General features: G+C 42.7%; 42 protein-coding genes and 1 pseudogene (1 of these 43 only partly in view). 23 read left to right on the forward strand and 20 right to left on the reverse strand.

The window, feature by feature from the left end:
* The first annotated feature begins 67 nt into the window (after positions 1 to 67).
* Positions 68 to 793: a hypothetical protein gene (locus OLM34_RS01110; RefSeq protein WP_264404628.1), complete on the forward strand. Its 726-nt coding sequence runs from the start codon at positions 68 to 70 to the stop codon at positions 791 to 793.
* Between the two features lie 56 nt (positions 794 to 849).
* On the opposite strand, the gene OLM34_RS01115 is transcribed toward OLM34_RS01110, so the two are convergent.
* On the reverse strand, positions 850 to 1,101 hold the full coding sequence (locus OLM34_RS01115; protein WP_264404629.1) for a hypothetical protein: 252 nt from the start codon (positions 1,099 to 1,101) through the stop codon (positions 850 to 852).
* A 357-nt stretch (positions 1,102 to 1,458) separates the two neighbouring features.
* Here OLM34_RS01115 and OLM34_RS01120 point away from each other — a divergent pair, with 357 nt between their 5' ends.
* The 3 genes and pseudogenes from OLM34_RS01120 (at position 1,459) to OLM34_RS01135 (ending at position 7,186) form a co-directional block, all read left to right on the forward strand.
* Positions 1,459 to 2,544, forward strand: coding sequence for a hypothetical protein (locus OLM34_RS01120; RefSeq protein WP_264404631.1), 1,086 nt, complete (start codon positions 1,459 to 1,461; stop codon positions 2,542 to 2,544).
* A 155-nt stretch (positions 2,545 to 2,699) separates the two neighbouring features.
* Positions 2,700 to 3,905 (forward strand): annotated as a pseudogene (locus OLM34_RS11450) (metallophosphoesterase family protein); the annotation flags it as partial.
* Positions 3,905 to 7,186 (forward strand): SbcC/MukB-like Walker B domain-containing protein, encoded by a 3,282-nt coding sequence (locus tag OLM34_RS01135; protein ID WP_264404633.1) that lies wholly within the window; start codon positions 3,905 to 3,907, stop codon positions 7,184 to 7,186. The pseudogene OLM34_RS11450 and the gene OLM34_RS01135, both read left to right, overlap by 1 nt.
* An 88-nt stretch (positions 7,187 to 7,274) precedes the next feature.
* Here OLM34_RS01135 and OLM34_RS01140 read toward each other — a convergent pair whose 3' ends face one another.
* Together OLM34_RS01140 and OLM34_RS01145 are read right to left on the reverse strand one after the other, a co-directional pair.
* Positions 7,275 to 7,670 carry a lipocalin-like domain-containing protein gene (locus OLM34_RS01140; protein WP_264404634.1) on the reverse strand — a complete coding sequence of 132 codons (396 nt, stop codon included), beginning with the start codon at positions 7,668 to 7,670 and terminating at the stop codon, positions 7,275 to 7,277.
* Between the two features lie 307 nt (positions 7,671 to 7,977).
* Positions 7,978 to 9,768: a SulP family inorganic anion transporter gene (locus OLM34_RS01145; RefSeq protein ID WP_264404636.1), complete on the reverse strand. Its 1,791-nt coding sequence runs from the start codon at positions 9,766 to 9,768 to the stop codon at positions 7,978 to 7,980.
* A gap of 549 nt (positions 9,769 to 10,317) precedes the next feature.
* On the opposite strand from OLM34_RS01145, the gene OLM34_RS01150 reads away from it, so the two are divergent.
* The 7 genes from OLM34_RS01150 to asnB all read left to right on the forward strand — a co-directional run bounded on the left by OLM34_RS01150 (position 10,318) and on the right by asnB (position 22,954).
* Complete coding sequence (locus OLM34_RS01150) at positions 10,318 to 10,986, forward strand: TorF family putative porin (protein WP_264404638.1); 669 nt, start codon at positions 10,318 to 10,320, stop codon at positions 10,984 to 10,986.
* A gap of 32 nt (positions 10,987 to 11,018) precedes the next feature.
* Positions 11,019 to 11,366, forward strand: coding sequence for a P-II family nitrogen regulator (locus OLM34_RS01155; RefSeq protein WP_264404640.1), 348 nt, complete (start codon positions 11,019 to 11,021; stop codon positions 11,364 to 11,366).
* Positions 11,367 to 11,502: 136 nt separating this feature from the next.
* A complete protein-coding gene (locus OLM34_RS01160; RefSeq protein ID WP_264404642.1) occupies positions 11,503 to 12,729 on the forward strand; it encodes an ammonium transporter in 1,227 nt (408 codons plus the stop codon).
* 243 nt (positions 12,730 to 12,972) lie between these two features.
* Entirely contained in the window at positions 12,973 to 15,168 is a 2,196-nt protein-coding gene (locus tag OLM34_RS01165; RefSeq protein ID WP_264404644.1) for a glutamine synthetase III family protein, read from the forward strand.
* 108 nt (positions 15,169 to 15,276) lie between these two features.
* Positions 15,277 to 19,809: a glutamate synthase large subunit gene (gene gltB / locus OLM34_RS01170; RefSeq protein ID WP_264404646.1), complete on the forward strand. Its 4,533-nt coding sequence runs from the start codon at positions 15,277 to 15,279 to the stop codon at positions 19,807 to 19,809.
* A gap of 1 nt (position 19,810) precedes the next feature.
* On the forward strand, positions 19,811 to 21,241 hold the full coding sequence (locus OLM34_RS01175; RefSeq protein ID WP_264404648.1) for a glutamate synthase subunit beta: 1,431 nt from the start codon (positions 19,811 to 19,813) through the stop codon (positions 21,239 to 21,241).
* Between the two features lie 12 nt (positions 21,242 to 21,253).
* The gene (gene asnB / locus OLM34_RS01180; protein ID WP_264404650.1) at positions 21,254 to 22,954 is read left to right on the forward strand and encodes an asparagine synthase B; all 1,701 of its coding nucleotides are present in this window, start codon (positions 21,254 to 21,256) and stop codon (positions 22,952 to 22,954) included.
* Between the two features lie 817 nt (positions 22,955 to 23,771).
* Here asnB and OLM34_RS01185 read toward each other — a convergent pair.
* On the reverse strand, positions 23,772 to 24,653 hold the full coding sequence (locus OLM34_RS01185) for an alpha/beta hydrolase (protein WP_264404652.1): 882 nt from the start codon (positions 24,651 to 24,653) through the stop codon (positions 23,772 to 23,774).
* Between the two features lie 245 nt (positions 24,654 to 24,898).
* Between OLM34_RS01185 and OLM34_RS01190 the strand changes: the two genes are divergently transcribed.
* From OLM34_RS01190 to typA, 3 genes are all read left to right on the forward strand, one after another.
* Positions 24,899 to 25,237 (forward strand): hypothetical protein, encoded by a 339-nt coding sequence (locus OLM34_RS01190; protein ID WP_264404653.1) that lies wholly within the window; start codon positions 24,899 to 24,901, stop codon positions 25,235 to 25,237.
* 162 nt (positions 25,238 to 25,399) lie between these two features.
* Entirely contained in the window at positions 25,400 to 25,891 is a 492-nt protein-coding gene (locus OLM34_RS01195; protein WP_264404654.1) for a BON domain-containing protein, read from the forward strand.
* A 126-nt stretch (positions 25,892 to 26,017) separates the two neighbouring features.
* Entirely contained in the window at positions 26,018 to 27,820 is a 1,803-nt protein-coding gene (typA, locus tag OLM34_RS01200) for a translational GTPase TypA (protein WP_264404656.1), read from the forward strand.
* A 60-nt stretch (positions 27,821 to 27,880) separates the two neighbouring features.
* Here the strand turns inward: typA and folE are convergent, their stop codons facing one another.
* From folE to OLM34_RS01225, 5 genes are all read right to left on the reverse strand, one after another.
* Entirely contained in the window at positions 27,881 to 28,477 is a 597-nt protein-coding gene (gene folE, locus OLM34_RS01205) for a GTP cyclohydrolase I FolE (protein WP_264404658.1), read from the reverse strand.
* Positions 28,478 to 28,504: 27 nt separating this feature from the next.
* On the reverse strand, positions 28,505 to 28,954 hold the full coding sequence (locus OLM34_RS01210) for an SPOR domain-containing protein (protein WP_264404659.1): 450 nt from the start codon (positions 28,952 to 28,954) through the stop codon (positions 28,505 to 28,507).
* A 139-nt stretch (positions 28,955 to 29,093) separates the two neighbouring features.
* Positions 29,094 to 29,849, reverse strand: coding sequence for a triose-phosphate isomerase (tpiA, locus tag OLM34_RS01215; protein ID WP_264404660.1), 756 nt, complete (start codon positions 29,847 to 29,849; stop codon positions 29,094 to 29,096).
* Positions 29,850 to 29,879: 30 nt separating this feature from the next.
* Positions 29,880 to 31,178, reverse strand: coding sequence for a BT_3928 family protein (locus OLM34_RS01220; protein WP_264404662.1), 1,299 nt, complete (start codon positions 31,176 to 31,178; stop codon positions 29,880 to 29,882).
* Complete coding sequence (locus tag OLM34_RS01225) at positions 31,141 to 31,725, reverse strand: DUF1599 domain-containing protein (RefSeq protein WP_264404663.1); 585 nt, start codon at positions 31,723 to 31,725, stop codon at positions 31,141 to 31,143. The genes OLM34_RS01220 and OLM34_RS01225 overlap by 38 nt, the downstream gene beginning before the upstream one ends.
* Positions 31,726 to 32,039: 314 nt before the next feature.
* Here OLM34_RS01225 and OLM34_RS01230 point away from each other — a divergent pair, with 314 nt between their 5' ends.
* From OLM34_RS01230 to OLM34_RS01250, 5 genes are all read left to right on the forward strand, one after another.
* A complete protein-coding gene (locus OLM34_RS01230) occupies positions 32,040 to 34,109 on the forward strand; it encodes a dipeptidyl peptidase 3 (RefSeq protein WP_264404665.1) in 2,070 nt (689 codons plus the stop codon).
* Positions 34,110 to 34,113: 4 nt separating this feature from the next.
* A complete protein-coding gene (locus OLM34_RS01235; protein ID WP_264404667.1) occupies positions 34,114 to 35,409 on the forward strand; it encodes a bifunctional folylpolyglutamate synthase/dihydrofolate synthase in 1,296 nt (431 codons plus the stop codon).
* A gap of 196 nt (positions 35,410 to 35,605) precedes the next feature.
* Complete coding sequence (locus OLM34_RS01240; RefSeq protein WP_264404669.1) at positions 35,606 to 36,400, forward strand: thymidylate synthase; 795 nt, start codon at positions 35,606 to 35,608, stop codon at positions 36,398 to 36,400.
* Positions 36,401 to 36,546: 146 nt separating this feature from the next.
* Entirely contained in the window at positions 36,547 to 37,083 is a 537-nt protein-coding gene (locus tag OLM34_RS01245; RefSeq protein WP_264404670.1) for a dihydrofolate reductase, read from the forward strand.
* Positions 37,084 to 37,095: 12 nt separating this feature from the next.
* A complete protein-coding gene (locus OLM34_RS01250; protein ID WP_264404672.1) occupies positions 37,096 to 40,137 on the forward strand; it encodes a golvesin C-terminal-like domain-containing protein in 3,042 nt (1,013 codons plus the stop codon).
* Between the two features lie 18 nt (positions 40,138 to 40,155).
* Here OLM34_RS01250 and OLM34_RS01255 read toward each other — a convergent pair whose 3' ends face one another.
* A complete protein-coding gene (locus OLM34_RS01255) occupies positions 40,156 to 40,788 on the reverse strand; it encodes a cytidylate kinase-like family protein (protein WP_264404674.1) in 633 nt (210 codons plus the stop codon).
* 178 nt (positions 40,789 to 40,966) lie between these two features.
* On the opposite strand from OLM34_RS01255, the gene OLM34_RS01260 reads away from it, so the two are divergent.
* The gene (locus OLM34_RS01260) at positions 40,967 to 42,178 is read left to right on the forward strand and encodes a transposase (protein ID WP_264404675.1); all 1,212 of its coding nucleotides are present in this window, start codon (positions 40,967 to 40,969) and stop codon (positions 42,176 to 42,178) included.
* 16 nt (positions 42,179 to 42,194) lie between these two features.
* Here the strand turns inward: OLM34_RS01260 and OLM34_RS01265 are convergent, their stop codons facing one another.
* From OLM34_RS01265 to OLM34_RS01275, 3 genes are all read right to left on the reverse strand, one after another.
* On the reverse strand, positions 42,195 to 43,550 hold the full coding sequence (locus tag OLM34_RS01265; protein ID WP_264404677.1) for an MATE family efflux transporter: 1,356 nt from the start codon (positions 43,548 to 43,550) through the stop codon (positions 42,195 to 42,197).
* 218 nt (positions 43,551 to 43,768) lie between these two features.
* Positions 43,769 to 44,386: a polysaccharide deacetylase family protein gene (locus tag OLM34_RS01270; protein WP_264404678.1), complete on the reverse strand. Its 618-nt coding sequence runs from the start codon at positions 44,384 to 44,386 to the stop codon at positions 43,769 to 43,771.
* Between the two features lie 62 nt (positions 44,387 to 44,448).
* Entirely contained in the window at positions 44,449 to 47,916 is a 3,468-nt protein-coding gene (locus tag OLM34_RS01275) for a glycosyltransferase family 117 protein (protein ID WP_264404679.1), read from the reverse strand.
* A gap of 558 nt (positions 47,917 to 48,474) precedes the next feature.
* Between OLM34_RS01275 and ndk the strand changes: the two genes are divergently transcribed.
* Complete coding sequence (gene ndk / locus OLM34_RS01280) at positions 48,475 to 48,936, forward strand: nucleoside-diphosphate kinase (protein ID WP_264404680.1); 462 nt, start codon at positions 48,475 to 48,477, stop codon at positions 48,934 to 48,936.
* 54 nt (positions 48,937 to 48,990) lie between these two features.
* Positions 48,991 to 50,004, forward strand: coding sequence for a peptidoglycan DD-metalloendopeptidase family protein (locus OLM34_RS11420; RefSeq protein ID WP_320051497.1), 1,014 nt, complete (start codon positions 48,991 to 48,993; stop codon positions 50,002 to 50,004).
* A gap of 40 nt (positions 50,005 to 50,044) precedes the next feature.
* Here the strand turns inward: OLM34_RS11420 and OLM34_RS01290 are convergent, their stop codons facing one another.
* Positions 50,045 to 51,175 (reverse strand): lipid II:glycine glycyltransferase FemX, encoded by a 1,131-nt coding sequence (locus OLM34_RS01290; RefSeq protein WP_264404682.1) that lies wholly within the window; start codon positions 51,173 to 51,175, stop codon positions 50,045 to 50,047.
* A 402-nt stretch (positions 51,176 to 51,577) separates the two neighbouring features.
* On the opposite strand from OLM34_RS01290, the gene OLM34_RS01295 reads away from it, so the two are divergent.
* Entirely contained in the window at positions 51,578 to 52,090 is a 513-nt protein-coding gene (locus OLM34_RS01295; protein ID WP_264404684.1) for a ferritin-like domain-containing protein, read from the forward strand.
* 349 nt (positions 52,091 to 52,439) lie between these two features.
* Here the strand turns inward: OLM34_RS01295 and cobO are convergent, their stop codons facing one another.
* The 6 genes from cobO to murQ all read right to left on the reverse strand — a co-directional run.
* On the reverse strand, positions 52,440 to 52,955 hold the full coding sequence (gene cobO, locus OLM34_RS01300) for a cob(I)yrinic acid a,c-diamide adenosyltransferase (RefSeq protein WP_264404686.1): 516 nt from the start codon (positions 52,953 to 52,955) through the stop codon (positions 52,440 to 52,442).
* Positions 52,956 to 53,216 carry a hypothetical protein gene (locus OLM34_RS01305; RefSeq protein ID WP_264404688.1) on the reverse strand — a complete coding sequence of 87 codons (261 nt, stop codon included), beginning with the start codon at positions 53,214 to 53,216 and terminating at the stop codon, positions 52,956 to 52,958. It abuts the gene before it with no gap.
* Positions 53,213 to 53,866 carry a class I SAM-dependent methyltransferase gene (locus OLM34_RS01310; protein ID WP_264404690.1) on the reverse strand — a complete coding sequence of 218 codons (654 nt, stop codon included), beginning with the start codon at positions 53,864 to 53,866 and terminating at the stop codon, positions 53,213 to 53,215. The genes OLM34_RS01305 and OLM34_RS01310 overlap by 4 nt, the downstream gene beginning before the upstream one ends.
* Before the next feature lie 340 nt (positions 53,867 to 54,206).
* Positions 54,207 to 56,495 (reverse strand): TonB-dependent receptor, encoded by a 2,289-nt coding sequence (locus OLM34_RS01315; protein WP_413777174.1) that lies wholly within the window; start codon positions 56,493 to 56,495, stop codon positions 54,207 to 54,209.
* A gap of 88 nt (positions 56,496 to 56,583) precedes the next feature.
* A complete protein-coding gene (locus OLM34_RS01320; protein WP_264404691.1) occupies positions 56,584 to 56,961 on the reverse strand; it encodes a hypothetical protein in 378 nt (125 codons plus the stop codon).
* A gap of 232 nt (positions 56,962 to 57,193) precedes the next feature.
* On the reverse strand, positions 57,194 to 57,671 hold the 3' portion of the coding sequence (gene murQ / locus OLM34_RS01325; RefSeq protein ID WP_264404692.1) for an N-acetylmuramic acid 6-phosphate etherase. Its footprint extends 344 nt past the window's final position; the window shows 478 of its 822 coding nt (coding positions 345-822); its start codon lies off the right edge, out of view; it ends in the stop codon at positions 57,194 to 57,196.

Genomic DNA, 57,671 nt, shown 5'->3' on the forward strand with positions numbered 1-57,671 from the left:
CTATAGAGTAGCGTGTATAAAAAAGTTAGCGGTAAATTTGAGCACTCTCATAAGATAATTTTAAAAAATGAATAAAATTCCAATAATAAGAAAAGGTAGTTATAAAGATTATTTGAATAATAGTATAGGCGGTGGATTTATACTGGGATTATTGTTTTTTTTGATTTCATTGCCGACTAATTCAGTAATTAATTCCATGTGGATAGGATTGTCGCTTTGGGTTGGTGTGATTATTCTTTTTATTGGGGTAGGATTTACAAGTGAAGAGTATTTTAAGAGGAAACAAAAGATAAAAAAATTGTATTCCGATAAGTATGCTTTTCTTGATAAAAATGCTTTTATATTGCATCAAGATTTATATTTCGAGGGTATTTATAAGGATTATCATTTTCGTGTTTTACCAATGACCGAACGGCAAGAGCGCAAAAAGGATATTGAATATGTCATCATCGAAGCGTTTTATACATTTGATAATGGACAAATTGATAGTGAAAAAGAAAAGAATTTAAGCGGCGATTATTTTCTTGGACAATTACATTTTGCAAATCATTGTGTTGGATTTGTTCCAAAGGATTGGGAATTGCCGAACTTTAAGGAAAACTTTGATGGATTAATTGGTATTTTAAAGCGAGAGAAATTAATGCCTTTTTCCAAATTAGAATGGGAGGAAATATTTGGGAAAAAACTTAAAGAAGAAGAAATTAAAGAAGAAAAATCAAGGACTAAACAGATTTTAAAGATTGGGAAACTCGATTTAAAATATGTAAAACCAAAAAATAAAGTCAGCCGCTAACACAGTGTCTTACGCCATAAAGAGAGCTACATGTAGACAAAGCGCATCTCTCGCTATCAAGTTTTTTGACGTTGATAAAAAAGTTCCCGCAAATCCCCCCACGTCACATACACCCTCCTGTTGTCCGTCAGTGTAAAAGACAGCCGAACCATAAAACAGCACATTTGCCAGTGTATGCTGCCCATTCGCGGATGATAGGCTCTTGTCCCTCCTCCCTTACAGGTTTCATTGATTTGGGCAATATCCAAATTATCGCCTATTGGATTGACCAGGCGGGCAGGAGAATCTTGCGGTATCTTTTCATCCAAATATTTTCCTCATATTTTTATTGCACTATCCAATAAAAAAAGAGGCTGTCCTTACTTTTGAGACAGCCCCTTGTTCAAGTATCAAAAATAAAAATATAGCTATGAGTCCACTCCGAAAAGTCCCTGCATTTTTCTTATAGCTATTCGAGACGAAAGGAATGGATAAATAGGGATAAATATCAAAAATAACGTAATCACATTAAAGAACAAATTTTGAATCTTCTCCCAACCGAATTATCTCAATTTTTCGCACTTTTGAAAAATAGTTTTTTGATGGGGACTCATTATTGAAATTTTTATATAAGTTTGCAGAAAATAAAAATCGCCATTTGACGATATGTAAAAAAATATGTAATTTTGAAGGCCAATCACTGCGCTCTTGTTCCCGAATTCACTGCACTTTTATTTCCTGTTTACAGTACCGTAAAACGAGTTGGTATTCATTGTGAAAATAAGTACAAAAGGAGTAAGATTGCAATAAATTTAAATATACAAAAAATGAAATACCTAAATATTTTCCTGACAATTTTGATTTCTTTCTATTTATATTCTTGTGACGACCATGACAATGAATTTAACCTTATTGACCCTTCGACATCGCTGATTGAAATGGAGGGAGAAGGTGGAGAGATAGAAATCTCATTTACCTATCCAGACTGGAAAATTGCCAGAATAATCAATCAAAGTGGCAATGTGAATATCTCGGGCAACAGCTATTCGTTAGATGGCTCCCCGATTCGGGAAAATTACACTCTGAAATTAGACAGTTTGGGGAGAATGGATGCGATATGGACAGATAAGGGATTCAGTATCATTCGTAATTCATATACATCACTTAAAATCATTGTCAAGGAAAACAGTACTGGCGAAGATTTCAACTTCATCATTATACTTGAATCAGAAAATGAGTCAAAAGAAATTCAAGTAAATCAAAAAAAATCACATGGTTATACTTTTAAGAAAATTGAATATAAAATAGATGAAAGTGATGGTGACTCAATCTTTATAAAGCAAGGAACCTCCTTTTCATTTAATGTTCCGTCATCACAGGAATTTTCATTTGCCCCTATCAAAGGGATTGATATTGTTAAAACCTCATATTTCGAAAGTGCGGAAAAAGATGCATTTGCTTGGACAGAATCGGATTCCGTTTTGGTTGAAATTCCATCTGGCATTTGGAATGGCGAATTATACTTTAATGGAGAGAAGACCCTCTACACGAATGCTTCAATAAAAAGTGAAAGCGAGTACAGCAAACAAATAGAAACAGTAACAATCCCCCCGGGTAAATCAAGATTCTCGGTCGAAATTCAATATAGAAAACGGAGAGTTTCGTATTCTTTATATTTAGAAAATAATAGAACTAAACAAGAAAAAGTAATAAACGGAAAGTGGGTTGAATTCGCTCCGACAGGAAATTATACAATCCGATGGGAAAATTGAGCCTTCGTTCTCACATCAAAGTACGTTGTATCTTGATAGGGGTAGCACCGAGCTCCCCAACGTTTCATACCTCCAACCGTTTATCACCACCCGCCAACAAACCCCACCTAACAAAAGAATTCAACTCACTCAACCAAAAATAAAACGATGAAAATATTACATACTTCTGACTGGCATTTGGGACGGACGCTTTATTCCAAAAAAGAACGGCAGGAAGAGCATACGGCATTTTTAGCATGGTTGCTCGATACGATTAAGGAAAATGCGATCGACCTGCTACTTATTGCAGGCGATGTGTTCGACACGGCATCGCCGAGCAGTACGGCTCAAAAATGTATTACGACTTTCTGATCAACGTGCGGAAAGCGGGTTGCGAAAATGTGATTGTGGTCGGTGGCAATCACGATTCGCCAAGTTTCCTGAATGCTCCCAAAGACATTTTGGCCGCACTGAACGTTTCTGTCATTGGCCATGCGACTGAAAATCCCGAAGATGAAATGATTGTCGTTAAAGACAAGTTGGGCAATCCTCTTACCATTGTTTGTGCAGTCCCTTTCCTGCGGGAACGGGATATCAGCCGTTTTACGGAAGGGGAGAATTATTCCGATCGTTCGAAACGAATCAACGAAAACATAAAAAAGCACTATGAAGCAATTGCTCGACTTGCCGAAAACAAACGGGAAGAATTAGGCACCGCCGTTCCGATTATAGCAACGGGACATTTGCCCGTCGCAGGAGGAAAAAGAAACGACGACGGCGTGCGCGAAACCTACATCGGAAATATCGAAGCGGTTGGCAACGACATTTTTCCCGATGCGTTCGATTACGTTGCACTTGGGCATTATCACATTCCATTTGACATCAAAGGCCACATTCGCTTTTGCGGTTCGCCGATTCCTATGGGATTTGGCGAAGCAGGACAAAAAAAGCAGGTAAACCTCATTGAATTCAATGAAGGGAGAAACATTGAAACCATTGAAATTCCCGTTTTTCAGCAATTGGAATCCATCGTAGGCGACAAAAAATTTATCGCTCAACGTTTGTCGGAATTGAAAAAAAACGGTGTCTCCGTCTGGGTGGAAGTGATTTACACCGGGAATGAAATCTTTCCCGATTTGTCTTCGTGGGTGAACGAACAAATCGCTAATTCCAACATTGAAGTGCTAAAACTTCAAAACCGCCAATACTTGAACGAAGTTTTGACACAAGTCGATACCGCCGATTCGCTGGACGAACTCAACGAAATGGAAGTTTTCGACAAGCTGTTGGGAAAAAATAATATTCCTGACGAGCAAAAAGCAGAACTGAAAGCATTGTACAAAGAGATTATTGATGGTTTGCATATACAAGACATGCCCTTATGAAGATTTTGAAACTCAAATTCAGGAATATCAATTCGCTGGCTGGCGAAAATGAAATTGATTTTACACAACCCGTTTTTACAAACGAAAGACTTTTTGCCATTACCGGAAAGACAGGTGCAGGAAAGAGTTCCATTTTGGATGCCATTTCGTTGGCTTTGTACGGCAAAACGCCGCGTGTGGAAATTTCGGGCAACGAAAATGCCGTGATGACAAGAGGCGAGAAAGATTGCCGTTCGGAAATTACCTTTGAAGTGGCAGGTAAAATATGGAAATCATCGTGGAAACAGGAGCGCACCAAAACAGGGAATCTAAAGCCGGTGGTTCGTCAGATTGTGGATTCAAACAATAAAATCATAGCCGATCAATTGCGTGCTTGCGATACAAAAATCGTAGAAATCTTGGGGTTGACCTTCGATCAGTTTACCAAAGTGATATTGCTTGCACAAGGAAGTTTCGCAGCTTTTTTGGAAGCGAATAAAAATGACAAGGGCGAACTTTTGGAACAAATAACAGGAACGGAAATCTATGGAGAGATTTCAAGAAAGGTTTTTGAACGAAACAAAGCGGAAAAAGAAAAATTAGATAAGGTTTTGTTTGAACTCGAAGCCATCAAAATTCTTTCGGAAGAAGAAATTAAAAACCTGAATGATGAAATCGCTGCTTTCGAAGCAGAAAAAACACAATTGGACAAGGGGTTGCAAAAAATAGAAACCGCGAAGAAATGGCTTTCGGATTTGTACAGTTTGCAAAAGCAAATCGAAGAAGCAAAGTTAAAGTTACCCGAATTGGAAGCGAAAACCATAACGACCAAAGAAGCGTTTGATGCTTCGGAAAGGGCTTTAAAGGCTATAAAAGAGAAGCAAAAAGAATTGGAGCCGTTATTTAGAAAGGTCAGAGAGCTCGATACCAAAATTTCAGAAAAAGAAAAATTGTTGCGCCCCATTTTGACGACAACTTCAGATTTAGACAAAAACATAAAAGAATTATCGCAAACACTCGAGGCACAACATACGAATTTGGAAAAGGCGAAAAAAATGCTGGAAGAAAAACAAAATTGGGCAAGTGAAAACAAGAAATACGAAGAATTGGTTTCCAACTATGCTGCAATTGAAAGTGAAAATCATCAATTAGTCTCTTCCTTCAACGAAATCGAAAACCTGAACGCTGAAATAACCAATTTGCAGAAAGATATGCGGTCGAAAGAAGCTGCACTTCAACAGGCAACAAAAGTTTTCACAGAAAAGGAAAAGGATTTGGCAGAAAAAACCATTGAGCTTGAAACTAAAAAGAAGGAATATGCAGCAATATTGGACGGGAAGGAGCTATCCTTGCTTCAATCAGAAAAAGAAAACATTTCCGGTCTGTACAATCAAATCAAAAATCTGATTCAGGTTGAACAGGTAATTGCTGACAATCAAAAAGAAATAAATGATTTTACCGATAAAATAAGACAACTCGAATCAACTATTCAAGAACTTTCAGAAAAAATTGAAGCGGACAAAACGGCCATCGACAATCTGGATCGCCAAATCAATTTGCTGGACGAAAATATCAAACTGACAAAAACCATTCAACGTCTGGATGAACTCCGACATACGCTGAAAGACAGAGAGGAATGTCCACTCTGTGGGGCATTGGAACACCCTTTTGCTCGTGGAAATGTTCCACAAATGGGAGAAAAGGAAATTGAATTGGCAAACTTAAAAAAACAATGGCAAGAGATCACGAAAACGTTTCAACAGAACGAAAAAAAACTTGCGACATACAAGTCTGATATAGACAACGCTTTAAAAAACAAAGCAAAAGAGGAAAAATATCTATCGGGCAATTTAGAAAAACAGAAGGAAATACTCGCCGAAATAAAAAGCATACAGGCTGATTTTACGATTCCTGACGGAGAAAATAAAATGGAGAAACTGAAGGAAATGCTGGCACAGAAACAAACTCAACTTAAAGGAGTTACAATCTTAATTGAACGGGCTGTAAATTGCGAAAGACAACTGGTAAACCTTCGAGACAAAGAAATTCCCGCTTTGCAAAGAGAAAAAGAGGTAGCTGAAAAATTAAAAAATGAAGCCAAAACCGCTCAAAAGTTAGCTGAACAACAATTGAACGACAAACACGAATTAGCAGCCACTGCAAAGGATAAATACGAAAAGGAAAGAGCTTCTTTGCTGGTCAAACTCCAAGACTATGGCGTTGAGAACATGGAGGGACTGAAAAGATGCCTCGATGCCTGGAACGAGAATAAAAAACAAACCGAAGAATTAACGAACCGAATTACCACGCTAAAAAGCGACATTGCTCTAAATAAAAAAGAATTAGAAAATTTGAGGAAATTGCTTGCCGATAAGCAAAACGAAAAGCAGCAGATTGATTCAGAAAAGAAAGCACTTTCTGATCAACGGCAAGAAATCTTTGGCGATAAATTGGTGGAGAAAGAAGAAAATCTGCTGAAAAGAAGGCTTGAAGTCGCTGAAGCAGCAAGAGTAAATGCCGAAAGAGAAAAGAATGACGCAAATACAGAACTCGAAAAAAACAGGGCTATTGTGTCTGAAAAAGAAAACGAGTGGACAGAAAAACAAGCATTGAAAATTACGGTAAAATCGTACGAAGAACTTCAAGCAGAAGGAGAAGAAGGGAAAATGAAGGCGGACGAGTTATCGCAAAGAATTGGAGCAAATAAGCAAACTTTACTGTCCAATGCCGAAAATTTAAAGATCAGTGGTAATAAACTCAAAGAAAAGGAAAAGCAACAGGCAATTTCCAACAGATGGGCGAAACTGAATGAGCTGATTGGTTCCGGTGACGGGAAAAAATACCGCAATTTTGCCCAAGCATTGACTTTTGAACATTTGATAAGTTTGTCGAACAGACAGTTGCAAAAAATGTCCGACCGCTATCTGCTGAAACGTTCCGGTGACAATTCCAACCCCTTTGAGCTGTCGGTCATCGACAAATTCCAAAACAGCGAAGAACGAACGGCGCAAAACCTTTCCGGGGGAGAAAAATTTATCGTCTCTCTTTCGCTTGCACTTGGTTTGGCCAATATGGCCGGTAAAAATATGAGCATCGACACCATGTTTATCGATGAAGGCTTTGGCACACTCGATTCCGATTACCTTGACGTTGCGCTCAATGCTTTATCGAATTTGCAAAGCGAAGGAAAAATAATTGGTGTTATTTCGCACTTGACAGAGCTAAAAGAACGAATTTCAACCCACATTGAGGTGCTCCCGATGGGTAACGGGCGCTCCAAAATTCAAATAACAAATTGACCTCCCATGCTAAAGATGAAATCGAAAAGCATAAATGCAATACCTGAACTATGCTCAGATATTGCATTTAATAAAAAGATAATTCACATTAATCGAACGTCCATACGGTTAATCCTACTCCTGCTACCTCCATCTTTATTACCAATTTTGAAAGTGAGATTTCAACAACTTCAAAAACCCCAACACCATTGAGCGTAAGCGAACTACCATCGGCCGATAACGACCATGTACCCGTTTTCATTGTTTCATCTCCACATTTTTCATTCGGATCAATGGTATATGACCCATCCGATTTAAAATTCCATACATCATCCAGCTCACACGGTTCATTGAGTGTTTCAACTCCCAGTACTTTTTTGGAAATCAAGTTCCACGGCCTAATAATCATTTTTGTTTCGTTGACTTCTTCATCCGTGCAAGACGTCCATCCCATGGTCAGCATTGCAGCAAAGACCATCATCATTACATAACTGATTCTTTTCATAGTGCATTGTGTTTGTTTAATGAAAAATTGATGTTATGTTAGATATAAATCTAACAATTTTATAACGATCGAAACGACCAAAAAGTTTTCAATTTAAAAGAGCAACATTCACGATAGGTTTTGTGCAGGTTTTTTTAAGCAAAAACAATGAAAAACGTTTTTGTTTTGAATAAAGGTATCGTGTGGTTGATGTCGCCATAGGTGTTGGCTGCCCGACGGGGGAAGTCGGACTAAAATTACTCGCGTAATCGTTTGAATGATCCAACTCAATAATGATGAACTCTAAGCCTTGGTGTGAGGATGAGCATTAATTTTTTTCGTTTAATTCGTGTTCTTCGTTGCGACGGGATTTTTTCTCTTTCGTTGGATCTTTCTTTGCATCTTTCCTCAAATCTTTCTTCCCTTTCATTTCGGTCAGCACTTTTGCCCGTTCAACTGCCAAATGAATATTGGAACAAATATTTTCTTCTCCGATGAGTTGGGGAATAGCCGATTTTTTGAGGCTTTCGTGCACATTTTCTTTTACGCCGGAAAGAATAACCGCTATTTTCTCTTTGCGGGAGTTTCGACACAAGGTTTCCAGGTTGTTTAATCCGGTAGCATCGATAAACGGAACTTTCCGCATTCGTATGATTCTCACAGCCGGGCGATCGCCGATGGTACGCATTTTTTCATCGAACTTATTGGCGATACCGAAGAAAAACGGTCCGACGATTTCGTACACCTCAACCCCTTTGGGCAAGTAGAGCACCTCGTCATTTGAATTATCCGCGTGCGACTCGATTTCTTTCGACATGTCGATTTTATCGGTAATAAGCGAAATCTCGGTACTTTCTGTGACGCGTTTGATGAAAGCAAAAACGGCCAACAACAACCCTACCTCGATGGCAATGGTCAAATCGAAAATCACGGTAAGCAGAAACGTAGTCAGCAAAACAGCCAGTGTCGATTTCGATTGTTTTGTCAACGACAAAAACGTACGCCATTCGCTCATATTGTATGCAACCACAACCAATACACCGGCAAGACAAGCCATAGGAATGTAGCCTGTCAAATCGCCAAGGAACAACAAAATAAACAATAAAACCACCGCATGTACCACCCCCGCAACAGGAGTCCGACCACCGTTATTGATATTCGTCATGGTACGTGCAATGGCTCCTGTAGCCGGTATTCCGCCGAAAAACGGGGTAACAATGTTTGCCACTCCCTGCGCCACGAGTTCCATGTTGGAGTTGTGCCTGTGCCCGGTTACCCCATCGGCCACCGTTGCCGAGAGCAACGACTCGATGGCTCCCAACATAGCAATGGTAAAAGCCGAAGGGAAAAGCAGGCGGACACTCTCGAGATTAAAGGCAATATGTTTTGCCTCAGGCAAATCGGCATTGATGGCAAACCGATCGCCGATAGTTTCAATGCTGTGGATACCGCCATATGTTTTCATCAAATACACCACAACGGTCATCAAGACAATGGCCACCAGCGCTCCGGGTATTTTTTGGGAGATTTTCGGCGTCACAAAAATAATCAGAACACTGGCCACGGCTACCAACGTGGTCCACGGGTCAATCGTGTGAAAATATTGCGAATAGACAGCCCATTTTTCTAAAAAATCCGCCGGGAGCTTCGGTGTGGCCAATCCAAAAAAATCGTTGATTTGCGTGAAAAAGATCGTGACGGCAATGCCGCTCGTGAAACCTACTACAATGGGATAGGGAACAAATTTGATAACCGTTCCCAGTTTGAGAGCCCCCATCAATATCAGCATGATGCCAGCCAATACGGTTGCAATAGCCAGACCTTCAAATCCATATTGTTCGACGATACCGTGAACAATGACAATGAAGGCACCGGTAGGACCTCCGATTTGTACTGTGCTTCCGCCAAGCAGGGAAATCAGAAAACCGCCGACAACAGCCGTGATGATTCCTCGTTCGGGAGTCACGCCCGACGAAATACCAAAGGCAATGGCCAAGGGTAAGGCAACAATGCCTACAATTATCCCTGCCATCAAATCGGCAGTAAATTTTTCTTTATTATAACTTCGTAACGAACGGATCAATTCCGGCCGGAAATCCTTCAAAAAATTAAAATTCACCCTAAAACAATCTTTTCAGTTAAAAACGGCTGCAAAATTAGGAATAAAAAACATACTTTCAAAAAAATATACGACGCCAACCACTTTGCAGCGTCTACCGGTAAGAAAACAAGCGGGGGCAATTCCCGACATTCGGTTTAACCACGTTTTTGTTCAGTAGATGAGTTTTGCAGGCCTTTTATCGCTTCTCCTTCGCTTCTCCTTCGCTCTTCCTTCGCTTCTAAGCAGGGACGACAACATCGGATTCCGTAAGGTCAGTGTAAAGTAAACCTATGTACATGCCGCATGTAGAGCGCAATACAGAGGCGAAGCCAAAGCAAACTTTATGCGAGGATGACGCAAGTCTGATGCAAGCATGGAGCGAGGATGGTGCAGCCTTGGTACGGAGAAGGTGCCAATTTGTTATTCCACAAGAAATTAAATATGTCATATTGATTTTATTTCAAATAAAATTCAATCTTTTTGGTATTATATTTTGATATTAGATATCTTTTTATTTATCTTTGCATCGAAATAATATCATTATGTATTTCTAAATGTTTATAGGTTATGAAAAAGAAAATTTCATTTACAGCTGTACTGGCCGTTATGACGCTGGGTTCGTATGCTCAGGAAACAGCCTCGAACTGGTCGGCAGGTGCCGACATTGTAAGCTCTTATGTGTGGCGTGGCCTTTATCTGTCCAATGCATCCATTCAGCCGACAGTCACGTTTTCGTCAGAAAGATTTGCGGTTGGCGGCTGGGGTTCCGCCGGATCAGACGGCTATCTTGAGGCCGACCTGTTTGCCAAATACCAGTTTGATTTCGGTCTTTGGCTGGGTTTGACCGATTATTACTTCCCGAGCATAGAAAACGGGAACGATTATTTCGATGTGAGCAAGGAAACCGGATCTCACGCTTTCGAAATAAACGTTGAATACGGAATTACAGGGTTTAACATTACCGGCAATTATATCCTAAACAAAGCCGGCGGGGCAGGTTCACAAGGAAGTGATATGTATTTTGAAACTGATTATTCGTACAAAAACTTCCGAATTTTCGTAGGCGGTGGCAACGGTTGGCACTCCCAGAGCGGAAATTTCAATATTACGAATATCGGTATCGGCATTACAAAAGATATACCGATATCAGCCACATTATCCTTTCCTGTTAAAGGAAGCATCGTTTTAAATCCCAACACTCAAAAATGCTATGTGGTTGCAGGCATTACCTTATAAAAAAAACAATTAATTTCAAAACAAGCAAGAATATGAAAAGAATTGAAGCTATCGTAAGAAAATCATGTTACGATGAAGTTGTTGAAGAACTTCATAATGTAGGAATAGACTTCCTGACGTATTGGGGAGTTACCGGCGTGGGCAACGAAAAAGCGAGTTCGATATACCGGGCTACCGTTTACGAAACGCGAATGATAGAACGCGTCATGATCTCCTTTGTTTGCCGTGAACAATTCGTCGATCCGGCTTGCGACGCCATCATCAAAGCAGCAAGAACGGGAGACATGGGCGACGGAAAAATATTCATTTCACCCATCGAAGAATCCATTCGAATCCGGACAGGTGAAAGGGGTCCCGAATCATTATACATCAAAGAATAAATGAGTCCACTTGAATAAGTCTTGTTTATCGAAAACGAGTAAAAAAATAAACGTGATAATCAAGTTTTTACAAAATTTATTTTAAGCAATTTGGACTTTTTAAAGCAGACTCATAAATAAATAAATAATCATACATATGGACACATCAATATTATCCGCATTAAATACAGTTTGGGTATTGCTGACGGCAGCGTTGGTATTTTTTATGCAGACAGGTTTCGCATTGGTTGAAGCAGGATTTACGCGAACCAAAAACACCACTAACATCTTATTCAAAAACCTGATAGATTTTTGTATCGGAAGCATTGTCTTTTGGCTTATCGGATACGGACTGATGTTTGGGAGTGGAAATGGATTCATCGGAAAGATCGAATGGTTTTCAAAAGTGGACCACGGTGCATCCTTAGGCCTTCCGAATCCCGCATTTTTCTTCTTTCAACTGGTATTTGCTGCAACTGCGGCAACCATCGTATCGGGAGCAATGGCAGAGCGAACCAAATTCAAAGCCTACCTAATGTACAGCCTGATCATTTCGTCCGTGATCTATCCCATTTCGGGTCACTGGGTATGGGGAGGCGGCTGGCTTTCGACAATGCAGACCCCTTTTCACGATTTTGCTGGATCTACTGTAGTTCATTCAGTTGGCGGATGGATCGCATTGGTAGGCGCTGCATTTCTTGGACCTCGAAAAGGAAAATATAAAAACGGTAAAGCAAATGCCATTCCGGGACATAGTCTTACGCTGTCCGCACTGGGAGTTTTTATTCTCTGGCTTGGCTGGTTTGGGTTTAATCCCGGTTCCACGCTCAGTTTATCTGATCCGAATTTGGTAGCCAATATTTTTGTAACTACGAACAGTGCTGCCGCCGCAGCAGGTATTGCAACTTTAATCACAACTTGGCTCAGATATGGCAAGCCCACATTCAGCATGACACTGAACGGCGTTTTGGCGGGTCTGGTAGCGATTACTGCCGGTTGTGATGTAGTTACGCCGGGCGGAGCAATCGTTATCGGATTGATGGCGGGCGTGTTGGTTGTTTTTGCTGTAGAATTTTTCGACAAGATCGTAAAAATAGACGATCCTGTAGGCGCAATTTCCGTTCATGGAGTCAACGGCACTTTCGGAACGTTAATGGTAGGATTCTTTTCCCACAATCCCGATTTATTAGGCCTTTTCTATGGTGGAAATGCCAGTGTGTTGGTTAGCCAAATCATCGGTATGGTTACCGTAGGCGGATGGGCCATTTTGTGCGCATTCATTTTGTTTTTCATCTTAAAAAACACGATGGGAATTCGAGTAAGCAACAAAGAAGAAGAAATCGGAATCGACTTTTTCGAACACGGGGAAAAAGCCTACAATTAAAAAATAATCTGTGGAAAGATAGAATAACAGTGTGTTTATGTATGAGAAATATATGAAAGAACAAAATAAAACATAAAATCGATATTTCATACCATTTTGTTAAATAATATCATCATTCAGAAATATATTGACAAAATATTTTGACGAAATAAATAATATTGCTACTTTTGCATCATCACTATTCAACATTATTATTGAAATTAAAGCATAGTCCGACTAACAACCCATTATATTTATCCAATTATGACAACATTACGATTTACAGCAATAGAAAAAGCAACACAACATCTACCCCTGGAAATTTCGGCACCGGACAAATTGCCATCCGACTATTACGGGAAATACGTGTTCAACAAAAAACAAATGGCCAAATTCCTTTCGAAAGAAACAATGCGGACAGTCCTGGAAGCTATCGACAAAGGCACAACCCTTCAACGGGAAATTGCCGACCATGTGGCCGTAGGCATGAAGATGTGGGCGCTGGAAATGGGTGCAACACACTATACCCATTGGTTTCAACCACTGACAGACGGAACTGCCGAAAAGCACGATTCGTTTATCGATTATGCCGGAGGATCGAATCTGGAAGTGATGGAAACTTTTTCCGGGAAACTCCTGGCACAACAAGAACCCGACGCGTCGAGCTTCCCGAGCGGCGGTATCCGCAACACGTTTGAAGCACGCGGCTATACCGCATGGGACCCTTCGTCTCCGGCCTTTATTATGGACGACACACTGTGTATCCCTACCGTTTTTATATCCTATACAGGGGAAGCGCTCGATTATAAAACGCCGCTGCTCAAAGCACTTTCTGCGTTGGATAAAGCAGCCGTAGAAGTGTGCAAACTGTTCGACCCGAATGTAAAAAAAGTCTATTCCTACTTAGGATGGGAACAAGAATATTTTCTGGTAGATCAGGCATTGTATGAAGCACGTCCCGATCTGGTACTCACCGGAAGGACGTTGATGGGTCATGAAAGTGCCAAAAACCAACAGCTGGAAGATCATTATTTTGGGGCAATTCCTCCCCGGGTAGCGGCTTTTATGCGTGAAGTTGAATTTGAAGCCTATAAATACGGCATCCCCTTAAAAACCCGGCACAATGAAGTAGCGCCCAACCAGTATGAACTTGCACCGATATTTAGTGAAACCAACTTGGCGGTCGATCAAAATCTATTGATAATGACGCTGATGAACAAAATCGCGACTAAGCATCATTTCAAACTCCTGTTGCACGAAAAACCGTTCGCAGGAATCAACGGCTCGGGCAAACACAACAACTGGTCGCTGGGAACCGACACCGGTGTGGGATTGTTTACTCCCGGAAAAACGGCCAACGAAAATCTTCAGTTTGTCACCTTCCTGGTAAATACACTGATGGCTGTTTACAAATATAACGGACTGCTGAAGGCGTCGATCATGTCTGCCCAAAATGCGCACCGATTAGGCGCAAACGAAGCGCCGCCGGCCATCATTTCGGTATTTCTCGGCAAACAGATCTCGGCAGTTTTGGATAAAATCGAATATAGCTCGGAAGACGACGAAATCACGGTCGAAGAATTAAAGAAAATGAAATTGGGGGTAGCACATATTCCCGAAGTATTGATCGACAATACCGACCGTAACCGCACCTCACCTTTTGCCTTCACCGGCAATCGCTTCGAGTTCAGGGCTGTGGGTTCATCGGCAAATTGCTCGTCGGCATTGACTGCTCTAAATGCTGCCATAGCTGCCCAATTGACCGAATTCAAGAGCGAAATCGACAAAAAAATGAAAAAGGGCATGAAAAAAGAAGAAGCCGTTTACGATACGATCAGACTTTACATCAAAGCATGCAAACCCATTCGCTTCGAAGGTAACAATTACAGCGAAGAATGGAAAATGGAAGCCGAAAAACGGGGCCTCGACTGTGAAACCAGCGTCCCTTTGATTTACGATGCTTACACTTCCGATCAATCGGTAGAGATGTTTGAAAGCACCGGAGTCATGACAAAAAAAGAACTGGAAGCCCGCAACGAAGTGAAATGGGAAATCTACACCAAAAAAATTCAGATCGAAGCGCGTGTACTCGGTGATCTTTGCATCAATCACATTATTCCGGTCGCTACACAATACCAATCGGTTTTGCTCGACAATATCTGTAAAATGAAAACCGTATTCAATGAAACAAAAGCCGCTGAATTATCCAAAGAAGATGCATCACTCATTGAAGAAATAGCCACACACATTGCCGCTATCAAAAAAAATGTGGACGATATGGTGGAGGCACGAAAAGTAGCCAACAAAATAGAAGATGCCAGAGAAAAAGCAATAGCCTATCACGATACGGTGCTCCCCTACTTTAATGTTATCCGCTATCATGTGGATAAACTCGAACTCGTTGTGGACGACCAGATGTGGCCACTGCCCAAATACCGCGAATTATTGTTCATCAACTAATATATAACGCAGTAGAATAATCAAAAAAATTCTTATATAAGAATTTTCGGAATAGTGGGTAAGTGATTATCCACTATTTTTAACAAAGATATAATGAGGAATAAAAATATGAAAGAAAATAATGCAGCCCGGCGTATCTCCCAATTCGAAAAAGAATCGCTCTACTCATTTCAGCATGAACATGATGCTTGCGGGGTAGGATTGGTGATGAGCCTGAACGGTGAAAAGTCGCACGAAATTGTAGAAAAAGGACTTCGTGTATTGGAAAATATGGTTCACCGCGGAGCCGAAAGTGCCGATAACGCTACCGGCGACGGTGCAGGTATAATGGTACAAATACCTCACGAATTTATTCTTTTGCAAGGAATTGCCGTTCCAACGGAAGGGAGATACGGCACCGGATTAGTCTTTCTTCCCAAAGAAGAAGGGAAACAACAATTCTGCTTAAACGTAATCAAAGAAAAAGTGGAAGAAGAAGGACTGATCCTGCTGCATGTTCGTGATGTTCCCGTGAACAGCGATTGCATCGGGGAAATTGCACGATCTGAAGAACCTGCCATAAAACAGCTTTTTATAACCGGATTTGCCCTTTCCGACGATCCGGAAAGAAAATTATATATCGTTCGAAAAAAAATCGAAAAAAATATAATGCAGTCTGAGATTGGAAAAGAACGGAATTTCTACATTGTAAGCCTCTCAAACAAACAAATGGTTTATAAAGGAATGCTTTCCTCTTTACAATTGCGCCGTTATTTTCCCGATCTCAGCAATGAAAATTTCTCGAGTCGACTGGCAATGGTACATTCTCGATTCAGTACCAACACTTTCCCTACCTGGGATTTGGCACAACCTTTCCGCATGTTGGCTCATAATGGCGAAATCAATACCATCCGCGGAAACCGTCAGTGGATGGAAAGTCGAGAGGGGGTACTCCAATCCGATATATTGGGTGATATGAAAGCACTCTATCCTGTCATACAACCCGGAATGAGCGATAGTGCCTCCATCGACAATACCCTGGAATTCCTGGTAAGGTCGGGAAAAACACTTCCGCATGCCATGGCAATGCTCGTTCCGGAAAGCTTCAACGACAAAAACCCGATATCCGACGGCGTAAAAGCATTCTACGAATATCATAGCATGCTGATGGAACCGTGGGATGGTCCTGCTGCCCTTCTCTTCAGCGACGGACGTTATGCCGGCGGAATGCTCGACCGCAACGGATTGCGCCCTGCCAGGTACACCGTCACCTATGACGACACCATGATCATTGCTTCAGAAACGGGAACTATCGAAATTGAAGCTGCCAACATTAAAGCCCGTGGCCGATTGAAGCCCGGCAAAATGATCCTCGTGGATACCTTCAGCGGAAAGATTTTTTCCGATCAGGAATTGAAAGAGGAACTGGCAAATGCATTTCCTTACCGGGAATGGCTAAACAAAAACTGTATCAATCTGGATACGATTTCCTCGGGGAGAAGTGTAAATAACGACATAAATAACTACGAAACACTCCTTACAGCTTTTGGCTATTCTGTAGAAGATATAGAGAAAATAATTATACCGATGGCCAACGAGGCGAAAGAGCCCACATCCTCTATGGGGAACGATGCTGAACTCCCGGCCTTTTCCGAAAAGCCCCAACGCCTCTTCAACTACTTCAGGCAACAGTTTGCGCAAGTGACCAATCCCCCCATCGACCCCATTCGCGAAGAATTGGTTATGTCGCTGACAGGATACATCGGCTGCACACACCAAAATTTACTGGAACCGATTCCCGAATTGTCCAAAATCATAAAGATAAAAAGTCCCCTATTAACCAATACTCAATTCGACATTCTTCTTAACCTGCAATATAAGGGATTTTCAGCAGCCGTTTTACCTATGCTTTTCGATCCGAAAAGTGGTGCCGAAGGACTGAAAAAAGCCATCGATGATCTCTGCATTGCAGTAGAGAAAGCTGTGGATGAAGGGAAAAATTATATTGTGTTGAGCGATCGCGGTGTCGATGCCGATCACGCACCTATTCCCTCGCTGCTGGCCACCTCTGCCGTTCATTTGTACCTGGTGGAAAAGCGCAAACGCATGCAGATCGATATTGTGGTAGAAAGTGCCGAACCACGCGAAGTCATGCATTTTGCCTTGCTGTTTGGTTTTGGTGCAAATGCAGTGAATCCCTACCTGGCCTTTGCCATCCTCAATCGTAAAGTAAAAGCGGGAGAAATTCAACTCGATTTTTCGGCGGCGAAAAATAATTACATTAAAGCCATCAACAAGGGATTGCTAAAGATACTTTCGAAAATGGGTAATTCGACGTTGAGAAGTTACCGCGGTGCTCATATTTTCGAAGCGCTCGGGATCTCGTCTAACGTACTCGATACGTACTTCAAAGGCGTTTCTTCCAAAACTGAAGGGATAGACATGGAAGACATCGTTGCCGAAGTGCTGCAACCTTTCAATGATGCTTTCGATCCAAGTAACAACGAAAGTTTTCATTTAAAGAATCTCGGAATTTATTCCTATCGCGTCAACGGCATGTATCATGCATGGAATCCGGAAACCATTGCAAAACTCAGACTGGCAACGCGAAAAAACGATTATAAGTTATACAAAGAATATGCTCGGATGGCCGATAACAAACCTGTACCAACTTTCATTCGCGATTTACTGGACTATAAAAGAAATCCTATCGATATTTCGGAAGTGGAACCGGTAGAAAACATCATGAAACGATTCTGTACAGGAGCCATGTCTTTCGGCTCTATCAGTCGCGAAGCACATGAATCGTTGGCTATAGCCATGAATCTTATCGGGGGAAGAAGTAATACAGGAGAAGGAGGCGAAGATCCTGAACGTTTTAAACCGCGGGAAGACGGTCTAAGTACGCGCAGTGCCATCAAACAGGTCGCTTCGGGACGTTTCGGCGTCACTACCGAATATTTGGTGAATGCCGATGAAATTCAAATTAAAATTGCCCAAGGGGCTAAACCGGGAGAAGGAGGACAATTGCCCGGATATAAGGTGGATAAAATTATTGCCAAAACACGGCATTCCATTCCCGGCATTTCATTGATTTCTCCTCCTCCCCATCATGACATTTACTCTATCGAGGACCTGGCTCAACTGATCTTCGACTTGAAAAATGTAAACCCCCAAGCAATCATTAGCGTAAAGCTTGTTTCCGAAACAGGGGTAGGCACTATTGCTGCCGGCGTGGCCAAAGCCAAAGCCGACTTGATTCTGATTAGTGGAGCTGAAGGAGGAACCGGCGCCAGTCCAGCAAGTTCCATTAAACATGCGGGAATGCCTATGGAAATCGGTTTGGCGGAAACGCAACAAACGCTGGTAATGAACAATCTGCGCGGTGTAGTCAAATTGCAAACCGACGGACAACTGAAAACAGGACGCGATATAATTATTGCAACCCTGCTAGGGGCCGAAGAATACGGTTTTGCCACAAGTGCCCTTATTGTATTAGGTTGCGTTATCATGCGCAAATGTCATATAAATACCTGTCCGGTTGGAATTGCTACCCAAGACGAAAAACTGCGCGAAAAGTTTGCCGGGGAATATCAATATCTGGTCAACTTTTTCCGCTTTCTGGCCGAAGACGTACGCGAGCACTTGGCACAATTGGGCTTCAAAACAATAGACGAGATTATCGGTCGCTCCGATCTGCTGCTCCGCAAACATCTACCGGAATTTCCCAAAACCGAAAAGATCGATCTATCACGAATCACTTATTTTCCCGAAGAATCCCGTCATTTTGCCATCCGCAAAACAACCGATCAGGATCATAAAACGGAACATGTTCTCGATGAAGAACTTATCCGTAAATCCAAGCCTGCTCTTGACCTCATCGCACCGCTAGGACTCAAATTAAAAATCAGGAATACAGACAGAGCTACAGGAACCATGCTTTCGGGTGAAATTGCCAAGCGATACGGTGAAATCGGATTGCCGGAAGATATGATATCGGTTTTCTTCGATGGATCTGCAGGACAAAGTTTCGGAGCCTTTCTGGCAAAAGGAGTAACGTTTTACCTGAATGGCGATTCCAACGATTATTTGGGAAAAGGTCTTTCCGGAGGAAAAATTATCGTAAAACCTCCAAAAGGGAGTACTTTCTCGCCCGAAGAAAATATTATTTGTGGAAACACATTGCTCTATGGTGCCACTTCCGGTGAAGTCTATATCAATGGTGTAGCAGGTGAACGTTTTTGTGTACGCAACTCCGGGGCCATTGCCGTGGTGGAAGGTACGGGCGATCATTGCTGCGAATACATGACGGGAGGTCGCGCCGTTATTCTTGGCCCGACAGGGAGAAACTTTGCTGCCGGAATGAGTGGCGGCATTGCTTACGTCCTCGACGAAAAAGGCGATTTCGACTATTTCTGCAATATGGAAATGGTAGAACTCTCGCTGATTGAAGAAACGGGAGACGAAAAAGCGCTTTATCATCTCATCAGCAATCATTATAATTATACCGAAAGTCCTTTGGCAAAGCGCATATTGGACAATTGGGAAGAATATGTAAAAAAATTTATCAAAGTAACACCGATTGAATACAAAAAAGTACTGCACGAAGAAAAAATGGCAGAACTCAATCGCAAACTCGAAAACATAGAAAGGGACTATTAAAATGGGAAATCCAAAAGCATTTTTAACTATACCCCGTAAGGAAGCAGGTTATCGCCCTATTCTGGAAAGAATTCACGACTTTGGAGAAGTAGAACAGACCTTAAACCGGGAAGACCGCAAACTACAGGCTTCCCGCTGCATGGATTGCGGCATTCCTTTCTGCCATTGGGCATGTCCCTTGGGAAACAGAATGCCCGAATGGCAAGATCTGATTTACAAAAACGAATGGGAAAAAGCAATCGACGTGCTTTACGAAACCAATAATTTTCCCGAATTTACCGGAAGAGTATGCCCGGCCCCTTGCGAGAAATCGTGTGTACTTTCTCTTCATGAAGCTCCCGTAACCATTCGCGAAAATGAAGCAGCTGTTGCAGAAGTAGCGTTTGAAGAAGGTCTCATCAAACCCCGTCCACCCAAATACCGTACCGGCAAAAAAGTGGCCGTTATAGGCTCAGGACCGGCCGGTCTGGCTGCAGCACAACAATTGAACCGCAACGGACATCAGGTTACGGTTTTCGAAAAAGATCGCCATATTGGCGGTCTCCTGCGTTACGGCATTCCGAATTTTAAACTGGAAAAAAGCGTCATCGACCGCCGTATCCGGCTACTGAAAGAAGAAGGTCTTGTTTTTAAAACCGATACACAAATAGGTAAAGACATTTCCGACGCTCGAATCATAACCGAATACGATGCCGTATGCGTTGCCATTGGTGCAGGACAACCTCGGGACATCAAAATAGAAGGACGAGATCTGAAAGGTATTTACTCTGCCATGGATTTTCTTTCTCAACAAAATCGGTTGTTGATGGAGGAAATGCCCGCATCCATCGAAAGAATATCGGCAAAAGACAAACAGGTATTGGTTATCGGCGGCGGGGACACCGGTTCGGACTGCGTGGGAACGGCCATTCGACAGGGAGCGCTGAAAGTGACCCAAATCGAGATTCTGCCCAAACCACCGGAAGGGAAAAATCCCGACACCCCGTGGCCATATTATCCCTACGTACTTAAAACATCGAGTTCTCACGAAGAAGGATGTGATCGACGTTGGTCGTTGAATACCCTTGCCTTTAAAGGGGAAAGCGGTAATGTTTGTCAAGTGTTGGTAGAAGAAGTGGACTGGAAAAAAGACGACACTGGGAGAATGATCATGATCCCGACGGGCAAGACGTATACTATTGAGGCGGAACTGGTACTGTTGGCACTCGGTTTTGTTCATCCGGTTCATGACGGATTGCTCGATGAATTGGGTATCGAATACGATCAAAGAGGCAATATCGCCGTCGACAGAAATTGCCAAAGCAGCGTTCCCAACGTTTTTGCTGCCGGTGATGCTGCAACAGGAGCAAGTCTCGTAGTCAGAGCCATTGCTTCAGGCCGTAAAACCGCCGACGAAATACATAAAATCCTTATGGGTAAAACATGCAAATAATATTTCAAAAGTATGTGTGGAATCGTTTGTACTTTCAATATCAAAAGTCCTGCAGAGGAACTTAGGCCTCAACTGCTGCAAATGTCGAAAAAACTACGTCACCGCGGACCCGATTGGTCGGGAATTTTCACTAGCGATAACGCCATTCTGGCACATGAACGGCTTGCCATTGTTGACCCTCAATCGGGAAAACAACCGTTGTACAGCAAAGACGGGAAACTGGTTCTTGCTGTCAATGGCGAAATATACAACCATCGCGAAATCCGGAAACGCTACGAAGGGAAATATGAATTTCTTACTCACTCGGATTGCGAAGTAATCCTGGCCTTATATCGCGATAAAGGTCCCCATTTCATGGAAGATTTAAATGGCATTTTCGCTTTTGCTCTTTACGACACCGAAAACAATCGTTTTATGATTGGACGCGACCATATCGGAATCGTTCCGCTCTATCAGGGATGGGATAAGGATGGCGCGTATTACGTGGCATCCGAACTGAAGGCACTGGAAGGATACTGTATCCGATTTGAGGAATTTCCACCCGGACAATATTATTATAGCCCTGATGGTCAACCTACCCAATGGTATGTGCGCGACTGGATGGAATATGAAAACGTCAAAAATAATCCTTCCGACATAGAAACTCTTCGTGAAGCACTGGAAAAAGCAGTGGAACGTCAACTCATGTCTGATGTTCCTTATGGGGTATTGCTGTCAGGCGGACTCGATTCTTCCATCATTTCTGCTATTGCAAAAAAATATGCTCCAAAACGTATTGAAACGGATAACAAAGAAGATGCGTGGTGGCCTCAACTCCATTCGTTTTCCATAGGTCTGGAAGGATCTCCCGACCTTGCTGCCGCTCGTATTGTAGCCAAACACATCGGTTCCATTCATCACGAAATTACGTATACGGTGCAAGAGGGATTGGACGCCATCCGCGATGTCATCTACCATATCGAAACCTATGATGTAACTACCGTTCGCGCCAGCACTCCCATGTATCTTCTGGGGCGTTTCATTAAATCCATGGGTGTCAAAATGGTACTCTCAGGTGAAGGTGCCGACGAAATTTTTGGCGGTTACCTTTATTTCCACAAAGCACCCAATGCCGAAGAATTTCACAAGGAGACCGTACGTAAACTGAGCACACTACATCAGTACGACTGCCTTAGAGCCAACAAATCACTGGCGGCTTGGGGTGTGGAAGGAAGAGTACCTTTCCTCGATAAAGAATTTATCGATGTTGCCATGCGGCTTAATCCCAAAGATAAAATGCCAGGTAATGGAAAAATGGAAAAGCACATCCTCAGAAAAGCATTTGAGAACTATTTGCCGAAAGAAATAGTTTGGCGTCAAAAAGAACAATTTTCCGATGGTGTGGGTTACAATTGGATTGATGTCTTGAAAGCCATAGCCGACAAAGAAGTAACCGATGAACAAATGGCTCACGTCGAATCGCGTTTCCCTATTCATCCACCACTTACAAAAGAAGAATATCTCTATCGAAGTATTTTTTCGGAATTTTTCTCTTCCGATTCCGCCGCCTCGTGTGTTCCATCTGTACCTTCGGTTGCCTGCAGTTCTCCCATTGCCCTGGAATGGGATGAATCATTCAAAAAACAAGTCGATCCATCCGGTCGGGCTGTAAGCGGCATCCATGGACATGATTTCTCAAAGAAAAATTCAGAAAATGAAAAACGTTTGCTCTGACACTCTTGTTACTTCATTTTCAAGCCATAGAGATGTTATTTGCATACACCTAGACCACAGGATAAAGTAATCGGAATGCAGACGCATTGGGGTAGGCAAGATTGATCGGATTCATGGGATTCACAGATTCATGAAAGATACAGAAACAGAGGGGGATATGTAACGATCGCGGTTCATGGGGTTTACCGACGGATAAAAGAGATATCGAAGCTCGCAGGGCGCAGATGTAAGGTTTTGTAGACGCAAGTGTAGGAAGTGTAGGAAGTGTAGGAAAGTTAGATCCGGAGCGGGTTTTAGCCACATAAGAGAGCGTAGGAAAGTGTAGGAAAGTGTAGGATTTAAATAAGAAACTATTTATCCATCCATAACGGGAATGTTGGTTACCTTTCGGACAAATATAGCGTATGCCGGAACGCCTTACTGCTTCCGGAAAATGTTTTTCTATTTAGAGCGTGTTTTAAAAAATTAACGTTATATTTGTTGTGGTATTAGTAAAATCGTTCGTTTTTCATTGAAATTAATGGGAAAACGAAGAAGTCATCAACAAAACAATGAACAAAAGACTTATGACCATACAGAACGACCTTGACATAAAAACTCTCGAAAACTGGTTGTGGGAGGCAGCCTGCATAATTCGTGGATTGTTAAAGTGACAAGTCATTTGCTCTAATCCGTTTCCTTTGAATTTAAGTAAATGTGAAGAACAAACCCATCTCGACAAATACGTAAAAACAAAGAGATTTCGCTCAGCAGATAAAAACCGGGAATGATTAAATCATATTACCAAATTGGACTGCGAAAATCACCCTCACAGTCGTCAAAAGGTTGCCAGCCAGGAGCGCAATTCCGTCAGCATCTCGATGTGGTATTTGAACGATTCACGGATGCCCCAGCCGTGACCGCCGCTCGGATAAATATATAGAGCCGCGGGAATGCCCTGCTGCTGCAGTGCCAGGTAGTATTTCACGGAATTAACGGGCTTTACTCCCCTGTCATCATCGGATAAAGCAATGAAAGCGCGCGGAGTGGATGAATCGACCTGCAATTCGTTGCTATACGACTTTTCCATCTCCTCCGTCGGATTTTCTCCCAGCAAATTCAGGCGCGAACCGCTGTGGGTTTCCTCCTTGTTCATGGTGATGACCGGATAAAACAGGATCTGAAAAGCCGGTCGCAATTCTGCCGGTGCATGGGTTGCCACCGTCGAAGCCAGGTGTCCTCCGGCCGATGAGCCCATAATCCCGATACAATCGGGGTCTATGTTCCATTCGCCGGCATGTGCTTTGGTCAGACGCAAGGCTTCACAGGCATCGGAAAACGGCACTTCGTGATTGCCGTTGGGCATGCGGTATTTGAGTACCACCACGGCAATACCCAGATTATTGAAAAAAGGAGCCCAGTCGTGTCCTTCGTGATTCATGGCCAAATTGGCATATCCTCCTCCGGGGCACACAACTACCGCTTTTGCAGGTCGGATTGCTTTGGGAAGATATACCGTAATGCACGGCTTGAAGTTATACTTTGCATCATCGTATCCCTGCGCTTCCATGCCGTTGGAATTGGGCAATCCTTTTTCCCATAGATCGATGGTGAAAGGCGATTTGGGTACCGCTGCCGTTTTTTCCTGTGAACGGACTGTGGGGCACACAACAAACATAATCAGTAAAAACAAGACGCCGGTCGAATAAAATGTTTTCATCTCACTTTGAAAATTATAACGTTACGCATTATTTTCTTAGGCTTTCTTTCGATTTCCCGATTGGTAAAGCAGCATATCTACGCTTTCCGTAGTAACCATACAGCCGTAGTTCACTGATGAATATGCGCAACCCACCCGTTAAAGGAAGCTGAAAAAAGCCTAAAAAGTTTGTCGGCGAAAGGTACGAAATTTATCGATAATTGCTAACTTTGACCGGGGAAAAAATCACCGGACTATCCGACAAAATGAAAATTATCTATTCGACGCTGCTGCCGGTCAAAGGGTTTCGTGCCATCAATCTTTTCGGTATCGTTTTCGCCCGAAAAGATCAGCCGCAACTCGATGAACATATCATCAACCATGAATCCATTCATACCCGGCAAATGCTGGAGTTGGGCATCATCGGTTTTTATCTTTGGTATGTGATAGAATGGCTTATCCGTTGGATACAATACAAAGACCGGTATCAAGGCTACCGAAATATCGGTTTCGAACGCGAAGCCTATGCCAACGACAACGACTTTTCCTATCCGAAAAAAAGGCGGATGTTTACTTTTATCGGCTACCTGAAAAAACCGGTTTGATTATTTTCAGCCCTTTCTTCGAAAAATAAGAAAAATGTTTTAATATTATTTAGCCGGTTAAAACATAATTTATGTATGCTGATCGAACATTTCCATCCTCATGTATGTTTATAAAATTGATATCGTTTAAATATAAGTGTTTTATCTCTAATCAAAAAAGTTATGAAAGCAGTAAAATTAATTTCATTGTTAACGTTTGTGCTGGTTCTAGGAACGAGCATAACTTCATGCAAGCAAGTGAGTGATGCCGATCTTCAGGCTCAAATTCAACAGGCATTGGCAACAAATCCCGATGCCGCAAATGTTTCTGTAACAGTGACCGACAAAGTTGCTACGCTGACAGGTACTGTTAAAGATGATGCTACAAAAGCTGCGATTGACAGCATTGTAGGTACAGTGAAAAATATCAAATCGGTAGTAAACAACGTGGAAGTAGTTCCTCCTGCTCCGGATTACTCCGAGCTTGATAAAACTATCGAAGCCAGTCTGCCCGAGATATTGATAACTTATCCCAAGCTGACGGCCAGTGTGAAAGACGGTGTGGTAACCCTTGAAGGAGAGGCTAAAAAACAAGCCGATATTGACAGCGTGATGAAGAAAATTCAAGAACTGAATCCTGTTCAAATTGTAAACAACGCCACCGTAAAGAAATAAAAGATTAGGCATTAAAACACAAAAAAATGAAATTTTAAAAAGCTTCTGTTCACCGCAGAAGCTTTTTTATTAGTATTTTTCCTTCAAAATGCGTAACTTTGCACGCTCAAAAAAAAAAATCGTTAGATGCAAGATATTCGCAATATAGCCATAATCGCTCACGTCGATCATGGCAAAACCACCCTGGTGGACAAAATGCTTTTGGCAGGACACCTTTTCCGCAACAACCAACCCACTCAAGATTTAATTCTCGACAATAACGATTTGGAACGTGAACGCGGAATCACCATCCTGTCCAAAAATGTGTCCATCCGCTATAACAATACGAAGATTAATATTATAGACACTCCGGGACACGCCGACTTTGGAGGTGAAGTGGAGCGTGTACTTAACATGGCCGACGGTTGCCTGCTTGTGGTGGATGCATTTGAAGGCCCCATGCCTCAAACCCGTTTCGTACTGCAAAAAGCACTCGAAATCGGCCTCAAACCCATACTGGTTATCAATAAAGTGGACAAGCCCAATTGCCGCCCCGAAGAGGTGCAGGAAGCCGTCTTCGACTTGATGTTTAATTTGGGTGCCACCAACGATCAGCTCGATTTCCCCACGATATACGGCTCGGCAAAACAGGGATGGATGTCGGACGACTGGAAAAAACCTTCAACCAACATTACTCCCCTGCTCGATGCCATCGTCAAATACATTCCGGCTCCGAAAATGCGAAAAGGCACGCCGCAACTGCTCATTACTTCACTCGATTATTCCAATTACGTGGGGAGAATAGCCATTGGCCGCCTGCATCGGGGTACGTTGAGCCCGAACGTCGATTATGCACTGTGCAAACGCGACGGTACTATCGTGAAAACCCGAATCAAAGAACTGAATGTCTTTGAAGGACTCGATCGGGTAAAAGTGGATGAGGTGTCATCGGGCGATATTTGTGCCTTGGTGGGTATCGAAGAGTTCGAAATCGGCGATACGATTACCGACTTGGAAAATCCCGAACCCCTTGATCCGATTGCCGTTGACGAACCCACCATGTCGATGCTCTTCACCATCAACAATTCGCCGTTTTTTGGTCAGGACGGAAAATACATCACCTCACGACACATCTACGAACGGTTGGTGCGCGAGTTGGACAAAAATCTGGCCATGCGGTTGGAAGAAACCGACAGTTCCGATTCGTGGATTGTGTACGGACGGGGGGTGTTGCACTTGTCGATATTGATCGAAACCATGCGACGCGAAGGTTATGAATTTCAGGTTGGACAGCCACGCGTCATCATTAAAAAAATTGGAGGCGAAGATTATGAACCGGTTGAACAGCTCACCATCAATCTTCCCGAAGAATATGCCAGCAAGATCATCGATATTGTAACGCGCCGCAAAGGCGAATTGCTTTCCATGGAAAACAAGAACGGCCGAATGCACATGGAATTCAGCATCCCGTCGAGAGGAATCATCGGCTTAAACAACATCGTTCTCACCCTTTCGGCCGGCGAAGCCGTCATGGCTCACCGTTTTCTGGAATTTCAACCCTGGAGAGGGCCCATCGAAAAACGGCAAAACGGATCGATTATTGCCGGCGAATCGGGCAACGCATATGCATATGCGTTGGATAAACTGCAGGACAGGGGGCGTTTTTTCATCGAACCGCAAACCGAAGTTTATGCAGGTCAGGTAGTGGGCGAACACAACAAAGAGGGCGACTTGGTGGTGAATGTAACCAAATCGAAAAAACTCACCAACGTGCGCGCGTCGGGAACCGACGATAAGGCCCAACTGGCTCCTCCGGTTATTTTCAGCCTCGAAGAAGCGCTGGAATATATCAAGGAAGACGAGTACGTGGAGGTGACCCCCAAAGCGATGCGTATCCGAAAAATCATTCTCGACGAAACCGAGCGAAAACGACTGGCGAAAAAAGCATAAGGCGTGAAGCCGACAAAAGCGGGTGAAAAGACATTGTGAGACCCCCTTCAAAAGAGTTTCTTAAAAGAGGGGACTTTTCTTGATGAGATTGATGAATTCTTCCCGTGTTTTCTGTTGATTGAAAACTCCGGTGAAATCGGAAGTGGTGGTAATGGAATTTTGTTTTTCTACTCCGCGCATCTGCATGCACATGTGTTTTGCTTCAATGACCACCATTACACCCAGCGGATTCAGGGTGTTCTGAATGCATTCCTTAATTTGTGTGGTTAATCGTTCCTGCACCTGCAACCGGCGGGCATATACCTCAACTACGCGAACAATTTTACTTAAACCGGTGACGTATCCGTTGGGGATATAAGCCACATGGGCTTTCCCGAAAAAAGGGAGCAAATGGTGTTCGCAAAGCGAAAACAGATCGATGTCTTTCACAATGACCATCTGACGGTATTTTTCTTTAAACAGCGCGCCGCGCAACATTTCTTCGGGATCTTCTGCATACCCTTTGGTCAAATATTGCAAGGCTTCGGCTACCCGTTCGGGGGTCTTTAGCAAACCTTCGCGGTTTACATCTTCACCCAATAACGCGATCACCTCTTTTACGTGATCCGAAATAAGAAGTGCTTGACTTTTTTTTTCTGTGGTTTCAATAATAGACATACTGTCTGACTTAGTTTTGTGCATTTATTAATTGACGGGTTGATCAACCGGTATTTTCACCTCATCCGGTACAATATACATTTCTTTCCCAAACGAAGGGAAAACCTTGCGCATTTCGTTTAAGACCTCTTCGGCCTCTTCTCTTGTTCTGAAATTGCCCACACGCAAGCGCCAAAAAGGCGACTCGAAGATGATCACCGTCTCCAACTCGGGAAACGCCTGGTTGATGAGAGCTTGTTTTCGGTAAGCTTCATTCTTGGAAGTCCGCTGATCGTTACCGGCAAAGGCTTGTATCTTATAGCCTCGCATTTTCACATAGGGAACGGTTCCGGGATCGGCATAAACCGGCAGTTTCGGCGTAATAGGCCGACCAACAATTCCTTTGATGGCTTCATCTTCGAAGATGGTTACACGACCTTTACCCGGATAATAGGTATTCAGTTCGTCGATGATGCTTTTTGTTTCTTGTGCATTCATCCATGAAGTTGAAACACAACAAAAGAGCAAAAAATAAAACAGCTTTTTCATCATTGATTCGTGTGCAAAAAAGAATAGGCAAAATTAGGGAAATACCACAGATTAACCCACTAATCTGTGGTAAAATTCCCTAATGCGCTTAAAAAGCTTCGATAATAGGCATGAACTTATCTACGCTTAACGAAGCTCCGCCAATAAGACCGCCATCTACGTCGGGATTGGCAAAAAGTTCCTTTGCATTGGATGCATTGCAACTGCCGCCATACAAAACGGAGAGGTCTTCGGCCGTATCCTTACCGTATTTGTCGGCTACGGTTTTGCGGATGAAGGCGTGCATCTCCTGTGCCTGTGCTGCCGTTGCGGTCTTACCGGTGCCGATAGCCCAAACGGGTTCATAGGCAAGAATCAGTTTGCCGAAATCTTCTTTCGAAAGGTTGAACAACGACTGTTCGATTTGCGATTTCACTACCTCGAAATGCTTGTCGGCTTCGCGTTCTGCCAACACTTCTCCGATACAGAAAATGGGCGTCAGGCCGTTAGCAAGTGCCAACAATACTTTTTCTTTGAGAATTTCGGGCGTTTCGTGGTAATAGGTGCGGCGTTCGCTGTGACCGATAATCACATATTTTGCTCCCGTAGATGCAACCATTTTTGCTGAAACTTCACCGGTATAGGCTCCTTCGGGTTTATCGGCACAATTTTGTGCTGATACGCCGATTTTTTCGGTATCGATTGCGTTTACCACGCTTGCCAGATGAATAAACGGCGGTGCAATGATGACATCGCAATTAACAGTTTTGTTCTTTAAGGCCTCGTTGAGTTCGGTTGCCAATGCTACCCCTTCCTGAAGGGTTTTGTTCATCTTCCAGTTTCCTGCTACAATGTTTTTTCTCATAACGTTACAAATTTTATATAAATAATTACTTTAATCATTTGTTTGGGTTTGGCTGCGCATATCTGCCCATTTGATAAGCCCCAGCGGCACAAGAAACAGCAAAGCCGTAATCCCAACTGTCAAAAACTCGTGTTGTCTTCTATCGACTGTTTTCCCGATTTCGACCCGGTTGATGAGGGCTGTCAGTTCTTTCTCAGAAGGAAGGGAACGGCTGCTCCATTTGCCGATAATTGTCCCGTCTTTCAACAGCACGACTCCCGGATTGGATCGGATCATTGTTTTCAGCATCCGCTCGTCGGCATGACAGAAAGTAAATCCGCTTCGGTGCAGGCGTTCCCACTCCGCAATTGCATCGATGGACGATGCGGTGAGACAGTACACCGGATAGTGATACTTTTCGGCATAATCGGTCAGAACCTTCAATCGGGATAATTCGCCCGAGCGAATATCCGGAAGCGCGTATGCAATCACCAGAAAAGAATACGACGGATCGGACAGTATCTTTTCCGTAATATCCGCTCCTTCAATATAGCTGCTATTTGCTTCATCATAAACCAGCTCCACAATGGAAAAATCTTCAACCTCGGGCTTCTTCCCTTTTTTCACCAATCGGGTTTTTATCTCCACAAACGTCCATGTGGAATCGTTCCAAGGATAATTTTCTTCCGTAAATGCTTGCTTGATCCCCCCTTTCTCATAGATGAATATATTTTTGTATTGATCGGCTTCGGCAGGATCGATCTTCATTTTATCGGGTATATGGGTTCCGATTTTATAAGGTCGAAAATCGACCACAGGCAAATTCATCACATTATAAACAGCAAAAGCCACTCCGAAAAATGCCGTGAAAAGGGTAGCTGCCCAGGCTGTTTTTGAACTTAAAAGGGGAGTTATTTCATTATAATAGATCACCGTTAAAACAGCACATGCCGACAGTACGATATTTTTGTAAAACGTTGCCCAATTGCCGATGACAACTGCATCACCAAAACATCCGCAATCTTCAACGGGATTTTTTATCGCGATCCACAACGTAAAAGGGGTCATGACCAGCATAAACAGCAAAAAAAGACGGGTAACGGTTTTCCGATAAATGCCCAACAAAAGGCATACGCCCAACAGAAATTCGACCACCGGAAGCAGGATAGCGGCAGGCAGCGATAACGGGAACCATTCGGGAAGCCCAAAAGCAATCAGGTAATCCTGTATTTTGTATTCGAACCCGCGAGGGTCTACCATCTTCACGAAACCCGAGAAGACAAACGTTGCTCCCAGAATGATACGGGATAACTCAATCAGTATCTTGATGTAGCGATCCTTCCGTTTCATTTTCTTCTTCGCCGAAGTGCAATTTGATGAGTGCAAAAATTGCATAATTTACGATATCCATGTAATTGGCGTCAATGCCTTCAGATACCAATGTCTTGCCCTGATGACTTTCGATTTCCTTGATGCGATAGATTTTCATCAGGATCAGATCGGTATACGAACTCACGCGCATATTGCGCCACGCCTCGTCGTAATCGTGATTCTTGGCAATCATGAGTTCCTTCGTTTTGGCAATGAATTTGTCGTATAGCCGTAATGCTTCTTCAGGAGTGATATCGACCGTATCGGAATAACCCAATTCAAGTTGAATGAGGCCGATAATGCCGTAATTCACAATTCCGATGAATTCGGGGAAAATACCTTCTCCTATGCGACTTTCTTTTTTGGTTTCCAATGAACGGATGCGGTTTGCTTTTATAAAAATCTGATCCGTAACCGATTCGGGACGTAAAATCCGCCACGATGCGCCATAATCCTGCAATTTTTTACGGAAAATATCGCGACAAATTGCAACGACTTCATCAAATTGCTTATTCGTAACATCCATTCAAGTAGAGGTATAAATCTTTTTGTGTTTAATTAAGAAAACAAAGGTAGAGAAAAAAAACAAAAGCTACAAAAACTCCTACTGCCGCCACCATGTTCTCCGGTTTTTCTTACCCGGCATATCCTCCTCATCTTTCAGTGCCTTATCTTTCGCTGCATTGCCAATTGACATGTGCCTTACAAACAAAACTGAATCAAAGCCTGTATGACTCGATGAATTTTCCCGCCATTGCTCTTTCGTTATCCGAAAAAAAGAAAAACAGGACAATGTTTCGAATCGTTTTTTGTAGCTTTGCACAACAAAACCCAATAAAGATGAAAAAAGTTGTTATTATGCTGACATCCTTTGTTCTGCTGGCTGCTTGTTCCGGCTGTGGGAAAACGAATGAAAAAAAATCGACAACTGCCGACGACGGCATCGATTCAACTTTTCAATATAGAGTCGACCGTTTCGCCGACATTGAAATACTGCGATATCCCGTACCGGGATTCAACAGGTTGTCGTTGCAGCAGAAAGAGCTGATTTATTATCTTTCACAGGCAGCCATCGAAGGACGAGACATCCTTTACGACCAACACAATAAATACAACCTGGCCATACGTCGGGTTTTGGAAGGGGTTTACGAAAATTATATGGGAGACAAATCGACCGAAGATTGGAAAAATCTGGAAACCTATCTCAAACAAATATGGATGGCCAACGGTATCCATCATCATTATTCCGAAGACAAAATCATGCCGAAATTTTCGAAGGAATATTTTGTATCGGTAGTAAAATCGGTCGATCCCGGACGGATGCCTTTCCGCGACGGTATGGCTGCCGATGAGCTGCTGAATACGATTCTTCCCGTCATGTTTGATCCCGACGTAATGCCCAAACGGGTAAACCAGCAACCGGGGGTCGATCTGGTGAAAACTTCCGCAGTGAACTTTTACGAAGGGGTCACCCAACAACAGGTGGAAGATTTCTACAACGCTATGAAAGACCCTAACGACAGCACGCCTGTCTCCTATGGATTGAACAGCAAAGTGGTGATGAAAGACGGAAAAGTTACCGAAGAAGTGTATAAAATAGGCGGTCTTTACGGTAAAGCCATCGAACGTATCGTGGGTTGGCTGGAAAAAGCGGCCGGTGTTGCGGAAAACGAGCAACAGAAAGAAGTAATCCATACATTGATTGAATATTACCGAACGGGCGATTTAAGAAAATTCGACGAATATTCCATCAAGTGGGTGCAAGACGTAAACTCGCGGGTGGATTTCGTGAACGGTTTCATCGAGACCTATACCGATCCGCTGGGCATGAAGGGGACATGGGAATCCATTGTCAATTTCAAGAACGAAGAAGCTACCAAACGCACCGAGATCATCAGCGCCAATGCACAATGGTTTGAGGACAACTCGCCGGTCGACCCCCGGTTTAAAAAAGAAAAAGTTAAGGGAGTATCGGCTAAGGTGATCACGGCGGCCATGCTGGGCGGCGACTGCTATCCGGCAACTCCCATCGGGATCAACCTGCCCAACTCCAACTGGATCAGACGTGACTACGGATCAAAGTCGGTGACCATTGAAAACATTACGGATGCCTATGACAAAGCAGCCGAAGGAAATGGTTTTAACGAAGAGTTTATGTGGAGCGAAGAAGAAATCGAACGCGACAAAAAATACGGTTCGCTCACCGATAAACTGCATACCGATTTGCACGAATGTCTTGGACACGGATCGGGGAAAATGCTGCCGGGTGTCCACGATGGCGCACTCAAAGAGTATGAATCGACCATTGAAGAAGCGCGCGCCGACTTGTTCGGGTTGTATTACCTTGCCGATCCCAAACTGATCGAGCTGGGCCTCCTCCCCGACTCTACTGCCTATAAAGCCCAATATTACAGTTACTTGATGAACGGTCTGATGACACAGCTCACCCGCATACAGCCGGGGAAAAACATCGAAGAGGCGCACATGCGCAACCGCCAGCTCATTGCACGTTATGTGTATGAGCAGAGTAAAGCCGACAAGGCTGTTGAGATGAAACAACGCGACGGGAAAACCTTCGTGGTGGTCAACGATTACGGGAAAATTCGTGAGCGATTCGGTCAATTGTTGTCCGAAATCCAGCGCATCAAATCGACCGGCGATTACCAGGCGGCCAAAAAAATGGTGGAAACCTATGCCGTGAAAGTAGACCCTGCTCTTCACAAAGAGGTACTTGCCCGTTATGAAGCATTGAATCTTGCTCCATATAAAGGTTTTGTAAATCTGGTTTACAAACTCGTTACCGATAAAAACGGGAAAGTAACGGATGTCACCATTTCGTACGACGAAAATTATGTGGAGCAAAACTTACGCTATTCGCGAGAATATTCGGTATTGCCGTTGTGGAACTAAACAAATGAACTACGAGGAAACACTTCAATATCTCTACAACCAACTGCCCGAATATCAACGCATTGGACATGCAGCATATAAGGAAGGGCTGGACAACAGCCTGGCGCTCGATGCTTATTTCGATCATCCGCATCAGAAATACAAAACCATTCATATAGGTGGCACCAACGGAAAGGGGTCAACTTCGCACTTGCTTGCTGCTATCTTGCAACAGGCGGGTTATAAAGTGGGGTTATATACCTCTCCTCACCTGGTTGACTTTCGCGAACGCATCCGCGTGAACGGGAAAATGATCGATAAGGCATATGTGGTGGATTTTGTGGAAAAATACAGGGAAGCATTTGAACCCATTCACCCTTCATTTTTTGAGTTGACGATGGAAATGGGGTTCCTGTATTTTGCCGAACAGAAGGTGGATGTTGCCGTAATTGAAGTCGGCCTTGGCGGACGATTGGACAGCACCAACATCATCTCGCCCGATTTAGCCGTCATTACTAATATCGGACTCGAACATACGCAATATCTGGGAAATACCCTGCCCAAAATAGCCGGCGAAAAAGCCGGCATCATCAAACCCTACACGTCGGTGGTGATCGGGGAAATCGAAGACGAAGACGTCCGCCGGGTTTTTGTGGAAAAAGCCGCTGCTCAACATGCACCCATCGTTTTTGCCGAAAACCACATCAACGGATTCAATTCGCAAAAAACCCCATCGGGATGGACTTTTCAATGCAAAGCCTATCCCGACCTCATTGACGAATTGGGGGGATTTGTGCAGGAAAAAAACGCCAAAACCGTGTTGACTGCCGTTGAAGAGCTTCAAAAAATGGGATATCGTATCCCCAAAGATGCTGTTTACGATGGTTTTGCACATGTAGTGGAATTAACCGGATTGATGGGTCGGTGGCAAAAGATACAGGATAGACCGACAATTGTTTGCGATACCGGGCATAATGCCCACGGAATACGCTATATCGGCAACCAATTGGAATCGGAAAAATACGACCGACTGCATATCGTCTTCGGCGTGGTAAAAGACAAGGATCTTCAGGCTATATTGCCACTGTTACCTAAAAATGCCGAGTATTACTTTACAAAACCTTCAGTGGAAAGGGCACTCGATGAAAAAATACTGGCTAAAGAAGCAGCAAATTACGGGTTGCAGGGTACAACCTTCCGGAACGTGGCGGAAGCGGTACACGCAGCAAGAAAAAAGGCAACAGAAAACGATTTTATTTTTATCGGTGGCAGTTCTTTTGTAGTGGCAGACGCGTTGCCTCTTTTTATGAACCCATCCTAAAGTCTTTTCATCTTGTCTTATAGCACCAAAATAGGAATAATTCCCAAATGAATTTTTGCAGAGCAGTAGATAAATTGAAAATTATCCTGTAAATTTGTCCTGAATGTGCGATTTCCGAATCGGCATTCCTGCTACAGAAATACAATAGCCGGCACATTTTTTGACAACATACAGTAACTCTTTTTTAGAAAGCATAATGAAACAGTATTTGGATTTACTTCAACGTGTACTCGATGAAGGTGTAAAAAAGGAAGACCGGACCGGAACCGGAACCATCAGCATTTTCGGCCATCAGAGTCGCTACAAAATGAGCGACGGATTCCCCCTTCTTACCACCAAAAAATTGCACTTGAAATCCATCATTTACGAACTTCTCTGGTTTTTAAATGGCGACACAAACGTAAAATATTTGCAGGACCACGGCGTGCGTATCTGGAACGAATGGGCAGACGAAAATGGCGATCTCGGTCCTATTTACGGGCATCAATGGCGTTCGTGGCCTGACTACAACGGCGGGCACATCGACCAAATTGCGGAAGCGGTGGATATGATTAAGCATCACCCCGATTCGCGGCGGATCATTGTCAGCTCGTGGAACGTGGCCGATTTGCCCAAGATGAGCCTCCCTCCCTGTCATACGCTTTTTCAATTTTATGTTGCCGACGGTAAACTGAGCCTGCAACTTTACCAACGCAGTGCCGATATTTTTCTGGGTGTTCCCTTTAACATTGCCTCTTATGCCTTGCTGTTGAAAATGATGGCACAGGTAACGGGGTTGCAGGAAGGCGATTTTGTTCACACGATGGGCGATGCCCACATTTATCTGAACCATTTGGAGCAAGTAAAATTGCAACTCACGCGCGAGCCTCGCCCCTTGCCCAAGATGATCATCAATCCCGATGTAAACGATATTTTCGGTTTTAAATACGAAGACTTCGAACTTGTCGATTATCATCCCTATCCGCACATCAAAGGGGAAGTTTCGGTTTAGCCGTATTTCAATGTCGATTTCCTGAAAATTGATCGGTGCTATTCGATTAAAAGGATCAAGCGGTAAAAGATTAGCACTTCAAAAGAAAATTACCTAATTTTATCCGCATAATAATTCGCTCGATCACTGATTTTAAAACGTGAAGAATGCAAAATAAGCATACAACCAAGAGAAATGAATTCTCCGGCGAAATTGCCGTTATCGTTGCCACAGATGAAAATAATGCCATCGGCAAAAAAGGCAATTTGCTCTGCCATCTACCCAATGATCTGAAACATTTCAAACAAATTACGGAACATCACACGGTGGTGATGGGACGAAAAACCTTTGAATCGTTGCCCAAAGGTGCGTTGCCCAACCGCAAAAATATCGTCTTGACTTCACAAAAGCATGCCGAATTTACCAATTGCATCGTGTGTCATTCCCTCGACGAAGTGTGGCAGCATTGCGAAAACGAAGATAAGGTTTTTTTTATCGGCGGAGAACAAATCTACCGACAAATCATCGACAGGGCAAACACGTTGTACCTTACGCGCATTCATCATACCTTTGACGATGCCGATACTTTTTTCCCTGTTATCGACCCGGACGATTGGACACTCGTTGAAGAAAAAAAACAGGATGCCGACGAAAAACATCCTTTTAACTATACTTTTTTTACGTATATCCGTAACGACAAATAAAATGCCCATCCCATGACAAAAAAATCTGCCTTTTTATTTCTTGCCCTGTTGACCGTTTTATCTCCTGTTTTTTCTCAGGAAATGGTAAATGAAAAGCTAAAAAAAAACCTCAATACCTGTCTCTCCCATATTTATGAAGAAACGTTGCTGAGGCCGGGAAAAGTGACAGTTGACAGCATAGCGATGAATAAACGCAAAAAAACAATCGAATTGTATACCAACTTGTCGCTTTCCTACTTACCGATGCGTGAAAATACCGTCAGCCTTATTTACGACAGCATTCGATTTTACTTGCCACAAGAACAAAAAAAATACCGAATAAAAGTGTTCTCCGACCGGCAGGAAATCGGCGAACTGGTGCCTAACCTCTATCGCGAAAACATTCCCAGGGATAAAGACCGAATCATTGCTCACCGTGTAAAAAAACCGCTAATAACCAAGTTGTCGGCACCGGTGACAACTTTCGATAAAGGATTGACAAACAATCATATTGCTTTATGGCCGAGCCATGGTTATTACTACGAACAAAAACTCGGCAGGTGGGAATGGCAGCGTGCCCGCATTTTTCAAACGGTAGAAGATCTCTATACACAAAGCTATGTGGTACCTTTCCTTGTCCCGATGCTGGAAAACGCTGGAGCAAACGTGCTGCTTCCACGTGAACGCGACTATAACAAGCATGAAATAATCATGGACAACAACGGGAGTTCACCGGCTTCACTTTATACAGAAACCAATGGGAAAGAACATTGGTTGCCTGCCGATTCTGCCGGTTTTGCCAATTCCAAAACCCGGTATCTCGACGGAGAAAATCCTTTTAAGATGGGTACGGCACGAAAAGTTAAAACCGTCTCGCGCGGAAACGAAAGCTTCGCTATATGGACACCCGATATTCCCGAAAAAGGCACGTATGGGGTTTATATCTCCTATCAAACCGTGAAAAAAAGTACCGAAGATGCGCTATATTCGGTTTATCATGCGGGAGGTCGGACGGATTTCCTCATTAATCAACAAATGGGTGGAGGTACATGGATTTTCTTGGGTTACTTTCCCTTCGACAAAGGATCGGATCATAAAATCACCCTCAGCAATCGCAGCAAACATGCCGGACGTATTGTCACCGCCGATGCAGTGAAAATTGGCGGAGGGATGGGAAACATTGCCCGATTGCCTCATCCCGAAGGATATGAAAAAGAAAATGTGAAAAGTTCGGAGAGTATTACCGTTAAAGAAACAGCGCGCCCCAACATACCCTTCACACCCGAAGTAAGCGGATATCCCCGCTACGCCGAAGGTTCGCGCTATTGGCTGCAATGGGCAGGTATGCCGGACAGCATCTATAATCGAAGTGAAAGCAAAAACGATTATACCGACGACTACCAAAGTCGGGGTTATTGGGTAAATTATCTTGCCGGTGGTTCATCTGCTCTTCCCAAGGCCAAAGGTCTGCATATCCCCATCGATTTGGCTTTTGCATTTCACAGCGATGCAGGAACGTTTTGGGGCGATACGATTGTAGGTACACTGGGGATTTACATGACGCACTACAATAACGAAAAATTTGAGAACGGACGTTCCCGTTGGGCATCGCGCGATCTAACGGAACTTGTAATGGAGGAAATCGTGAGCGACATTCGCCGGGAATTTGAGCCGGATTGGACACGCCGCCATATGTGGAATCGCTCGTACAGCGAAGCTCGTGTGCCCAACGTGCCCACCATGCTGTTGGAACTGCTTTCGCACCAAAACTTTGCCGATATGCGTTACGGGCTCGACCCGACTTTTCGTTTTACCGTCAGTCGTGCCATTTACAAAGGCATGCTCAAATTCATCGCTTCGCAATACAATCGGCCTTATGTAGTACAACCCTTGCCCGTGAAAGATTTTAGCGCAATATTTAGCGGCGAAACCGAGGTGGAACTGAAATGGCAACCTAGAACTGATCCGGCGGAACCCTCTGCGATGCCTGCAAAATACATCGTTTATACCCGTATCGATGATGGCGGCTTCGACAATGGCAGAATGGTTACCCAAAACACCTGCAAAATCGGCATCGAAAAAGATAAAATATACAGCTTCAACGTAACCGCTGTTAATGACGGAGGCGAAAGTTTTCCTTCGGAAATTCTGTCGGTTTGCCGCAAATCCGATGAAAAAGGCGTAACCCTCATCGTAAACGGATTCACACGAATTTCTGCACCTTTTAGTTTCACGACAAGCGATAGCATTGCCGGATTTGCAGGTCGGATAGATAACGGGGTGCCCTACCTTTCGGAACACCAATTTATCGGGCACATGCACGAATATCGGCGTGCCATACCCTGGATGGACGATGATGCCGCCGGATTTGGCGACAGCGATGCCAACTATGAAACAACGGAAATTGCGGGGAACACATTCGATTATCCTTTCCTTCACGGACAGTCATTTGCAGCAGCAGGTCAGTCGTTTGTATCGTGTGCGTCAAGCGCGGTGGAAAACGAATCGGTCCATCTCTCCGATTACAAAATGGTGGACTGGATATTGGGCAAACAACGCGAATGGAGTGTGGCGCGCGGAGCTATGTCGCCTCAATTCAAAACGTTTTCCAAAACGCAACAAAAACAGATTACCGATTATTGTCAAAACGGAGGTAATATAATAGTAAGTGGTGCATTCGCAGGAACCGATTTATGGGATAATCCTTATGCCGATAAAGCCGATCGCAGTTGGGCGCAAAACACCTTGAAATACCGATGGCGCAACAACTACGGTGGAGTTACGGGAAGCATTAAGGCGGTTGCTTCGCCTTTTCCGTCAATAAAAGGGAACTATGCGTATTACAACGAGTTGAACAGCGAATCGTACGTCGTGGAAAATCCGGATGCCATTGAGCCTGCAGATGAGAATGCATTTACCGTTTTCCGATATTCGGAAAATAATTTGAGTGCGGGCATCGTGTATAAAGGCGAAAAATACAGCACATGCATCCTGGGGTTCCCCATCGAATCGGTAAAACAACAAGACAAACGGGATGAATTGGTCAAAAACATCCTTACCGCAATGGAAAGGTAAAAGAGAAGGAGCAGGGAACTATAAAGGTCCCAATTTTTCTTCGGCAAAACGACGGACGAATGCCACGGTTTTTTCGATACCGAGAACCGATGAATTCATACATAAATGATAAGATTCGGCCACACCCCACTTCTTATCGGTATAATAATTATAGTAACCGGCTCTTTTTTTATCCATCTTCTTTATATAAGCAAGGGCTTTATCCCGTGAGGTCAAATGGTAAGTTTCACTCACCCGCTTTATCCGATCTTCGATATCGGCCGTAATGAAAATATTCACGGCACGAGGGTGATCCTTCAGTACGTAATCGGCACAACGTCCGATAAAAATGCACGATTGTTTCTCTGCCAATTCCCGAATAACATCGCTCTGGATTTTAAATAAGGTCTCATTACAGAGATAGCTCTCGTTGGGATAAATCTCATCCACGGAAGAATTTCGCAAACCAAAAAAACCACCGAAGATGCTGTGCGTCTTCTTTTCGTCCATCTGTTCGAAAAATTCCTTACTCAAACCACTTTCCTTTGAGGCAAGCTCAATAAGTTCCTTATCGTATAAAGGAATGCCCAGCTGTCGCGACAACTCTTCGCCAATCAAATGACCACCGCTGCCGAGTTGGCGACCGATATTGATTACAAATTTTTCACTCATATATCGTATTCTCCCTTGAATTCATTGTTTTTTTTCTGCGTTTCTTTTAACAATAGTTCGGTAAATATTCAATTAACTAATTAATAATCAATGTTTTATATAACATAGTTTAGCATAAAAAAGAAGGTTAAGTAGCTGATATTCAGTATCTTTATAGTAATATCAAAACGCTGTAAAGATGGATAAAACCAGCATACTTAACCAATATAGGAGTATCTGTAGTGATGTTTTAAATAAACTGACTACGAAGTTAAACAAAAGTTTCAAATCGTTCTTTATGGAGACATTAGTTTTATACATAATCATACCCGGCAGGATTAATTTCCTCCAGATGGGAAGATATGGCTCTTCGTGTGAACAGCGTTTTCGCCAGAACTTCTCGAAGGATTTTGATTGGCTTGCGTTTAACCTTTCCTTGTCTGAAAGGATATTAACCGGAGATCGTAAGGCAATAGCCATTGATCCTAGTTTTATACCCAAAACAGGAAAGAATACTCCCTGGATTGGTTACTTCTGGTCGGGTACAGCCGGACAGGCAAAAAGAGGATTAGAGATTCTGGGAATCGGTCTCATTGACATTGACAATAAAGATTGCATCAGTCTTCAGGCAGTTCAAACGCCGGACAATCAAACTCTGGAAAGCAATGATGTCAACCTGATTGATTGGTACCTTCAGGTACTTAAATCAATGAAGAATAAGCTCCAAAATGTAAGTCGGTACGTGGTAGCTGATGCCTATTTCTCCAAAACCAATTTCGCTGCCGGTTTAGAAGAACTGGACTTCCATCTTATTAGCCGTTTCCGAGATGATGCCGTTTTATTTTACCCTACACTGGAGAAACCAACGGGCAAAAGAGGCAGACCTAAACTCTACGACGGTAAGATTGATATGGCAAATCTTGATAAATCTAGAGCTGAGAAAATCGCCATCGACAATGGAGAGCTTTATACTCTGATTGCCTACGCTAAATCACTGAAGCAGAGGGTACGACTTACCATTTGGTATTCAAAAGACGGGAAAAAACCCAAGCTGTTTTTCTCTACCGATCCTGCTATGAGCGGTAAAGATGTAATAGAATACTATCGTACCCGTTTTCAAATTGAATTTTGTTTCCGTGATGCCAAGTCTTTTACAGGACTTATGCAATCTCAGGCAAGGGATGTTTCAAAGCTTTCTTTCAACTTTAATGTATCTCTAGCTACAGTAAACCTAGCTAAGGTTTTAGCGAAAGAAAGAGGTATTCCTTTTTCAATGGCATCGTGTAAAACGATGTTACACAATGCCTTTCTGCTTGAGCGATTTATTTGCGTGTCCGGAATAAAGCCGAACAGAAGATTAAATGATAAACTTGTTAAAGAACTCGTCGAGTTTGCAGCAATTGCTGCATGACTCGTATATTAAATAATTAACGAACTATTGTTTTAATGAATTTCCGAAAATTCACAAACAGCATATAAGCAGCAACCAACGAGGCCAGCAAATCGGCCGCAGGCATACTGTACCACACCCCTTTTAATCCGTAAATAGAGGGTAAAGTTAGTAAAAAAGGCAACAAAAAAAGCAGCTGACGGCTCAACGATAAAAAGATGGCTTTCCCTGCCATTCCGATGCTCTGAAAGAAATTGGTAACGACCATCTGAAATCCCACAATAGGAAAAAAGACGAATACGATGCGTAAACCTTCAACTGCCAATTGAATCAACGTCTGATCCCGTGTAAAAGCAGAAGCCACAACTGAAGGGAAAAATTCCCCAATCAAAAATCCGATCGTCATAATGCCAATCGCCATAAAGATAGTAAGCTTAAGGACTTCATTAACACGTTTATAATTGCGCGCACCAAAATTATACCCTGCAATAGGCTGCATCCCTTGGTTGAGCCCCATCGTTACCATTACAAAAAGGAACGAAACCCGATTGATGATACCGTAAGCCCCTACGGCCAAATCTCCGCCGTGTCTGATCAATGTTTGATTAATGATGATAACGATAACGCAGGAAACGGCATTCATCAAAAAAGGAGACATGCCGATAGCCATCGAATCTTTTATGATTTTTGGATCGGGCTTGAAAATACCTTTCTGCAAATGAATAAAATGATCTTTGTTGCTGAACAGCTTTATTTGCCAACCCAACATTACAATTTGTGAGATAACGGTTGCCAGTGCACTTCCCTTGATTCCCCAATTGAAGACGAAAATAAATATAGGAGTAAGCACCGCATTCAGCACCACTGATGCCAATGTGGCATACATTGCCTTTTGCGGCATGCCCGACGAACGCAATATGCCGTTTAATCCCAAGTAAATATGGGTAAAAACATTCCCATATAAAATAATCTCCATATAATCGTGTGCATAGGGCAATGTAACCGAACTTGCTCCAAAGAAGCGAAGAATTGGATCCAGAAAAATCAGTGAAACGATCATAAATGCCAATCCGAGAACCACATTTAAGAGAAATACATTTCCCAAAATACGATTGGCCGAGCCATAATCTTTTTGTCCTAGCCTCACCGACATTAATGTGGATGCTCCAGCTCCAACCAACGAGCCGAAAGCTGCAGAAAGATTCATTAAAGGAAACGTTACCGCCAAACCCGAAATGGCCAATGCTCCCACGCCATGACCGATGAAAATACTGTCGGTAATATTATATAACGACGAGGCAACCATCGCCACGATTGCCGGCAACGAATATTCTATAAGCAAGTTCCTGATTTTTTCCGTACCTAATGTTATGGGTAATCCCTTTTTCTCCATCTCTCTATCTTTATCGAAAATTTCTCGCAAAATTACAAAAAAAAGAAGCAAATCCTGCTTTAAAAAAGCCTTAGCCGGAAAAACTGTTCGGTTAAACAATCAAATAAGTAGCAAAAAAACGTATTTTAGCTGTTTCGAAGCGAGTAGATTGCCACTTTCGACAAAACAAATAAGCAAGAAACAAAAAAGTGGAGGTTTGGTCAATCCGAATTCCTTGATCAATGAATTAACCCAAAAGAATACCCCTCACGCTTAAGCCATTCAATAGCCAACGGAAGGGCATATCGCACGTTTTTTTCTGCTTTCAACGAATCGTGGAACACAATGATAGAACCGTTTCGCACATATTTTTTTACATTATCGAGTACTTTCTCCGGAGTCATATGGTTACTGTAATCACGCGTAACCACATCCCACATAATCAGTTTATATCCTTTTTTCTTTAGAAGGACAAATTGAGGGAAAAGGATATGACCGTGAGGCGGACGAAAAAACGGAGATTGAATATACGAATTTGCTTTTTGCGTATTGGCAATGAAATCGTTGGTATTATGCTTCCATCCTTGTATATGATTGAAAGTATGGTTGCCGGTCTGATGCCCCTTTTCAAGAATCTGACGATAAACGGAAGGATGTTTCCTCACATTATCTCCCACGCAAAAAAAAGTTGCTTTAACACGATACGTGTCGAGTACTTCCAAAACCCAAGGAGTAACTTCAGGAATAGGACCATCATCAAATGTTAAATAAACCATCTTTTCATTGCCGTTTTTTATTCTCCAAACAGCACCGGGATAAAAAATTCGATAAAACAAAGGAGGCTGTTCTATAAACATATAAAATCAAATAAAAAGGCCTCTTCCCATTTTATCCCATCGAAAAAGGCCTTTTATCGTTATCATTTCACGTTACCGTACTGTTCCAGTAATTTCGGATTGAATTGCTGCATCAACTTCAACGTCTTCTGCACATTTTGCTCATCCATCTTCCGGCTTGCGGAATCTGCACCGGAACTATAAAATCCGCGGATAGACACATTGGTAATTTCCTGTACCACGGAATCACCCAGCGGAGTAATGCCTCTTGTATAATAAAATTGTGCCCGTTGTAAAAGATCGTCTATCAGCGGCTGATATTTTTCCTTATCGTATTGTTGATAAATAGAGGCAATCAGCAAAAGCGGATCCAGATTATTCCTCGAAATATCGATCCACGAATCGGCCATCTGTTGAGGAGTGAGTCGATCGAACCACGCCAAATTGTGGTCGATTCTTTCGCTGATTTCATCAATAAGAGCTTGTCCCTTTTCAGCGTGTCCCAACTGATAATAGGCTCTGGCCATCAACAATCCTTCCGTTCCGTAGGGTACCGCTTTCGATGGCATAACCTCGATACATTTATCGAGAGCAGCAAGCGCTTTATCTTTTTTGCCTTCATTGATTAATGCCTCGATCAATTGCGAAAAATACATACGAAAGGTATACACCATATTCCTGCACGTAACGTCAAGATAGATTTCCGGATCTTTATCGATGCCGCCCCATCTGAATGTATTCATCATAAGGTCATAAGCAACCTCGGTATTCACTCCGTTACTGAGCGGTACTCCCGGTGTTATCCGATAAGCAATTCCTTCGAGTGTTAAATTGTTCCCCACGGGAGCGTATAAATTTCTGTCCACGGTTACCGCATACGAGATCGGACGTTGCCAATTATCGTCGTTGATGTTGGTAAGCATTTCCAACACCATCAACTCTTGTCGGTAGGCTACCGATTTATTTCCAAGATTGACATACATACGGTTTGCAGGTTTGGAATGGAATGTCGTCCAGTTTACTTTTGCCGTATCCACATCGAGATACAAAAGATTGCCGGGAATAATCGGTTCATTATCCAACGACGGAAAAGGATTCTTGGGCGTCGCATTGTTTCCGGTACGCAAGTTCTCCATTGTTTGTTTAAGCGGAATGGTATCCTTAAACACATTCGTGTCGTAATACAAATGATAAGAAACCGCAGGGATATTATTTTGTTGCAATATATGCTCAATCTCTTTCCTTGTCAGAATATAAGCATGGGAACCCGCATCACTTGCATAGCGCTCCCTCGGCCATTTGATGGGCAGGGGTTCCGACTCATATGCCTGACGCAGCATCTGATCGACATACCATTCCGTTTGCAGATAACTTAAATTACATGCACGGGTATCGGTCCTGAATCCTTCCACTTCGTGCAGATACCATAGCGGGAAGGTATCGTTATCACCATTACAAAAAATAATGCCGTTTTTGCCCACACTGTTCAAATAATTCATCCCGGTATCTCGCGCCATATATCTTCCCGAACGATCATGATCATCCCAATTCTGAGCGGCCATCCGGATAGGGACAAAAAGACAGGCTATTGTGGCAAGAGATGCCGCTGCTGCCGTATTTTTTAAATATTCCCTCAAGAATAAACTAATCCCGGCTACTCCCATTCCCACCCAAATGGAAAAAGCATAAAAAGAGCCGGCATATGCATAATCCCGTTCACGCGGTTCAAAAGGAGTTTGATTGAGATACATGACGATGGCTATTCCTGTCATGAAAAACAGCATGAAAACGATAGAAAAGCTCTTAAACCCTTTTTCTTTAAGTGAAAGTTGATATACAATTCCAATAATACCCAAAAGAAAAGGTAACATGAAATAAACATTGCGACCTTTATTATCGGCTACATCCGGAGCGATATTATCTTGGGGTCCCAGCCCCAATACTTTATCATCGATAAAAGGTATGCCCGTAATCCAATTCCCCTTGGTAATTCCTCCATCGCCTTGAATATCGTTCTGTCGGCCCGAGAAATTCCACATGAAATATCGCCAATACATGTAATTCAACTGATAACTGAAGAAAAATCGAAGGTTTTCCAACATCGTGGGTTTTTTATTTGGATCGGTTACCCCTCCCCATTGGCGGTATCCTATTATATGATTGTTATAACCCGGATTGTTGGTCGTGGAATGCATACGGGGAAAAAGCATCGAGTTGGTATATTTGTAGGTGGGCGAAGTAGAAACTACCACATACCGATCTTTTTCTTCGGGTGATTTTTTAATTACTTTCCCGTATCTTTTTTTCTCACTCGCTATAACCGGCGTGCCGTCTGCCTTTCGTTCGATTTGAGAAGCATACGTATGACCATATAAAAGCGGCGTTTCGCCATATTGTTCGCGGTTTAAATAACTGGCCAACGAAAAGACATCTTCGGGAGAATTCTCGTCCATCGGGGGATTGGCACTCGAACGAATGGGAATAATGGCATAAGCCGAAAAACCAATCAAAATAACCAATAAACAAGATATGGAAAGATTGATGAATTTGAGATTCATTTTTTTGTACCGGAAAACCAAATAAGCAGCCACACCTATCAAAACAAGCCATAGCAGAACACTATCGCCCATGAATAAGATTCCCGACATGGCCAGGCTGATGAGAAAGGTTGTTTTGGCGATTGCGGGATTCGGATTATCCTTCATACTCTCCAACAGTGTCCATACAATACAAACAACCAACACGGCAAGATAGATGAATAAACCGGTATTGTAGGGTAAACCCAACATATTTATAAAGAACAATTCAAACCATCCACCCACTTTGGTAAATCCCGGAATAATGCCGTACATCAAGACAAAAATCAGCACAAACGAAATCAATAAAGCTCCCAATCCGCCTTTCCATGTAACCCTTTCGTTTTTCTTATAATAATAAATCAGTACGATGGCAGGAATACAAAGCAGGTTCAATAAGTGAACGCCAATGGAAAGTCCCATAACATAAGCAATCAAGACAATCCATTTATCGGAATGGGGTTTATCGGCATTGTCTTCCCATTTTAATATCAACCAGAAAACCAATGCCGTCAACATAGACGAAAAAGCATACACTTCGGCTTCTTCCGCCGAAAACCAAAACGTATCGGAAAAAGTATAAACCAAAGCACCGACGATACCACTACCCATTACGGCAATGGTCTGTGCAAGGGTAAGCTCCGTTTTGTCTTTACTCAACACCAGTTTCCTCGTCAGATGGGTAATCGTCCAAAAAAGAAACAGAATGGTAAAGGCACTGAGCAAAGCCGACATGGCATTTACCATCTTCGCAACTTGAGTCGGGTCGGACGTAAATTGAGTGAAAAGATTACCCAACAGCATAAAAAAAGGAGCTCCCGGTGGATGACCAATTTCCAACTTATAGGCAGAAACGATAAACTCGGGACAATCCCAAAAACTCGCCGTAGGTTCAATAGTCATTAAATAAACGACGGCTGCAACGGCAAAAACTGCCCATCCGGTGATGGTGTCGATTAATTTATATCGTGTCATTATCGGCAAATGATAAAATAATTCATGTATATACGCGTTTGTTCCTTCTCATGAAAAGGATTTCTATGCGCAAAAATACATAAAACTATCTATAAACCATCATTATTTTCGGTTGATTTATGCCGTATGAGAGGAAATAACCGAAAACAGCTCATCTACATGTTTGAGTGTTCGTTTCATAATATATTGATTTTTATCTATTTATAAATCCAATCACCCCATTGCTTGATCGCAAAAATATCACCCGTGTTTTAATGTAAATTTTTTTTGAAAATGTGTTTTTGACAACTACAATACGATTCATTTTAATTTGTAGTTAATTATCTTTTAAAGCTTTCAAAATATTTAAAATATGCTGCAAAACATGTTTTGATATATCTATTTATTAAACAACCACTTACAAAGAAAATTCACATTCTTCATCTTTTCTTCGGCTTTTTGAAGCAAAATTTACTTGCCATTTTTTTGGACGAAAAAAAAGAAAAAGTTTACTTTGGCATCAATTGAAGAAAAAAATCGGTAATTAAGGTCTTTTTTTAATAAGTTTTTACAAGCTCAATGCAAAAAACATTAGTGATCCTAAAACCATCTGCTATCCAGCGAGGCTTAGTCGGCGAAGTAATTTCCCGATTCGAAAAAAAAGGTCTTCAACTCATTGGAATGAAAATGATATACTTAACAGATGAAATTTTAGAGGAACATTATGCACACTTAAAAGATAAACCGTTTTTTCAACGTATCAAAGAGTCAATGAAAGTAAGTCCGGTAATTGTTTTGGCATTAAAAGGCGTTGATGCTGTGGAAGTGGTGAGAAAAATGGCCGGTATCACCAATGGCAGAGAAGCTCAACCGGGGACCATCCGGGGAGATTACAGCATGAGCGTTCAGGAGAACATTGTACATGCCTCCGATTCGCCGGAAACAGCTCAAACAGAATTAGAGCGATTTTTTTCAACAACGGAACTGTTTAATTATCCGCAATTGATGCATCCGAATATTTATGCAAATGATGAGTGCTAATTGCAACGGACGATTTTAAATTAAGATTGAAAACGTATTTTTGAAACGCAACTTATGGAAGGAGAACGTATAATTTCCAAAGGAAAAGTTATTTTATCGACAACATTCCTTTTTATCGGGTTAACAGCTTTCTCACAATCGAAACCTACAAAAGACACAACAAGGCCCGAAATCATTTACAAACAATCGCACAGCGCAAACGATCAAAAATCAAATTTATTTGCAGACGGGATAAAACTCAAAATGGACATGTCCGTTTTAGACGAAGCAGCAGTAGAAAGAGAAGAATTTAATCCTGCCGAGATTCCCGCCGACGATATCTACGGAGGAGTTTGGAGTAATACCCATGTCAATGCTTACGGATCTTCGGTAAATGTACCCGATTCTTTCTGGGTAGATTTATCGAATTTTTCGATCCCCTGCACGGGTTATATGACATCCAACTTCGGCAGAAGAGGCAGTAGAAGATATCATTACGGGGTTGACCTCAAGGCAAGAATCGGGGATACCATTTATGCTGCTTTTGACGGAAAAATCAGGGTAAAAGATTATGAACGGGGAGGTTATGGTAATTATATCGTAATCCGTCATGTTAACGGTCTTGAAACCATTTATGGTCATCTGTCCAAATTTCTGGTAAAAGAAAATGATTTTGTTAAATCGGGGCAACCTATCGCTTTGGCAGGGAATACCGGTCGTTCTACCGGTCCGCATCTTCATTTCGAAACCCGTTTTTTGGGACGTCCCATTAATCCGAACTTCATCGTCGATTTTAACAATAAAGTATGTCATCGCGACGAATATGTAGTAACTCCTTCCAGCTTCAAAAAAACTACAGCGAGCAGTAGATCGGTACTCAAACCGGGAAAGAGCTATCAAGCTTCAGCCGATGACAATAACACCAACAAATACGTTTCCGGTGAGGTGAAATATCACCGAATCAAAAAAGGGGATACATTAAGCGGGATTGCCAAACGTTACGGCGTTTCTGTTAAAAAGATCTGCAATTTAAACAACATTACGACAAAAACCACACTACGCCCGGGTAAATCGTTACGAATTTCCTAGTGATGCTGATTGAAATGAACCATCCCCATAAATAATCGTGTCAACTCAAATGATAACCCTGACCGTTGATTTCCGATGCGCGAAAAAGTGGATATTTTTCTTCATCCAACGGATAATCCCAACAACCCAGACTATGGTAGATTTCACCACCGAAGCCTACTTTAAATTTATAGAGCCCGTAAAGGGGATGCGAGGGATCGGCCGAAGGCGAAATACCAAACATGTCATACTCTGTACACCCATTGGCTTTTGACAATTGGATGGCTTCCCATTGTAATGCGTAAGTGGCCATCAAATTACGGTGTTGCGACGAAGAAGCTCCATAGAGATAAGACCCTCTGTTGGCCGTCATCACCAAAAACATGGCCGCCAACGGCTTGCCATTCCATTCGGCCATCAATAAACGCACATCTGCAGGCGATTGGCTATCTTCGGCTTTTGCCTGAAGCACCGCTTCAAAATGTTTGATATCATTAAGCAAGAGGTGATTTCGTGCAGCCGTTTCTTTGTAAAGCCCATACCAACTATCCAAGCCCTCGAGTCCCATCGATTTTACTTGCACTCCCTTTCTCGACGACAAACGAATGTTGTATCGCGTCTTGGGCTTCATCTTTTGCAAAAGGACTTCGGTATCCGGCCTTAAGTCCAAGTAAATGGTATTGGACGGCAAGATGTTAAAACAGGCTTTTTTGAAATTCCACCGGTGGGTATTGAAATTGAAACGAAATTCCTGGGTCAACGAATCGGGATGTCCCTTCCATGCCCCGTTATCGTCAAAATATTCTTCGTCTTTGGCCCAATACGACTGCCAACAAAGATCGTAACGAATAAGGATGCAGTCTTTCGGCAAAAAAGGGCGAATACTTTCCGAAAGCTCTTCCAAAAACAGCCCATGAAATTCTTCAGCAGGCTCAAGTTCAGGTCCATAAGGGATATATGCGATGGAATGGCAACGATCAATCTGCCATATTATAACCAATATATCGGAAGAAAGAATGGTTTTGTCATCCTTCGGTCGATAAAAAAGATCCGATTGTCGTGCTTTAAAATTAACAGCCAGTGTATCTGCACCAAGTTGCGCTTTCACATCCGACCAGAAAGCCGTTTGCTGCACAATCGGAGTTTCGTACAATTCTTCTGTCTCTTTGCGATGAATATTGAAAAGCATCATTCTCTCTTTTTTATTTTACTAATCTGCAAAGATATTAAACATAAACCGGTTGGCAAAAGAAAAGAACGTTTCCTCTTTTGAACGCCTCTTATGAGAGAACGGCGGAATCCATGCCGGAGAATTGCTGCCAAAGCGTCCCGAATCAATCATCCTCCCGACAAATATTGCAAAAAACAGGCACACCTGAAGCCGTGCAACCCTTTTTCGGCAGTAAAGCAACTGTTAGCGTTTCACATCGAATATAACAGAAAAAATGATATTGGACTGAACATTTAGCGAGAGTTTGGCGTTTAATCAGTGTTTGAAATGCACACGGATAATCTAAAGAAAACATTACATACCATTATAATACTGTTAAAAAAACAATTTAAGTAATTATTAACCATCTAAAATTTAGAAAAAATGGGAAAAGAAGGAATTAAAGTAGCATCCGTCGATGTTGACAAACTGTTGGAAATGCTCAATGCAGCTCTCTCTGAAGAATGGTTGGCATATTATCAGTATTGGATTGGCGCCCGATTGATGGAAGGCCCAATGAGAAGTGAAGTTGAACCCGAACTTTTGACTCATGCCAAAGAAGAATTGGAGCATGCCGAAATGATCGCCGACAGGATCATTCAATTAGGCGGTACCCCTGTCATCAATCCAAAAGATTGGACCAAACTGGCACGTTGTCCTTACGACGAACCGGCCGACCCGTACATTGAAGTCATTCTTAAACAAAACCTGAGAGGGGAACGATGTGCCATTCAACGCTATCAGGAAATTGCGAATTTTACCGCCGGAAAAGATTTTGCAACGCACGAAATGGCAGTTGAAATCCTCAACGATGAGTTGGAGCACGAAGAAGATATTGAATCTTGGCTGACCGACTTAGATCGGATGAAAGAGGAATTCAAGAAAATCAAAATGTAAACGAATTTTTGAGACAGGTACAAGCTTGGCAGCATGCTGTAAAACAGGAGAAGCATGTCCTGCGAACCGGCTAGCCGACAAAAAAACTTACCCGTGAACACCGAAACCGAAAAAATGACCGGTCGTGTCGGCGATTGCATTACGATAGAAGAAATTTTATCGTAAATCGGAAACCAAAAAAATCCCGAATGATAATTTTTCACTCGGGATTTTTTTTGCCCTGTTCGGAAAGTTTCCGCTAATCCGCATCGAAGAGAAATCTACGCTGAAGACCATTATCTACGGAGATATTCAATTCCTTTTCGGCGCCGTCCGGGCGATAACACGCACAAAGGATATCATGCAGTCCTCAATATTCTATACCTTTTCGGGCGGGAATGCCTTTGGTGTAATAATGCTTTATTTCTTTCATCTCGGTTACCAAATCGGCTATTTCGATTAACTCACCTGGAGCATATCGTCCGGTGATTACGATCTCCGTTTCTTCAGGCTTCTCCCGCAAAACGGCAATAAGTTCTTCAACCGAAAACAGCTTGTAATGAAGCGCAATGGTTGCCTCATCCAACACCACCACATCGTATTTCCCGGAACGAATAACGACTGAGGCTTCCTCGAGCCCTTCTTTCGCCGCCTGAATATCTTCCGACGTGGGCTCATCCACAATAAAGCAACCCCGTCCGTATTGTTTGACCGTAATCTCAGGAATATACCTGTTTATGGCAGCGATTTCGGAATAAATCTTCCCTTTGACAAATTGGGCAAAATAAACTTTTTTCCCTGCGCCAACAGCTCTCAAAGCAAGTCCCAGTGCTGCGGTTGTTTTCCCTTTACCGTTACCGGTATAAACGTGAATATACCCTTTCATTCAATTCGTATTTTTACAACTGCTGCAAGCATTGGATATTTTGATGCAAAAAACGGAAGGATATTTTTTCATGAATTCGCGCATACTGCCGGTCAATATTTCCATCACATCATCATACTCACCTGCAAGCAAAGTACTCATCGTTCCTGTTTCCAAGCTGATTTTAGGGTTTTTGCCTAACACATCAAGAAATTCCTTCACAGGCGTTTTATAATCGTCTGTCAACGAATAGTAACTGATTTCCAAGCTTATTTGTATCATTTTTTATTTTTTTGTACCAGTGTCGCTATAAAAGCAGGATGCACGGTATCTTGTTTATCCGTTCCATCCAACAAATCAAAGGAGGGAGAATAATACACCCCGAACCGCAAGATAGGAACTCCAAAATACGATAAATATTGCCGAATTTCATCGGGCGTATAAAAACGGACATGTTGGTATATTTCGTCCGAGTTTTTCTTCTTACCCAATTCGGATAATGCATTCAACCACCCGAATAATAGATATCCGTCCCGTTTCAACACGCGATCCGTTTCATTGAAAATTTTATGGATGTCTTCTACAAATTCCAACATGGTAATGGAAGCTACCACAGAAAAGCTCTCATCTTCAAAAGGAAGTGCAGCTGCATCCGCCCGCAGAAAAGTGGCACACGCAATGTCTTTTCTTCGCGCTTGCGAAAGCATTGCTTCTGACGTATCGATGGCCGTTATCCGAAAACCTTCTTCGCAAAAAAACGTTGTCCAGTGGCCGGTACCGCAACCCAGTTCCAACATATCGCCACGAAAAGGGATAGAACGCAGCAACTGCCGTACGACCGATTTCTCAATCCGGTCAACAGCGCTCCCTTTCTCGCTTTCATAAAATTGGTCGTAATTCCGAGCTACGATATCGTCACAAAAAACATTCATAAGGCAAGACAAAACAATTAATCAACAATAAAGAACATTCACCGAAAGATTGAAGTATGCCGTTTCTGAGGGAACACCATTACCGTGAGTGCACCTTAAAAATCTATTGCGCAGATAATAAATCATTTATTTTTCATCTTCCAATAGAAGTTCATCCGATATGGCAAAGATACTATTTTTATATATACAGAGAAAGAAAAAGAAGACCCACTCCACGTATGCTTTTTCGGGTGAAGTGGGTCCGGCGTTTTTCAATCCCTTTCAATCCCGATAATCCGGCACTGCATCCACTATTGGTCCGACACCAATTTGTATGGCTTGTACCATGATTATCCGATTCTCAGAGGGAGAATTTTAAACCCGCAAAAAAGGTTCGCGGCAAGGAAGGCCCGTACATGTATCCCGAATCCCTGAAAGGTCCCTGATCAAAATCATTCTGATAACTGTTGAATATATTCTGCACGCCGGCATTCAATTGCAATCGTGTATTCAAAGCCGGTTTAAAATTATAAGCCATTTTAAACGACAAATCAAAAAAAGACGGTGTGACAACTTCTGCATCTTCGGGAATGAAACCGGCAAAATGCTGTACCAACATACTGCCCGTATAAATCCCCGATAGCGAAAAATTCAATTTATCTTTCATCGAATAATTTGCCGTAAAATACCCGTACTGATCGGGAGTACGGAACATTCGACGCTGCGGAGCGATATTTTCGTTATCGCTCCAAACTTCCGGTTCGTCGTAGGTACTTTTCTGAAAAGTTGCCCCCATCTGAAACTGAAGCGAACGATTTGGCACAATTTTCCCTTCGATATTGACCCCTTTAACTACTGCTCCCGATCCGTTTCTTCGTTCCAAAAGAAGATTATCCTGATCGTCTTTACCTATTTTTTCGAGTAAAAAAACATACTTCAAATGGGTATAAAAGCCTTCAACCAGTAAGTTAGTCTGTACAGCACCAAAAGCATTGTAAAAGTCGGCAGAAAAATTAACCGTATTCGATCGTTCTTCTTTCAAATCGGGAGCAAGCCGGATAATGCTAACCTCACCTCCTACGGCTGTAATATGCAGGTCCTCATCAAAAGCCTGAGGTGCCCTGAAGCCGGTCGAATACCCTGCACGAAGACCGATGAACAGTGTAGGACTGTATCTTACGTTGAGGCGCGGACTAAAAATGGCATCTTTTATCAGATTATGCTTATCCAAACGGACCCCCAACAAAATACTCAGCTTTGCATTCTTCCACTCATTTTGCAAAAACAGGCTTTTGGTATTTACCTCCTGATTCAGCAATCGGTCGTATCCCGGCATTCGATCCGTCATTTCGTTATAAGTATACTCCTGTCCGAGAGTCAATTGTGCCGGCATAAATCCCAACGTATCCATCACAAAATGATATTGAATACCTTGTACTAAGGTGTTGTCATCCGTCTTTCCATATGCATTAACGTCGTGTTGCGCACCGTAATAACTTTTACGATCGATGAGTTGACCCGATAAGTAAACACTCAGTTTATGTTTATAATCCGTCGACGAAAAATCATAGCCTATGTTTGCCGAATGAATGTTGTGTTCGGTTTGCTCGGTTATATCGGTTTCATGAGGAGGCTCGTCAAGCAGATTTCCTCCACGGCGAAATTCGTTAATCGTATGATATTCCATGGTGAATTTATGATGAATGTTTACATTATAATAGGCATTCAATCCCAAATTTTTGCTATCCAGTTTAGCAATTTCGGTAAACCCGTCACCATCGTAGTCGAATCCGTCCCGATCGCGCGAGGCACCGAAAAGCACCACACCCGTTTTCATGTCTTCGGATACCAACGAAGCATTCAGCGACAAATTATTATCGGCCGTACTGCCCCCTGTTAAATTGGTCGTATTGGATACCGAAAGCGAATTGGATTTCGGTTCTTTCGTAATGATATTGATGGTACCGGCAATGGCATTCGATCCGAATAATGCCGAACCGCCTCCACGCAACACCTCCACCCGTTCAATCATATTGGCAGGAATTTGCTCAATGCCGTACACCCCGGCAAGGGCGCTGAAAACGGGACGACTATCGATAAGAATCTGCGAGTAAGGCCCGTCGAGGCCGTTAATCCGTACCTGTTGAAATCCGCAATTCTGACAGTTGGTTTCAACACGCAAACCGGGTTGAAAATTCAACCCCTGAGCTAACGTAACCGAATTCGTATTTTCGAAAAGCAAGGGCGTAATGACGTTAACAATCACGGGAGCCTCTTTGCGTTTCGTCTCCGTTCTATTGGCAGAAACAACCACTGTCGCCAGCATAATCGGGTCTTCTTCAATTTCGAAATTGATTTCCTGCGTTTCGCCTCTTTTTAATTCGACAACCTGTTCAACAGTCTTATATCCCATGCCGGATACAACCAGCACATGTTCGCCTTCCGGCAGATTCTTTAAATAGTAATGGCCGGACAAATCGGTCGCCGTACCAACCGTTGTACCTTTCAACGTAAGGGTAACATAAGGAATATGCTTCTTTGTCGTTTTATCGATAACATGTCCGAAAATATTGGCATCGGTTCCATTCTGCGAAAATAGCTTTACCGATGCCGAGAATATGAATATAAAAATCATTATATATTTTTTCATTATAATAAGTGTTAAAAAAATTACACAATATAAGGGTATGGCGTCTTGATACAGACACCACAAAAGGATGAGAAAGAAAAAAAATCGACTAAATCGAATAAAGTGTGTAATTTTTTGAAGGAGGAGCCCGCAAACCGTTGGACCGAATAAGTAGCTGCTGAAAATAGAAACCGCTGTTTTTTCGGTATTTATGATGATGTAAATAGCGGTTGAAGACCTGCAACGCGATGATGGCAAATAATCCCGTAGAGAAGAAATGCGATAAGAAAGAGATAACGCCAAACGCATGGATGCTGTGCTGGTGAGTTGGTGTTTTATTTTCCGCAGAAGGAAAATAAAAGTGGGAATGGACAACCGTTTTCCCGTCAACAATGTGAGTATGCGGAAAAAAAGACGTGCTTACATAATAACTTGCAAAAAGGGCAAGTAAAAAATAAGCCGAAATTTCTTTAAACCGTTGTCCCATTAGAAGTTCAAATGTGGGAAATGATGCTCCATATTCACTCCCTACCCTACCTGCTCGAACGCTTTTTGCATAGGGAGGTGCAGGGCAATCTCCTGCCGAATGAACTGAAATTTTTTAACTGTTTTCAATTTAACCTTCTTCCCTGAAAGGTTTCATAGAGATTTTACAAAGATAATACTTTTTATTTATAATGGATTTAAATAATAAAATAAAACGGCCGTCATAACCGACATTACGGAAGATTTTTTCGATAACTGTCGATAGCTGCTTTTACCGAACCGTGAAGCAACAAAAGGTTTTTGGCCTGTTCGTAACTGAGTCCCAGCTCCTCAACCAACATGCGTGTACCTCTATCGATCAGCTTTTGATTGGTAAGCTGCATGTTCACCATCCGATTTCCTTTCACCCGACCCAATTTGATCATCGTCGTCGTACTGATCATATTCAGCACCAGTTTCTGCGCCGTTCCGGCTTTCATTCGCGTGCTTCCTGTCACATATTCAGGTCCTACGATCGGCTCGATCTTGATTTCGGCTTCAGCCGCAACAGGCGAATCGGGATTGCAGCAAATGGCTGCCGTAAGAATACCGTTCTCACGTGCTTTGCGCAAAGCACCAATTACGTAAGGGGTTGTTCCCGAGGCAGCAATACCTACAACCGTATCGTTTTTATTGATGTTATAGGCCTGCAAATCTTCCCACCCTTTTTCC

This window comes from Anaerorudis cellulosivorans (assembly GCF_025943985.1).
GTDB classification, from domain to species: Bacteria; Bacteroidota; Bacteroidia; order Bacteroidales; family Dysgonomonadaceae; genus Anaerorudis; species Anaerorudis cellulosivorans.

Bases quoted from the DNA above. Each gene is read 5' to 3' on its own strand.
- OLM34_RS01265 (WP_264404677.1), bottom strand. From the start codon at position 43,550: ATGGAGAAAAAGGGATTACCCATAACATTAGGTACGGAAAAAATCAGG.
- OLM34_RS01190 (WP_264404653.1), top strand. From the start codon at position 24,899: ATGAAAATTATCTATTCGACGCTGCTGCCGGTCAAAGGGTTTCGTGCC.
- OLM34_RS01140 (WP_264404634.1), bottom strand. From the start codon at position 7,670: ATGAAAAGAATCAGTTATGTAATGATGATGGTCTTTGCTGCAATGCTG.
- OLM34_RS01165 (WP_264404644.1), top strand. From the start codon at position 12,973: ATGACAACATTACGATTTACAGCAATAGAAAAAGCAACACAACATCTA.
- OLM34_RS01210 (WP_264404659.1), bottom strand. From the start codon at position 28,954: ATGAATGCACAAGAAACAAAAAGCATCATCGACGAACTGAATACCTAT.
- typA (WP_264404656.1), top strand. From the start codon at position 26,018: ATGCAAGATATTCGCAATATAGCCATAATCGCTCACGTCGATCATGGC.
- OLM34_RS01150 (WP_264404638.1), top strand. From the start codon at position 10,318: ATGAAAAAGAAAATTTCATTTACAGCTGTACTGGCCGTTATGACGCTG.
- OLM34_RS01255 (WP_264404674.1), bottom strand. From the start codon at position 40,788: ATGAGTGAAAAATTTGTAATCAATATCGGTCGCCAACTCGGCAGCGGT.
- tpiA (WP_264404660.1), bottom strand. From the start codon at position 29,849: ATGAGAAAAAACATTGTAGCAGGAAACTGGAAGATGAACAAAACCCTT.
- OLM34_RS01260 (WP_264404675.1), top strand. From the start codon at position 40,967: ATGGATAAAACCAGCATACTTAACCAATATAGGAGTATCTGTAGTGAT.
- OLM34_RS01195 (WP_264404654.1), top strand. From the start codon at position 25,400: ATGAAAGCAGTAAAATTAATTTCATTGTTAACGTTTGTGCTGGTTCTA.
- OLM34_RS01275 (WP_264404679.1), bottom strand. From the start codon at position 47,916: ATGACACGATATAAATTAATCGACACCATCACCGGATGGGCAGTTTTT.
- OLM34_RS01295 (WP_264404684.1), top strand. From the start codon at position 51,578: ATGGGAAAAGAAGGAATTAAAGTAGCATCCGTCGATGTTGACAAACTG.
- gltB (WP_264404646.1), top strand. From the start codon at position 15,277: ATGAAAGAAAATAATGCAGCCCGGCGTATCTCCCAATTCGAAAAAGAA.
- OLM34_RS01220 (WP_264404662.1), bottom strand. From the start codon at position 31,178: ATGAAACGGAAGGATCGCTACATCAAGATACTGATTGAGTTATCCCGT.
- OLM34_RS01110 (WP_264404628.1), top strand. From the start codon at position 68: ATGAATAAAATTCCAATAATAAGAAAAGGTAGTTATAAAGATTATTTG.
- asnB (WP_264404650.1), top strand. From the start codon at position 21,254: ATGTGTGGAATCGTTTGTACTTTCAATATCAAAAGTCCTGCAGAGGAA.
- OLM34_RS01135 (WP_264404633.1), top strand. From the start codon at position 3,905: ATGAAGATTTTGAAACTCAAATTCAGGAATATCAATTCGCTGGCTGGC.
- OLM34_RS01175 (WP_264404648.1), top strand. From the start codon at position 19,811: ATGGGAAATCCAAAAGCATTTTTAACTATACCCCGTAAGGAAGCAGGT.
- OLM34_RS01225 (WP_264404663.1), bottom strand. From the start codon at position 31,725: ATGGATGTTACGAATAAGCAATTTGATGAAGTCGTTGCAATTTGTCGC.
- ndk (WP_264404680.1), top strand. From the start codon at position 48,475: ATGCAAAAAACATTAGTGATCCTAAAACCATCTGCTATCCAGCGAGGC.
- OLM34_RS01155 (WP_264404640.1), top strand. From the start codon at position 11,019: ATGAAAAGAATTGAAGCTATCGTAAGAAAATCATGTTACGATGAAGTT.
- OLM34_RS01320 (WP_264404691.1), bottom strand. From the start codon at position 56,961: ATGGGACAACGGTTTAAAGAAATTTCGGCTTATTTTTTACTTGCCCTT.
- OLM34_RS01240 (WP_264404669.1), top strand. From the start codon at position 35,606: ATGAAACAGTATTTGGATTTACTTCAACGTGTACTCGATGAAGGTGTA.
- OLM34_RS01270 (WP_264404678.1), bottom strand. From the start codon at position 44,386: ATGTTTATAGAACAGCCTCCTTTGTTTTATCGAATTTTTTATCCCGGT.
- OLM34_RS01305 (WP_264404688.1), bottom strand. From the start codon at position 53,216: ATGATACAAATAAGCTTGGAAATCAGTTACTATTCGTTGACAGACGAT.
- OLM34_RS01235 (WP_264404667.1), top strand. From the start codon at position 34,114: ATGAACTACGAGGAAACACTTCAATATCTCTACAACCAACTGCCCGAA.
- OLM34_RS01160 (WP_264404642.1), top strand. From the start codon at position 11,503: ATGGACACATCAATATTATCCGCATTAAATACAGTTTGGGTATTGCTG.
- OLM34_RS11420 (WP_320051497.1), top strand. From the start codon at position 48,991: ATGGAAGGAGAACGTATAATTTCCAAAGGAAAAGTTATTTTATCGACA.
- folE (WP_264404658.1), bottom strand. From the start codon at position 28,477: ATGTCTATTATTGAAACCACAGAAAAAAAAAGTCAAGCACTTCTTATT.
- OLM34_RS01185 (WP_264404652.1), bottom strand. From the start codon at position 24,653: ATGAAAACATTTTATTCGACCGGCGTCTTGTTTTTACTGATTATGTTT.
- OLM34_RS01230 (WP_264404665.1), top strand. From the start codon at position 32,040: ATGAAAAAAGTTGTTATTATGCTGACATCCTTTGTTCTGCTGGCTGCT.
- OLM34_RS01315 (WP_413777174.1), bottom strand. From the start codon at position 56,495: ATGAAAAAATATATAATGATTTTTATATTCATATTCTCGGCATCGGTA.
- cobO (WP_264404686.1), bottom strand. From the start codon at position 52,955: ATGAAAGGGTATATTCACGTTTATACCGGTAACGGTAAAGGGAAAACA.
- OLM34_RS01310 (WP_264404690.1), bottom strand. From the start codon at position 53,866: ATGAATGTTTTTTGTGACGATATCGTAGCTCGGAATTACGACCAATTT.
- OLM34_RS01245 (WP_264404670.1), top strand. From the start codon at position 36,547: ATGCAAAATAAGCATACAACCAAGAGAAATGAATTCTCCGGCGAAATT.
- OLM34_RS01290 (WP_264404682.1), bottom strand. From the start codon at position 51,175: ATGATGCTTTTCAATATTCATCGCAAAGAGACAGAAGAATTGTACGAA.
- OLM34_RS01250 (WP_264404672.1), top strand. From the start codon at position 37,096: ATGACAAAAAAATCTGCCTTTTTATTTCTTGCCCTGTTGACCGTTTTA.